At 38.1% G+C, this 57,671-nt stretch carries 58 protein-coding genes (2 of these 58 running past the window's edge); 40 read left to right on the plus strand and 18 right to left on the minus strand.

Annotated features, from left to right (window positions below; all coding sequences use genetic code 11):
• The 5 genes from ACP3VS_RS06245 to ACP3VS_RS06265 form a co-directional block, all read left to right on the plus strand.
• On the plus strand, positions 1 to 1,005 hold the 3' portion of the coding sequence (locus tag ACP3VS_RS06245; protein ID WP_031416232.1) for an RNA-splicing ligase RtcB. Its footprint begins 213 nt before the window's first position; only the last 1,005 of its 1,218 coding nucleotides appear in the window; its start codon lies beyond the left edge, outside the window; the stop codon is at positions 1,003 to 1,005.
• Positions 1,006 to 1,069: 64 nt separating this feature from the next.
• Positions 1,070 to 2,068 carry a LacI family DNA-binding transcriptional regulator gene (locus ACP3VS_RS06250; protein ID WP_012294935.1) on the plus strand — a complete coding sequence of 333 codons (999 nt, stop codon included), beginning with the start codon at positions 1,070 to 1,072 and terminating at the stop codon, positions 2,066 to 2,068.
• Positions 2,069 to 2,174: 106 nt separating this feature from the next.
• Positions 2,175 to 3,593 (plus strand): aldehyde dehydrogenase family protein, encoded by a 1,419-nt coding sequence (locus ACP3VS_RS06255; protein ID WP_426388470.1) that lies wholly within the window; start codon positions 2,175 to 2,177, stop codon positions 3,591 to 3,593.
• Positions 3,594 to 3,614: 21 nt separating this feature from the next.
• Positions 3,615 to 4,460: an AhlS family quorum-quenching N-acyl homoserine lactonase gene (gene ahlS, locus ACP3VS_RS06260; protein WP_373561624.1), complete on the plus strand. Its 846-nt coding sequence runs from the start codon at positions 3,615 to 3,617 to the stop codon at positions 4,458 to 4,460.
• Between the two features lie 17 nt (positions 4,461 to 4,477).
• A complete protein-coding gene (locus tag ACP3VS_RS06265) occupies positions 4,478 to 5,659 on the plus strand; it encodes an iron-containing alcohol dehydrogenase (protein ID WP_031416226.1) in 1,182 nt (393 codons plus the stop codon).
• A gap of 134 nt (positions 5,660 to 5,793) precedes the next feature.
• On the opposite strand, the gene ACP3VS_RS06270 is transcribed toward ACP3VS_RS06265, so the two are convergent.
• Positions 5,794 to 6,303 carry a ferritin gene (locus ACP3VS_RS06270; protein WP_031416225.1) on the minus strand — a complete coding sequence of 170 codons (510 nt, stop codon included), beginning with the start codon at positions 6,301 to 6,303 and terminating at the stop codon, positions 5,794 to 5,796.
• A gap of 315 nt (positions 6,304 to 6,618) precedes the next feature.
• A complete protein-coding gene (locus ACP3VS_RS06275; RefSeq protein WP_031416224.1) occupies positions 6,619 to 7,380 on the minus strand; it encodes a TerC family protein in 762 nt (253 codons plus the stop codon).
• A 419-nt stretch (positions 7,381 to 7,799) separates the two neighbouring features.
• Here ACP3VS_RS06275 and ACP3VS_RS06280 point away from each other — a divergent pair, with 419 nt between their 5' ends.
• Complete coding sequence (locus ACP3VS_RS06280; protein ID WP_036162023.1) at positions 7,800 to 9,560, plus strand: ABC transporter ATP-binding protein; 1,761 nt, start codon at positions 7,800 to 7,802, stop codon at positions 9,558 to 9,560.
• 165 nt (positions 9,561 to 9,725) lie between these two features.
• Complete coding sequence (locus tag ACP3VS_RS06285; protein WP_332289809.1) at positions 9,726 to 10,100, plus strand: SRPBCC domain-containing protein; 375 nt, start codon at positions 9,726 to 9,728, stop codon at positions 10,098 to 10,100.
• A gap of 70 nt (positions 10,101 to 10,170) precedes the next feature.
• Here the strand turns inward: ACP3VS_RS06285 and ACP3VS_RS06290 are convergent, their stop codons facing one another.
• The 5 genes from ACP3VS_RS06290 to ACP3VS_RS06310 form a co-directional block, all read right to left on the minus strand.
• Positions 10,171 to 11,652: a spore germination protein gene (locus ACP3VS_RS06290; protein WP_200990466.1), complete on the minus strand. Its 1,482-nt coding sequence runs from the start codon at positions 11,650 to 11,652 to the stop codon at positions 10,171 to 10,173.
• Positions 11,652 to 12,776, minus strand: coding sequence for an endospore germination permease (locus ACP3VS_RS06295; protein ID WP_012294927.1), 1,125 nt, complete (start codon positions 12,774 to 12,776; stop codon positions 11,652 to 11,654). The genes ACP3VS_RS06290 and ACP3VS_RS06295 overlap by 1 nt, the downstream gene beginning before the upstream one ends.
• Before the next feature lie 143 nt (positions 12,777 to 12,919).
• Positions 12,920 to 13,813 carry an RsiV family protein gene (locus ACP3VS_RS06300; RefSeq protein WP_036216742.1) on the minus strand — a complete coding sequence of 298 codons (894 nt, stop codon included), beginning with the start codon at positions 13,811 to 13,813 and terminating at the stop codon, positions 12,920 to 12,922.
• Positions 13,806 to 14,324 (minus strand): sigma-70 family RNA polymerase sigma factor, encoded by a 519-nt coding sequence (locus tag ACP3VS_RS06305; protein WP_012294925.1) that lies wholly within the window; start codon positions 14,322 to 14,324, stop codon positions 13,806 to 13,808. Before ACP3VS_RS06305 ends, ACP3VS_RS06300 begins: the two co-directional genes overlap by 8 nt.
• A 156-nt stretch (positions 14,325 to 14,480) precedes the next feature.
• Positions 14,481 to 15,248 (minus strand): TSUP family transporter, encoded by a 768-nt coding sequence (locus ACP3VS_RS06310; protein ID WP_426388471.1) that lies wholly within the window; start codon positions 15,246 to 15,248, stop codon positions 14,481 to 14,483.
• A 202-nt stretch (positions 15,249 to 15,450) separates the two neighbouring features.
• Here ACP3VS_RS06310 and ACP3VS_RS06315 point away from each other — a divergent pair, with 202 nt between their 5' ends.
• Both ACP3VS_RS06315 and ACP3VS_RS06320 read left to right on the plus strand, forming a co-directional pair.
• Entirely contained in the window at positions 15,451 to 15,876 is a 426-nt protein-coding gene (locus ACP3VS_RS06315) for a hypothetical protein (protein ID WP_036162020.1), read from the plus strand.
• Positions 15,877 to 15,952: 76 nt separating this feature from the next.
• Positions 15,953 to 16,945, plus strand: a complete 993-nt coding sequence (locus ACP3VS_RS06320; protein WP_031416215.1) for an LLM class flavin-dependent oxidoreductase — start codon at positions 15,953 to 15,955, stop codon at positions 16,943 to 16,945.
• Between the two features lie 401 nt (positions 16,946 to 17,346).
• Here ACP3VS_RS06320 and yfkAB read toward each other — a convergent pair whose 3' ends face one another.
• Entirely contained in the window at positions 17,347 to 18,459 is a 1,113-nt protein-coding gene (yfkAB, locus tag ACP3VS_RS06325) for a radical SAM/CxCxxxxC motif protein YfkAB (protein WP_012294920.1), read from the minus strand.
• 275 nt (positions 18,460 to 18,734) lie between these two features.
• Between yfkAB and ACP3VS_RS06330 the strand changes: the two genes are divergently transcribed.
• Entirely contained in the window at positions 18,735 to 19,436 is a 702-nt protein-coding gene (locus ACP3VS_RS06330) for a YjjG family noncanonical pyrimidine nucleotidase (RefSeq protein ID WP_036164040.1), read from the plus strand.
• A gap of 142 nt (positions 19,437 to 19,578) precedes the next feature.
• Positions 19,579 to 20,214: a 50S ribosomal protein L25/general stress protein Ctc gene (locus ACP3VS_RS06335; protein ID WP_036162019.1), complete on the plus strand. Its 636-nt coding sequence runs from the start codon at positions 19,579 to 19,581 to the stop codon at positions 20,212 to 20,214.
• Positions 20,215 to 20,301: 87 nt separating this feature from the next.
• On the opposite strand, the gene ACP3VS_RS06340 is transcribed toward ACP3VS_RS06335, so the two are convergent.
• The gene (locus tag ACP3VS_RS06340) at positions 20,302 to 20,928 is read right to left on the minus strand and encodes a YczE/YyaS/YitT family protein (protein ID WP_012294917.1); all 627 of its coding nucleotides are present in this window, start codon (positions 20,926 to 20,928) and stop codon (positions 20,302 to 20,304) included.
• A gap of 163 nt (positions 20,929 to 21,091) precedes the next feature.
• On the opposite strand from ACP3VS_RS06340, the gene ACP3VS_RS06345 reads away from it, so the two are divergent.
• The 7 genes from ACP3VS_RS06345 (at position 21,092) to ACP3VS_RS06375 (ending at position 28,720) form a co-directional block, all read left to right on the plus strand.
• Positions 21,092 to 21,514 carry a pyridoxamine 5'-phosphate oxidase family protein gene (locus ACP3VS_RS06345; RefSeq protein ID WP_426388472.1) on the plus strand — a complete coding sequence of 141 codons (423 nt, stop codon included), beginning with the start codon at positions 21,092 to 21,094 and terminating at the stop codon, positions 21,512 to 21,514.
• A gap of 95 nt (positions 21,515 to 21,609) precedes the next feature.
• Entirely contained in the window at positions 21,610 to 23,355 is a 1,746-nt protein-coding gene (ade, locus tag ACP3VS_RS06350; protein ID WP_198694990.1) for an adenine deaminase, read from the plus strand.
• Between the two features lie 261 nt (positions 23,356 to 23,616).
• On the plus strand, positions 23,617 to 24,231 hold the full coding sequence (locus ACP3VS_RS06355) for a DUF2306 domain-containing protein (RefSeq protein WP_207889226.1): 615 nt from the start codon (positions 23,617 to 23,619) through the stop codon (positions 24,229 to 24,231).
• Between the two features lie 32 nt (positions 24,232 to 24,263).
• Positions 24,264 to 25,661, plus strand: coding sequence for a DUF1565 domain-containing protein (locus ACP3VS_RS06360; protein ID WP_207889225.1), 1,398 nt, complete (start codon positions 24,264 to 24,266; stop codon positions 25,659 to 25,661).
• Between the two features lie 115 nt (positions 25,662 to 25,776).
• Complete coding sequence (locus ACP3VS_RS06365; RefSeq protein WP_012294912.1) at positions 25,777 to 26,880, plus strand: alpha/beta hydrolase; 1,104 nt, start codon at positions 25,777 to 25,779, stop codon at positions 26,878 to 26,880.
• A gap of 223 nt (positions 26,881 to 27,103) precedes the next feature.
• Positions 27,104 to 27,643, plus strand: coding sequence for a flavodoxin family protein (locus tag ACP3VS_RS06370; protein WP_012294911.1), 540 nt, complete (start codon positions 27,104 to 27,106; stop codon positions 27,641 to 27,643).
• A 177-nt stretch (positions 27,644 to 27,820) separates the two neighbouring features.
• Positions 27,821 to 28,720: a LysR family transcriptional regulator gene (locus ACP3VS_RS06375; RefSeq protein ID WP_036162017.1), complete on the plus strand. Its 900-nt coding sequence runs from the start codon at positions 27,821 to 27,823 to the stop codon at positions 28,718 to 28,720.
• A 22-nt stretch (positions 28,721 to 28,742) separates the two neighbouring features.
• Here ACP3VS_RS06375 and ACP3VS_RS06380 read toward each other — a convergent pair whose 3' ends face one another.
• Together ACP3VS_RS06380 and ACP3VS_RS06385 are read right to left on the minus strand one after the other, a co-directional pair.
• Positions 28,743 to 29,771, minus strand: a complete 1,029-nt coding sequence (locus ACP3VS_RS06380) for an S-layer homology domain-containing protein (RefSeq protein WP_012294910.1) — start codon at positions 29,769 to 29,771, stop codon at positions 28,743 to 28,745.
• Positions 29,772 to 29,896: 125 nt separating this feature from the next.
• Complete coding sequence (locus tag ACP3VS_RS06385) at positions 29,897 to 30,634, minus strand: SDR family NAD(P)-dependent oxidoreductase (RefSeq protein WP_012294909.1); 738 nt, start codon at positions 30,632 to 30,634, stop codon at positions 29,897 to 29,899.
• A gap of 135 nt (positions 30,635 to 30,769) precedes the next feature.
• Here ACP3VS_RS06385 and ACP3VS_RS06390 point away from each other — a divergent pair, with 135 nt between their 5' ends.
• The 11 genes from ACP3VS_RS06390 (at position 30,770) to ACP3VS_RS06440 (ending at position 40,785) form a co-directional block, all read left to right on the plus strand.
• On the plus strand, positions 30,770 to 31,411 hold the full coding sequence (locus ACP3VS_RS06390) for a TetR/AcrR family transcriptional regulator (protein ID WP_012294908.1): 642 nt from the start codon (positions 30,770 to 30,772) through the stop codon (positions 31,409 to 31,411).
• 186 nt (positions 31,412 to 31,597) lie between these two features.
• Positions 31,598 to 31,753, plus strand: coding sequence for a hypothetical protein (locus ACP3VS_RS06395; RefSeq protein ID WP_172799064.1), 156 nt, complete (start codon positions 31,598 to 31,600; stop codon positions 31,751 to 31,753).
• 163 nt (positions 31,754 to 31,916) lie between these two features.
• Entirely contained in the window at positions 31,917 to 32,831 is a 915-nt protein-coding gene (locus ACP3VS_RS06400; RefSeq protein ID WP_012294907.1) for a metal ABC transporter solute-binding protein, Zn/Mn family, read from the plus strand.
• A 9-nt stretch (positions 32,832 to 32,840) separates the two neighbouring features.
• Positions 32,841 to 33,569, plus strand: a complete 729-nt coding sequence (locus ACP3VS_RS06405) for a metal ABC transporter ATP-binding protein (RefSeq protein ID WP_031416200.1) — start codon at positions 32,841 to 32,843, stop codon at positions 33,567 to 33,569.
• 12 nt (positions 33,570 to 33,581) lie between these two features.
• Positions 33,582 to 34,454 (plus strand): metal ABC transporter permease, encoded by an 873-nt coding sequence (locus ACP3VS_RS06410; protein WP_031416199.1) that lies wholly within the window; start codon positions 33,582 to 33,584, stop codon positions 34,452 to 34,454.
• Complete coding sequence (locus tag ACP3VS_RS06415; protein ID WP_031416198.1) at positions 34,451 to 35,320, plus strand: metal ABC transporter permease; 870 nt, start codon at positions 34,451 to 34,453, stop codon at positions 35,318 to 35,320. The genes ACP3VS_RS06410 and ACP3VS_RS06415 overlap by 4 nt, the downstream gene beginning before the upstream one ends.
• 228 nt (positions 35,321 to 35,548) lie before the next feature.
• Entirely contained in the window at positions 35,549 to 36,736 is a 1,188-nt protein-coding gene (locus tag ACP3VS_RS06420; RefSeq protein WP_012294904.1) for an MFS transporter, read from the plus strand.
• 154 nt (positions 36,737 to 36,890) lie between these two features.
• Complete coding sequence (locus tag ACP3VS_RS06425) at positions 36,891 to 37,541, plus strand: ArsR/SmtB family transcription factor (protein ID WP_036164014.1); 651 nt, start codon at positions 36,891 to 36,893, stop codon at positions 37,539 to 37,541.
• An 84-nt stretch (positions 37,542 to 37,625) separates the two neighbouring features.
• Positions 37,626 to 38,891, plus strand: coding sequence for an MFS transporter (locus ACP3VS_RS06430; RefSeq protein WP_197150153.1), 1,266 nt, complete (start codon positions 37,626 to 37,628; stop codon positions 38,889 to 38,891).
• 263 nt (positions 38,892 to 39,154) lie between these two features.
• Positions 39,155 to 39,607 (plus strand): hypothetical protein, encoded by a 453-nt coding sequence (locus ACP3VS_RS06435; RefSeq protein ID WP_051890853.1) that lies wholly within the window; start codon positions 39,155 to 39,157, stop codon positions 39,605 to 39,607.
• A 389-nt stretch (positions 39,608 to 39,996) separates the two neighbouring features.
• Entirely contained in the window at positions 39,997 to 40,785 is a 789-nt protein-coding gene (locus tag ACP3VS_RS06440; protein WP_012294900.1) for a lipid II flippase Amj family protein, read from the plus strand.
• 108 nt (positions 40,786 to 40,893) lie between these two features.
• Here ACP3VS_RS06440 and ACP3VS_RS06445 read toward each other — a convergent pair whose 3' ends face one another.
• Positions 40,894 to 41,769, minus strand: a complete 876-nt coding sequence (locus ACP3VS_RS06445) for a hypothetical protein (RefSeq protein ID WP_289448861.1) — start codon at positions 41,767 to 41,769, stop codon at positions 40,894 to 40,896.
• 205 nt (positions 41,770 to 41,974) lie between these two features.
• On the opposite strand from ACP3VS_RS06445, the gene ACP3VS_RS06450 reads away from it, so the two are divergent.
• The 4 genes from ACP3VS_RS06450 to ACP3VS_RS06465 all read left to right on the plus strand — a co-directional run bounded on the left by ACP3VS_RS06450 (position 41,975) and on the right by ACP3VS_RS06465 (position 46,181).
• Positions 41,975 to 42,649: a response regulator transcription factor gene (locus ACP3VS_RS06450; protein WP_012294898.1), complete on the plus strand. Its 675-nt coding sequence runs from the start codon at positions 41,975 to 41,977 to the stop codon at positions 42,647 to 42,649.
• Positions 42,646 to 44,004, plus strand: coding sequence for a HAMP domain-containing sensor histidine kinase (locus ACP3VS_RS06455; RefSeq protein WP_426388473.1), 1,359 nt, complete (start codon positions 42,646 to 42,648; stop codon positions 44,002 to 44,004). The genes ACP3VS_RS06450 and ACP3VS_RS06455 overlap by 4 nt, the downstream gene beginning before the upstream one ends.
• A gap of 179 nt (positions 44,005 to 44,183) precedes the next feature.
• Positions 44,184 to 45,164 (plus strand): alpha/beta fold hydrolase, encoded by a 981-nt coding sequence (locus ACP3VS_RS06460; RefSeq protein ID WP_197150158.1) that lies wholly within the window; start codon positions 44,184 to 44,186, stop codon positions 45,162 to 45,164.
• Positions 45,165 to 45,305: 141 nt separating this feature from the next.
• Entirely contained in the window at positions 45,306 to 46,181 is an 876-nt protein-coding gene (locus ACP3VS_RS06465) for a DMT family transporter (protein WP_012294896.1), read from the plus strand.
• A gap of 26 nt (positions 46,182 to 46,207) precedes the next feature.
• Here ACP3VS_RS06465 and ACP3VS_RS06470 read toward each other — a convergent pair whose 3' ends face one another.
• Entirely contained in the window at positions 46,208 to 46,894 is a 687-nt protein-coding gene (locus tag ACP3VS_RS06470; protein WP_012294895.1) for an ArsR/SmtB family transcription factor, read from the minus strand.
• A gap of 86 nt (positions 46,895 to 46,980) precedes the next feature.
• On the opposite strand from ACP3VS_RS06470, the gene ACP3VS_RS06475 reads away from it, so the two are divergent.
• The 4 genes from ACP3VS_RS06475 to ACP3VS_RS06490 all read left to right on the plus strand — a co-directional run bounded on the left by ACP3VS_RS06475 (position 46,981) and on the right by ACP3VS_RS06490 (position 49,683).
• The gene (locus tag ACP3VS_RS06475; RefSeq protein ID WP_012294894.1) at positions 46,981 to 47,283 is read left to right on the plus strand and encodes an antibiotic biosynthesis monooxygenase family protein; all 303 of its coding nucleotides are present in this window, start codon (positions 46,981 to 46,983) and stop codon (positions 47,281 to 47,283) included.
• Positions 47,284 to 47,318: 35 nt separating this feature from the next.
• Positions 47,319 to 48,149: a CbrC family protein gene (locus tag ACP3VS_RS06480; protein WP_426388475.1), complete on the plus strand. Its 831-nt coding sequence runs from the start codon at positions 47,319 to 47,321 to the stop codon at positions 48,147 to 48,149.
• Positions 48,150 to 48,175: 26 nt separating this feature from the next.
• Positions 48,176 to 49,294, plus strand: a complete 1,119-nt coding sequence (locus tag ACP3VS_RS06485) for a PA2928 family protein (RefSeq protein WP_099805331.1) — start codon at positions 48,176 to 48,178, stop codon at positions 49,292 to 49,294.
• Between the two features lie 101 nt (positions 49,295 to 49,395).
• The gene (locus ACP3VS_RS06490) at positions 49,396 to 49,683 is read left to right on the plus strand and encodes a hypothetical protein (protein ID WP_031416182.1); all 288 of its coding nucleotides are present in this window, start codon (positions 49,396 to 49,398) and stop codon (positions 49,681 to 49,683) included.
• A gap of 128 nt (positions 49,684 to 49,811) precedes the next feature.
• Here ACP3VS_RS06490 and ACP3VS_RS06495 read toward each other — a convergent pair whose 3' ends face one another.
• The 3 genes from ACP3VS_RS06495 to fdhF are packed head-to-tail and all read right to left on the minus strand — an operon-like array spanning position 49,812 to position 54,290.
• Positions 49,812 to 50,858: an Mrp/NBP35 family ATP-binding protein gene (locus tag ACP3VS_RS06495; RefSeq protein ID WP_099805332.1), complete on the minus strand. Its 1,047-nt coding sequence runs from the start codon at positions 50,856 to 50,858 to the stop codon at positions 49,812 to 49,814.
• Positions 50,859 to 50,869: 11 nt separating this feature from the next.
• Positions 50,870 to 51,349, minus strand: coding sequence for a DUF1641 domain-containing protein (locus ACP3VS_RS06500; RefSeq protein ID WP_031416181.1), 480 nt, complete (start codon positions 51,347 to 51,349; stop codon positions 50,870 to 50,872).
• A gap of 4 nt (positions 51,350 to 51,353) precedes the next feature.
• Positions 51,354 to 54,290 (minus strand): formate dehydrogenase subunit alpha, encoded by a 2,937-nt coding sequence (fdhF, locus tag ACP3VS_RS06505; protein ID WP_426388477.1) that lies wholly within the window; start codon positions 54,288 to 54,290, stop codon positions 51,354 to 51,356.
• 583 nt (positions 54,291 to 54,873) lie between these two features.
• Between fdhF and ACP3VS_RS06510 the strand changes: the two genes are divergently transcribed.
• Genes ACP3VS_RS06510 through moaA form a run of 3 tightly spaced genes read left to right on the plus strand, consistent with a single transcriptional unit; the run spans position 54,874 to position 57,070 of the window.
• A complete protein-coding gene (locus ACP3VS_RS06510) occupies positions 54,874 to 55,221 on the plus strand; it encodes a DUF2294 domain-containing protein (RefSeq protein ID WP_031416179.1) in 348 nt (115 codons plus the stop codon).
• 13 nt (positions 55,222 to 55,234) lie between these two features.
• The gene (gene fdhD / locus ACP3VS_RS06515) at positions 55,235 to 56,053 is read left to right on the plus strand and encodes a formate dehydrogenase accessory sulfurtransferase FdhD (protein ID WP_426388478.1); all 819 of its coding nucleotides are present in this window, start codon (positions 55,235 to 55,237) and stop codon (positions 56,051 to 56,053) included.
• On the plus strand, positions 56,054 to 57,070 hold the full coding sequence (gene moaA / locus ACP3VS_RS06520) for a GTP 3',8-cyclase MoaA (protein ID WP_036162002.1): 1,017 nt from the start codon (positions 56,054 to 56,056) through the stop codon (positions 57,068 to 57,070). It abuts the gene before it with no gap.
• Between the two features lie 45 nt (positions 57,071 to 57,115).
• Here moaA and moaC read toward each other — a convergent pair whose 3' ends face one another.
• Together moaC and ACP3VS_RS06530 are read right to left on the minus strand one after the other, a co-directional pair.
• A complete protein-coding gene (gene moaC, locus ACP3VS_RS06525; protein ID WP_012294884.1) occupies positions 57,116 to 57,598 on the minus strand; it encodes a cyclic pyranopterin monophosphate synthase MoaC in 483 nt (160 codons plus the stop codon).
• Positions 57,591 to 57,671, minus strand: the final stretch of a protein-coding gene (locus ACP3VS_RS06530) for a molybdenum cofactor guanylyltransferase (RefSeq protein WP_012294883.1). 510 nt of this gene lie beyond the right edge of the window; only the last 81 of its 591 coding nucleotides appear in the window; the start codon falls outside the window, past its right edge; the stop codon is at positions 57,591 to 57,593. The genes moaC and ACP3VS_RS06530 overlap by 8 nt, the downstream gene beginning before the upstream one ends.

The following is a 57,671-nucleotide window of genomic DNA, read 5'->3' on the forward strand; positions in this document are numbered from 1 at the left end:
GATGTGGGATGTGGTGTATTTGTAGCGCAATTAGATGTAACGACGGTTAATTATGAGAAACTCGATGCTATCATTCGAACGTATGTACCGAGTGGTCAAGAGGTTCATAAGGAACTATCGCCTGATCGACATTTTTTAGCGTTTGAAGGTAAACAGTTCAAAGCAACTGGCCTAAAGGATGAGTATACGAATCTATCATTAGGGACACTTGGTGGAGGCAATCATTTTATTGAATTGGCTAAGGATGAGGAGAATCAGTACTATTTACTGATTCATACTGGTTCACGTTATGTAGGGGCAAAAGTAGCAAACTGGCATCAAAAAAGGGCCTATGAAAATTTGCGTCAGCAAGATTTGACTGGAAAAATAGAGGACTTTAAACAACAGGGGCGAGAAAAGGAAATTCAAGCGATGATCCAAGCCTATAAAAAGAAACATCCTGCGGTTCCGAAAGAGTTAGCTTATTTAGAGGGCGAATATTTCCATGACTACATTCATGATATGAAAATCGCGCAGCAATTTGCGCAAATGAATCGTTGGACGATTGCTGAAACCATTGCAAAACATATGGATTGGCAGCTGATAGATACATTTGATACGATTCATAACTATATTGAGACGGAGACAATGACGCTACGTAAGGGAGCTGTCCGTGCCAATAAAGGAGAAATGCTTGTCATTCCTATGAATATGCGAGATGGATCACTTATTTGTATAGGGAAGGGCAATGCTGATTGGAATCATTCAGCACCACATGGAGCAGGACGTATGTACTCACGTCGTGCTGCTAAAAAAGCATTGAATATGGAAGATTTTAAAGAGACGATGCAGGGGATTTGGACAACGTCAGTCAATGAAGAAACATTAGATGAGGCACCAATGGCCTATAAGCCTATGGCAGAAATAACATCTGTCATTGGAGAAACAGTAGATATTATTAAGGTGATTAAACCTGTCTATAATTTCAAAGCAAGTGAGGCGGCAAAGCCTTATGAGAGAAAGTGACCCCCGAACTCCCTATAACTAGTAGACATATATGGTATAATATAGCTTTACAAAAACGAAGTGGGTGGTTTTTTTGGTCTCTTCAAAAGATGTGGCAAAGCATGCTGGTGTATCTCAAACAACCGTGTCAAGAGTGTTGAATACACCAGAGCTGGTAAAGCCAAAAACAGTTGAAAAAGTGATGAAAGCGATTGAGGACCTAAATTATATTCCAAATGATATAGCTAGATCGCTTGTTCAGAAAAAGACAGGCATTATCACATTAATATCAGGTCCTTTACACAATCCTTTTTTTGTGGATACGACGACAGCTATCGTTAATTATGTCAACGCCCGTGGCTATAAAGTTAATGTTTATTTTGGTACAGAAGATAATTTACACTCAATCTATAATGCAGTTTTAGAAACGAAGGCGGATGCCATTATATTGTCTTCCATGCTTTATCAAGACGATTTATTTTTTAAATTAGAAAAACTCGAAATCCCTTTTATTATGTTTAATCGTAAGCATCAAGAAAATAGACATTTTGTAGAAATTGATAATGTGCAAGCAGGATATCTTGCGGCCAATTATATTTTGTCTTTAGGGCATCAATCATTATGCTGGATTGGTGGTCCCCATCAAATGAGTACATTTTTTGGACGATACCAAGGATTTGAAAAGGCATTAAAGGATCATGGAATAAAAGCTAAATCCGTACCTACATTTTTTACCAATACGAATAAGGAAGATATCGAAAAGACTTTTGAGGAACTGTTAAAACTAGACAGAAAACCTACAGCAATTTGTGCAGCAACAGATGCCATCGCTATAGAAATTTTGAACCTTTGTTTAGAAAGAGGCTTTCAGGTTCCTAGGGATTTCAATGTAATTGGTATTGATAATGTGGAACTCAGTAAACATCATTCCATTGCTTTAACAACAGTTGGGATATCAACAGAAGAAAACCTGGGGTTTTTAGCGATTGAAAAATTATTTGAGGTCATGGAGAAAAAAAGTACTTGCATTCAGCAAACAGAGTCTGTTAAACTTTTCCCAAGAAATACAACGTGTAAAAAATGAACTGATTTTTAACATCAGTTTATTTTTTACACTAAAATGGTTACGTATTCATTTCTTTATTTTCAGAAATGAATACGTAACCATAACGAAAGGAGTGAGATAAGTCTTGAAAAGGGGCTTATGGATTCATGGAGAATGGAAGATGACGGCAGATTATATGGAGGTTCAAGCCCCGCATTCACAAGAGGTGATTGCACATTTTGCAATGGCCACTGAACAAGATGTACAGGAGGCCATTGCAAGTGCACAGGCAGCAGCGAAGAGCATGGCTTCCTTAACTGCTTTTCAACGAGCAGAAATTTTGGAGCATTTATCCACACTATTTTTGGAAAACCGAGAAGAGGCAGCTAGTATTATTTCACTAGAATCTGCAAAACCGCTCAAGTATGCCTACGCTGAAATTGACCGCACCATTGAAACCTATAAATTTGCCGCAGAGGAAGCCAAACGATTATCGGGCGAAATGATTCCGATGGACGCTTCTAAAAATGGGGAAGGGCGCTTTGGCTATACAATACGAGAGCCTATCGGCGTAATTGCAGCAATTACACCGTTTAATTTTCCACAAAATTTAGTTGCGCATAAAGTAGGTCCTGCTTTAGCGGCGGGCAATACAATTGTGCTAAAGCCAGCTACTCAAACGGCTTTATCTGCTCATTTTCTAGCAAAATTATTAGCACAAACTAATTTACCGGCTGGAGCTTTTAATCTAGTGACCGGGCAGGGAAAATTGGTAGGAGATGTATTTTTAGCACATCCTCATGTGAAAATGATAACGTTTACGGGAAGCCCTGCCGTAGGGATTTCATTACGAAACCGAGCAGGTTTAAAAAAGGTTACGTTAGAATTAGGCTCAAATGCAGGGGTGATTGTTGACGAAGGCGTTCAACTTGATCAGATTATGGACCGAATGATTATGGGAGCATTTTCAAATCAGGGTCAGGTATGCATTTCGTTGCAGCGAATATATGTAATGGAAAGTATGTTAAATGAGTTTTTAGACAAGCTCAGCGCTAAAGTAGCACAGCTAGTCATCGGCGATCCTCTTGATAAAACAACCGATGTAGCCATGATGATTTCAGCAGATGAACAACAACGAGCTCATGAGTGGATTGAAGAAGCGGTTGCTGAAGGGGCTAAAATCATTGCTGGTGGTTATATTGACAATCAGGTTTTAATGCCAACAGTGTTATCGAATGTTTCGTCATATAGCAAGGTATCCTGTGAGGAAATTTTTGCACCAGTTGTTATTGTGAATGCAGTAGCTACTATTGAGGAGGCAATAGAAGCTATTAATGATTCTCATTATGGACTACAGGCTGGTATTTTTACACCATCGATTGAGACAGCTTTTAAAGCGTCCAGAGCATTACAGGTAGGAGGCGTCCTTAATGACGTGCCAACTTACCGTGTAGATCATATGCCGTATGGTGGCGTGAAAGAAAGTGGCACAGGTCGTGAAGGCATTAAATATGCAATGGAAGAAATGACAGAAATGAAGCTCATTATTTGGAATAACCAATAATCACGAATGGAGATGGGAAACATGAAAATGATCAAACAACACCCCAAATTGTATGTAATGGACAACGGTACGATGCGAATGGATAAGAATTATATGATTGCCATGCACAATCCAGCAACAATCGATCATCCAAATCAACCAAATGAATTTGTAGAATTCCCCGTTTACACAGTACTTATCGATCATCCAGAGGGCAAAATTTTATTTGATACGGCGTGTAATCCAAATGCTATGGGGCCCGATGGACGTTGGGGGGAATTTACACAAAAAGCGTTCCCTATTAATATGCCAGAAGAATGCTATTTACATCATCGATTAGAAGAATTAAACGTTCGCCCTGAAGATATCAAATTTGTTGTGGCATCCCACTTGCATCTCGACCATGCAGGCTGCTTAGAATTATTTACGAATGCGACGATCATTGTGCAAGAAGATGAGTTTAACGGCACATTACAAACATATGCAAGAAATGTCAAAGACGGTGCCTATATTTGGGGAGACATTGATATGTGGATTAAAAATAATCTACAATGGCGTCTTATTAAACGTGGTGAAGATAATGTGAAGCTGGCAGAAGGTATTCAAGTATTAAATTTTGGTAGTGGACATGCTTGGGGGATGCTTGGTCTGCATATTCAGATGCCAGAATCAGGTGGAATTATTTTAGCGTCAGATGCCATCTACACAGCAGAAAGCTTTGGTCCACCTGTTAAGCCACCAGGCATTATTTATGATTCGGTTGGCTATAATTCAACAGTTGAACGCATTCGCCGACTTGCCAATGAAACGAATTCACAGGTTTGGTTTGGCCATGATCCTGTCCAATTTAAATCATTTAGAAAATCGACAGAAGGATATTATGAATAGATAGGAGTAGAGAGGCCATGCATAAATTAACCTTTACGCCTGTAAGCTATACAGGTTGGGGATGTTTAAATCAGCTTCTGCCTGAAGTAGAAAGACTGAAGGCTACAAATATTTTAATTGTCACAGACCCATTTTTAAAGGAATTAGGGCTAACAGATAAAGTTCAACAGCCCTTGCTTTCAAAAGGATATGCGACGACCATTTATACAGATATTGCCCCAGAGCCCCCACTTGCTATTGGAGAAAAACTAGTTGATTTTACTAGAAAACATCAATTTGATCTTGTCATCGGTTTAGGTGGAGGAAGTGCTCTTGATTTAGCTAAGCTTGCTGCTGTTTTAGCAGTCCATGATGGGAAAGTAGCGGATTATTTAAATTTAACAGGCACAAAGGCGCTTGAACAAAAAGGATTACCTAAAATTTTAATCCCAACTACATCTGGAACAGGCTCAGAAGTGACAAATATTTCTGTCCTGTCCCTGGACACAACAAAAGACGTTGTGACACATGACTACTTATTGGCGGACAGTGCGATTGTAGACCCAGAGCTAACGATTTCATTACCACCAAAGGTAACAGCTGCAACGGGGGTTGATGCTTTAACACATGCCATTGAGGCATATGTTTCAGTCAATGCCAATGAAGTAACAGATTCCCTTGCATTGCAGGCCATTCGCTTAATCAGTGGCTCTATTCGTACAGCTGTACTGGAAGGGGAAAATAAGCAGGCGCGTTCAGATATGAGCTACGGTAGTTATTTAGCAGGATTAGCCTTCTTCAATGCTGGAGTAGCCGGTGTTCATGCGTTAGCCTATCCATTGGGAGGACAATTTCATATAGCTCATGGCGATTCCAACGCCGTACTATTACCCTATGTCATGGGGTATATTCGTCAAAGCTGTGAAAAACGAATGAAAGATATTTTAGATGCCATGGGTTTATCATCTGCCTACTTATCACAAGAAGAGGCTTCCTATAAATGTGTGGATGCCTTACAACAGCTCGTTCAAGATGTGAATATTCCTTCCACATTAAAGGGATTTGATATTCCAGAAGAAGCTTTAGAACAATTAACAGATGATGCAACAAAGCAAACAAGAATTTTAGCTCGAAGTCCGATGCCATTAGAACGAGAAGATATTTATGCTATTTATCGGGCTGCATTTGATGGAGAAGTTCGAGAACCCGATGCATCATAAAGAAGAAAAGACATGTTTCTTATAAAAAATAGCTATAGCTTTAGTATATCTAATGCCTAAAATAACAAAAGCTACGAAGTATCTTGGATGAAACTTCGTAGCTTTTGTTATTTTTAGCTAAATTTTCCCATATATTATGCCTGTGCATCAGGCGTAAATGTACGCGTAGCTAATTCTGCATCTAGCATAAAGATAGCGTTGGAGTCGTTTTCGATACGTTCGATTTTACGAATTAATGTATCAAATGTAGATTCTTCCTCCACTTGCTCATCGATGAACCATTTTAAAAACGCCATCGTCGCATGCTCACGTTCATCTAAAGCGATATCTGATAAATTATAAATACGGCGCGTCACTTCTTTTTCATGAGAAAGAGCTGTTTTAAAGGCATCTAAAATCGATTCAAAATGATTGCCTGGGCTCTCAAAGCCTTGAATTGTTGCACGGTAGCCCATATCACTTAAGAAGTTATAAAACTTCATCGCATGGAAGCGTTCTTCTTCGGCTTGTACTAAAAAGAAGTTAGCGAAGCCATCGTAATCCTGGTCTGTGCAATAAGCCGCCATTGCCATGTAAGCATGAGCCGAGTAAAATTCAAAATTCATTTGTTCGTTAAGTGCTGTGTGTAGTTTTTCAGATAACATAAAAGTTTTCCTCCTTTTGCAGTAAATGCCTTCTTCACTAGTATACAGCGTTATTAGTTCTTCATACAAAAATTTTAAATTTCATGGGAAAATGTGCAAAACTTAATTGATATTAGTTCTCAATTAGAAAATTTATACTTCTTCCTATTTGTCGTATGTATAGTCAAGTGTTAGTTGGGTAGTGGGATAGGGCCACTAGTGAGGTAGCAAAGATGTGTAGATTTGTGGTATAGGAGAGGGACTGGCTATAAAATAAAATCTTACCCGTAAAGAAGAAAATCGCCTCGACATAGGTCGTGGCGATTTTTTTCATCACTATTGTGCTTGAGTCTTTTGATTTTTGACCCCAACTAAGTAACCACCTAGTGCAATTGCTACTAGGACAATCCAGAATATCGCTTTCCAAATTGTAGAATGTGGGAACTCATGTGGAATAACCCCTAGTTTTTCATGTGCCAATGTTAGCACGGCTAATTTCACACCAACCCAACCAACGATTAGGAAGGCAGCCGTTTCCAATGAAGGGAATTTATCAAGAACTTTTACGAACCAACGAGCCGCAAATCGCATCATGATGACCCCAATAAGGCCACCTAAGAACATAACGGCGAATTGTCCTGCATTAATGCCACCAATATCAAAATCACCGAGATGTGGTAATGTTACGGCAATAGCAACCGCAGCTAGGATAGAATCCACCGCGAACGCGATATCAGCAAGCTCCACTTTTACAACTGTCATCCAGAAGCCAGATTGTTTCTTCGGCTCTTGGATTTCTTCGGAGTTTTGGGATGCCTTCCGTGAATCATAAATATGCTTAATAGACATAAACAATAGATAAGCAGCACCTATTGCTTGGATCTGCCAGAAATTAACGAGCGTTGTAATAAGGAATAATGCGGCGAAGCGGAAAACAAACGCCCCCACTAATCCATATAATAAAGCTTTTTGTTGTTGTGCTTTTGGTAAATGCTTAACCATAACTGCCATTACGACTGCGTTGTCAGCTGCCAACAAACCTTCTAATACAATTAATACGACGAGTACCCATGCGTATTCTAAAATAATTGCCTCCAAATTTGTTTCCTCCTTTAATTGTTGAACAGAAATGAATGGTTGCTTCTAACATATTCTTCCCAATTTTAAGCAAAAGAAAAAGACCCCTGCCTAAAAAATAGGCAAAGGTCTTGCTAAGCAATTTACTGTTCGTTGCACAGAAAGTATTGTTCTGTGAGACAAATTATGCCATCACACCCGATGGTACGAAACCATGTAATGACGAATGTGAATCAGATGCTTCGATCGCATCTGCTAGCTACTCCCCTTTGACAATAAAGTCAAAAGCTATTCAATTCTTACACCAATCATAGCATGAGAAAAATTGAAAGTAAATAAAAATATACTGCTATGGAGAAAAAATACTTTTCCGTTACGTTTGCACAAATGGTACTATTAAAAGATAGGCGAAATTTTTACAACTTAGAAAGGAGACAAACATGTATAGAAAATTTTTTTCCTATTATAAACCGCATAAACGATTGTTTGTCATCGATTTTTCAAGTGCAATCATTGTAGCCATTTTAGAGCTTGCCTTTCCATTAGCCGTTCAGTGGTTTATTGATGAATTATTACCAACCGGCGATTGGGGAATGATTGTAAAAATAAGTGTATTATTGCTGCTAGTGTATGCAATAAGTACATTATTAAATTTTATCGTGAACTATTTAGGTCATAAATTGGGGACTAATATTGAGACAGATATGCGTCAGGAATTATTTACGCATGTACAAAGGCAATCATTCCGATTCTTTGATAATACTAAAACAGGTCATATAATGAGCCGCATTACTAATGATTTATTTGACATTGGGGAATTTGCCCATCACGGACCTGAGGATTTATTTATTGCCATTATGACCTTTGTTGGGGCCTTTGCCATAATGTTTAATGTGAATCCAACACTCGCTTTAATTGCAGCGATTATGGTGCCATTTTTAACATGGCTTGTGACATTTAGTAATATAAAAATGAACAATGCTTGGAAAACGATGTATGGCAAAATTGCTGATGTTAACGGACGTGTAGAGGATAGTGTATCCGGTGTCCGTGTTGTGAAATCCTTTACAAATGAAGATTTTGAAATTAAACGCTTTGAGGAGCAAAATGGATTTTTCCGTGCGGCTAAATTATATGCCTATAAAATAATGGCAGGAACTAACTCGACTATTTACATGATGACACGCCTCCTTACATTAATGGTGTTAGTGGTCGGCGCTTGGCTCAGCTTTAATGGGAAATTATCTTACGGGGAGCTAGTGAGCTTTGTTTTATATACCAATGTCCTCATTAAACCAATAGATAAGATTAGTGCTTTATTAGAGCTTTATCCAAAGGGAATGGCTGGCTTCAAGCGATTCCGTGAATTAATTGAGCAGGAACCAGAAATTCAAGATCGTGAAAATGCGAAGGTTATTAACCATTTAGATGGTAATATTTCCTTCAACAATGTTCACTTCAATTACGATGCATCAAAACAGGTGTTAAAAGATATTTCATTTGATGTAAAGGCTGGACAAACCATTGCGTTTGTCGGTCCATCGGGTGCTGGTAAAACGACCATTTGTTCGTTAATTCCTCGCTTCTATGAAGTTTCAAAAGGTGCTATTTCGATTGATGGCATCGATATTCGCAATATGACCCAGGCTTCCTTACGATCTCAAATTGGTATTGTACAGCAGGATGTCTTCTTATTTACAGGGACAATTCGTGAGAATATTGCCTATGGAAAGCTAAACGCCAGTGAAGAAGAAATTCGCGAAGCGGCAAAAAAGGCCCATTTAGAAGCATTCATCGCAGAGCTACCAGAGGGGTATGATACGCAAATTGGGGAACGAGGCTTGAAATTATCCGGTGGACAAAAACAACGATTAGCCATTGCTCGTATGTTCCTGAAAAACCCACCAATTTTAATTTTAGATGAAGCGACTTCTGCGTTAGATACAGAAACAGAGATGATTATTCAGCAATCTTTATCAGAGCTAGCTGAAAACCGTACTACTTTAGTTATTGCCCATCGCCTGGCAACTATAAGGAACGCAGATCGGGTAATGGTCGTGACGCCAAAAGGTATTGAGGAAGATGGTACTTATGATGAGCTAGTGGCTCATAATGGTATTTTTGCTAAGCTCCATCACATCCAATTCCGTAAGGGACAAAACAAACAAAGCATTCAAAATGATTATGTAGAGATGACTTAAAGTTAATCAATTCAACAAAAGGCAGAAATGTGTGATAGCATTTCTGCCTTTTTCTGCTTTCATATACTTATCAAATAAATAAAATTGTACAAGGATTTTTTAGAAGAGGGGAGGAACTATTAGTAGTGAATAGTTAATGACAGATTAATAGATGGGGGTTAAGACATGGATAGACAAAGAAGTATAGGACTTACCAAAACCGTTGGATATCAAGTAGGGGTTAGAAAAACGTTCCCAATCTCACAACAGCAAGCATGGTCAATTATTACAGCAGAGGAAGGTTTGAATGCATGGTTTGGAGGAGGAGAAAATATAATTCTTGTACCTGGTTGTCAGTATCATACAAAGGCTGGAACTGGAGAAATTCGGATTGTCAAACCACTTCTGCAACTTCGATTTACTTGGCAAAAAGAGGGATGGCAACGACCTTCTACCGTACAAATTCGAATCCTCTCTAAAGAAAGTAATAAAACGACCATAAGTTTCCATCAGGAACATCTTTCCAATCAACAAGTGAGAGAAGAAATGAAGCGATTTTAGAAACCATTGAAGTTAGCATACAAAAGATGTAGCCAAAAATACTAGCATCTCCTCAACATTTGAGGGGATGCTAGTTATTTTCTTGCTCTCTACTTTCTTCGTGATGGCCATTGGCTGTTCGGGTTGAATCCTGAGGTGCAAGGGCTTTATTACGCTCCGCGTAACCTTTTGGTGATAGGCGAAAAATAGATTTTTTGATGGTGGACCACCTTAAATCTGTCGCAAGGTTCATGTAAGAATAGCCGTAAATTCGAATATTGCACAAGTACAGAAGTGTCAAATATAAAGAAACAAAAAAGCCAAATAATCCGAAAAAGGCGCTTGCTAGGATGAAAGCAATACGTAATATACTGACTGATGTCACAAGTGATTGATTGACCAAGGTAAATGAAGCGATGGTAGAGATGGCGATAACAACAATCATTTCGGGGCTTGTTACACCTGCTCGAATTGCAGCATCTCCGATAATAATTCCACCTACAACACTGATGGTTCCACCAATAACTGAAGGAAGTCGTAACCCTGCTTCACGGAACAATTCAAACATCAGAAGCATTAGGAGCATCTCAAGTGAAGAAGGGAGAGGCAATCCAGCCTTGGCCTGTACAACGGTTGCTAGTAATTGTAATGGTAATTGATTTTGATGATAGGTTGTTAAAGCAAGCCAAAAGGCAGGTAGTAGCAACCCTATAAGAATACCGATTATCCGTAGTACTCGTTCTACAGAACTAAAAATGATCGGATACTCATTATCTTCGGCAGATTTCAATAATAAGAAAAGATTTACAGGTGTGATAATGCCATATGCGACACCATCTACGAAAATAATAAAGCGTCCCCTTGCTAATGCTTGGACGGCATAATCGGGTCGCCCAGTATAATCGAACTTTGGAAATAACTTTGAATTTTTATTAACACGTTCCATCAATAAATCACCACTAAAAACGATATCCGTATCGACCGCAGCTAGCTGTTTCTTAATACCGTGCAGAATATCCATATCTACAATATCTTCAAAGTATAAGATGGCCACAGTTGTTTTTGAGCGTTTTCCAAGTTCCACCTTTTCTACACAAAATGAATTGGTCGGTAATCGTTTTCTAATTAAAGCAATATTGACGCGGATATCTTCAATAAAGTTATCTCTGGGTCCTTTAACAAGAACCTCCATACGCGTTTCTTCCGGCTTACGATTAGGTTTTTTAGCGATATTGCTTGCATATAAAAGATTAGCTTCCTCAAAATACAGCAACAGGAAGCCACTATAAACTGATGAAATAAGCTGTTCCTTATCTTGGATTTTTTGAAGGCTTGGAATATGGAGATGCCTCGCTATATTTTCCTCAAAAGAAACTTCATCCAAATGATCATATAAATACTGAATCCGCTGAATAATAACGCCGTTCAGCATTTGTTGATCAATCATGGCATCACAAGTTATAAATTGTACCTTCTGTTCATTAAAGCTATATTCCTGAAATTGTATATCTGCGGATTTTTGAAATAGTTTTTTTATTGTATTTAAATCTAACTCATGCTCCTGCTGAGACATTATGATTCACCACTTTTCATGTCTTGTTTTTCAGTTTTCCCCTTTTTAGGAGATTTATCCGATAAGTAAGCAACGACAATGAAAAAAATAGATAATGCCAATAAAAAAATAAAAGTAGCACTTAAAATATAATGTCCCTTTACCTTTAAAAATAAGCTTTCATTTAACATAATTAACGGTAAACAAATGATGAAAAAGGGTGGAGCTAGCATTTGCCAAATACGCTTTGGATCACCAGTCATTTTTAATAAATCTACCACAATGTATAAAAGGAAACTTACACGAATGAAGGTCCCTGTTAGCCATTGGTAAATAGAGAAGAAGTCTAAATGCTCAATATAACGTCCGATGGTCACTAATCCCCATTCTTCATAAGCGGGATAACGTTGTTTCGCTGCTTCACTTGGCCCAAATTCAGTAATGGCTCCAATTAATGGACCTAATGTAAGACCAATTAAGATAGCCAGTATAATTGTGAAGTGATACCACCGAAGTCGTTCTTTAAATTGATGCTGTAAAAATAATAGCAATAATAGCTCTATAAACCCTGAAGCAGGAAAAATCATACCATGTAGAATGGGCTGAAAACCATGCTCAAAAAAGGGGCGCAACAAACTATAATCCTTTACTTGTATATTGGTAAAGGCAACAAAAAAGCCAAGGATGACAACGCCAAATAATACAAAAACATTGACAATAACAATGGTTTGTAAGCTAGTTGTCACTAGTAAAATGCAAAGAATGGTATAAACAAACAGTAATATTAGGACCGGTGTCTGTGGTAAAAACGTGGTATTTACCCATTGTAATGTTTCTACCATTGTAAAAGCTGCGATAATCAATAAAAAAATGGCAACAATATAGATGACAATAGAAGAAGCGACTTTTCCCACTTTTTCGTTGAGCCAGTCTCGAATAGGTTCTTGTTTTGATTTTTTTTGGATGTAAACTAATAAAAATAACCAAAAGAAAAGTATACCCCCAGAAAATAGTACAGAAAGCCAGCCATCTCTTTTGGCGGCATCTAGCAGTGGAGGAATAATAGTCACATGATTTTTTAAGCCAATAACGGTCATGGATAAGAAGATTACATGTAAAATACTGATGGATCCTACACTTTTCATGATGAAAACCCTCTAACATTGATTGATACATATAAGCTTAGACAAAAAACTGTAGCTTTATAAGCAAAAAATGGGTTAATGGCCATGAAAAAACGAGGTATTTGATGGTGTTATCTTCAAATACCTCGTTAAGTCCTATTTAATTAATGAATATATTTTGTGCTAACAAGCTCATCTTTTAAGACGTCTGTTGGGATTTCAAATTCCACAACGCCCATAAAACCTGGTGCCACTTCATATTTATCGAATGAAATCACTAGCTTACCTTTATCGGAAATATAGAATTGTTGATCTGGTTGAATAGCTGTAAAGTCTTCCATCAACTCTTCGTCAGCCAGGCCAGCTCCCTTTACCCAGTAAACTTTATCCTGATTGGATTCAGCCATTTGTGTACGCATTTGTTCCTTAATATTTTCACTAATAGCTTCAATATAGTTCTTATCTTTAAAGAGCATAGGTAAAGTAATTAAAATTTCGTTTTCTTTATCAATAGTATCGTATTCCATGACAGTGGAGGATGAGCCGACAGTATTGACTACATAACGACCAATCGATAAAATTTGGTCATTATCGGTTTTAATTTCAAAGCCACTATCAACGCCTAAATGACCACCAATACCACTGGCCTTTAAATCACCAACTTCTGTAATAAATTCATCGTAGAGAGCTTTTCCTTCTGCACGATACTTTTCATTTAACGAATTTGCAAGATCTTGATTATCTAGATTTTCAATAGCAGGTACTTTAATATTGGCATCAAAATTATCTTCTGCAACCTCATATTCAGTCCAAGTTAATACTTTGACCACACTTCCTACAACAGGTATGTCAGATAGCGTTCGAGCCATTGCTGGACTCGCATTTAAACTAGCTGTAAATAGCATAGCTGCAGCTGCCGAGCCAAGCAACCATTGAGGAGTACGGTTCTTTTTCTTTTTCCGACCTTGCTTCAAAGCTCGTTCAACCACCAAGTCTAATTCCTTAGGAATGGAAACATCCGTATATTGTTTTTCTATATTTTTTAATTTTTTATCCATGTGCAGTTTCTCCCTTCACATCTTCCAATTGTATTTTCAATAGTTTTAATGCTTTATAAAGACGCGATTTGGTTGTACTTAACTTAATATCGAGGATATTCGCAACGTCTGCGAGCTTTAAATCCTCAAAATAATGAAGAATCACAACCTCTCGATACATTTGCGGGAGCTCATCCAACGCATGTTCTAGGTCTACGTTTTCATAGACATCCTCTTGAGCGGGGGTTAAATATTGCAAAGTATCATCATCAGTTACTTGTAAGCGTTTATGCTTTCGTAAAAAATCAATGGAAGTACGAACGACTATTTTATAAAACCAGCTTTTCATATAATCAACATTTTCTAGTCGATCTAATGACAGCATGGCCTTTTGAATACTGTCCTGTACAACATCTAGTGCGTCCTGTTCATTTTTTGTATAGCTATACGCGAGCAAATAAAAACGCTCTTTTTGTTCACGAATGAATTGGACAAACACCTCTTCATGTTGAAATGCATTTCTTGTTTTCATGTCCAAAGAAGCTCCTTTTTTAACATTGTCAAATTGTATACATGTACTAGACGTACGAAATGAGGGAAAAAGTTGATGACCATAAAAAAAACTTACCCCAATATGAGATAAGTTTTATCCTTCTATACTGTTGGCATACGTCAGCATAACAGATGATTATGAGAAATAGTCATATGTATTTTTCAAGAGTAATAGAATGGTCACAACGATAAATAACTTACGTACATAACCGCTGCCACGTTTAATCGCAAATTTTGACCCGACTATGGCCCCAGCAATTTGCGCAAGACCCATTGGTAAACCATAGGCATAATTGATTTGTCCTAAGTATATAAACATAAGAAGGGCTGCCACATTACTACCGAAATTTAAAAATTTCGCATTACCAGCTGATTGTAAAAAATCAAAACCAACCATGAGAAAGGCAAATAATAAAAATGAACCAGTACCAGGACCCAAGAAGCCATCATAAAAACCAATGACTGTAATAACTACTACAAATAATAGATAACGTTTTGGTGTTAATTTTTTATAGGTAGTGATGCTTCCCCAATCTTTTTTAAAAATCGTATAGATAGCTACGGCAGCCAGCATAATGAGCATGAGCGGCTTTAGGACACTAGGATTCATTAAGTGGACAATCCACGCACCTAGCATAGACCCGAAAAAGACAAAGGGGAATAGCTTATAGACCGCTTTAATATCAAGCTTGCCAGAGCGATAAAATGTCAAAGTACTCGTAAGTGATCCCATTGTACCTGCTAATTTATTGGTTGCCACCGCTGTAGAAGGTGGAAGACCTACAAACATAAAAGCTGGTAAAGAAATGAGTCCACCACCGCCAACAACTGAATCAATAAATGCTGCTAAAAAACCAAATACAATAAGAATGACTAAAATATTTAGATCTAAATCAAATGGCACAACAGGTCATCTCTTTTCTATCATAGTAATCTGATAGTAGCGAACTGAGGTTGGGCTGTAAATACTCTTTATAAAGTTTTGCGGATTTTGAACGAATGGTTTTCGTATAATTTCTATAAAAATCAAATATTTTCTGCTTAGAGTTAGAAATTTGATGTATTATGTAAATGATAGTGTTTTTACGTAAAGGGGACGTGATGACATGAGTTTAGCAAATCATATACGTGTATTTCTCTGTGTCGTATTTATGGGGATGCTTGTTGGATATGTCTTTAATGCAAAAAAAGATATAACAGATCATGAGTATATTGATATCGTCAAAGAAGGTTATTTGGAGAATTTTTCGGACGTCACAGTTCGTAATGCATTTAACTACGCATTCTTTGAACCATATTGGCGATATTATCAAGCGAAAACAGGGGAGCAAGTTATAGAATTATCAGGTGAAATTACGTTTCAAGGTGAAAAAGGACATGCTATATTACAATTCGTTGTTGACGAACAAACAAAACAATTTTCCCTTCGTGCGATGAAGTTTAATGAAAATGTTCTAAATGCTGAACAAAAACAGAAACTCGTCGGCATGGTCTATCAAACATGGGAAATGAAACAACTAGCTTATGAGTAAGGTTTTTTGCTTTGTAAATGAGCAGAACTATATTACAGTTAAAAGGGGGAGCTTACAGACAGAGAGGATGTTTTGAATGAAGTTAAGTATTTTAGATCAAATGCCTATACCAAAAGGTCATTCGGCAGAGGAAGCCTTCCAACGTACAGAACAACTAGCGTTATTAGGGGAAGAACTTGGATATCATCGTATGTGGCTAGCTGAACACCATAATAGTCAGTCGCTAGCAAGCTCAGCTCCCGAAGTAACCGCTGCTTTTTTAGCTGCGAAAACGAAGCGCCTGCGCATTGGGACAGGTGGGGTCATGATGATGCATTATTCACCCTATAAGATCGCAGAGGTTTTTAAAACATTGTCAGGCTTAGCACCTCATCGAATTGATTTCGGAGTGGGGAGAGCGCCAGGTGGTGATCATGCCTCTATTTATGCGCTTGCAGAGGGAAGAAGACAACGCTTCACTGAGCAATATGATAAGCTTGAAATTATACTAAAGCTCATGAATAACCAAAAAACGGGTGAGCATGTCTATGATCAAGTCGTTGCGGCACCAGTTGATAGTTCATTACCTGAGGCGTGGCTGCTAGGTTCAAGTGGTCAAAGTGCAATGCAGGCAGGACAGCTAGGTGTAGGCTATTCCTATGCCCAGTTTTTCACGGGTAATATGTCGAAGGATATTTTTGATGCCTACAAAGCCTATTTTACGCCTTCTTATTATATGGAAAAACCACAAATCATTGTGACCTATGCGGCGACGGTGGCACCTACTTTAGAGGAAGCCGAGTACTTGGCAAAACCAATCGATATTTCTCGTCTTCAGCTTATGAAAGGGCAAATTATTCAAACTATATCGCCTGAAGAAGCAAAGGATTATCCATTAACTGAAATGGATAAAATGACAATTGCCAATAATCGCAAAGCCAATCTTGTAGGCACACCGAAGGATATTGCTGCTTTTTTAATGAAAGAACAAGAACATTATGGCTTTGATGAAGTCATGCTGAACTGTAATCAATATGAATTAGCAAGTCGTTTAAACACCTATAAATTCCTAGCGGAGGAATTATTATAGAACAAAATCACCTCGTTGTAACTCTTCGAGGTGATTTTTATTAGGATTGACGCTTTTTAACGTACATAAAATAGAAAAACCCGGAAATAAATTTCCGGGTTCGATTACCACTTACATTAAATACTCCATGACACTCTGCCTCGCTTCTGCATAGAATCTTAAGATATTCCTAAGAACTGTACTTTACTCAGCTTTGATGGTCCTTTTGAGTTATCGATCAATCGCACTCATCGGGTTAACCCTCCTAGTCATAGGATTTGAAGTGAAATCTTTAATAGTATAGACCGCGCCATATTTTTTATACATAGTTAAGAAATTTTTTTAAAACAATAAAAGGAAACTCCCTTTTGATACAGATTCTTCAAAAGGGAGTTTCTTTCTTTATTAACTTTATGAGTTGCTTAAACGCGGGCAGAGCCACTAACAAACGTGTGATCTCGATAATACATATTTTTCACTAAAACGTTAGGACCTAGGCATTTAACAGCTGGACAATGACAATTGAGTGTTTTAGCTAAATCAGTTGCCATCCATTTATCAAAGATAGTTGGAAGCTCATCATGTACAATGTTACCTAAAGCAGGTGTATCACCGAAATCAGTAACGATGACATCGCCCGTAAAAATATTGATATTCAAACGTGAACGGCCATCTGGGTCGTTACGCAATGTGACATTTTTCGCTGTACGAAGACGTTGAAGTAATCGTTGATCTTCTTCATTCGCACTGCAAGGGTAAAATGGAAGTGTTCCGAATAACATCCATGTATTGTCATCACGAATATCTAGTAGATGATGGATCGCTTCACGTGTTTCCTCCAGTGACAGAGATGTGAGAGCACTAGCGAAATCTGATGGGTACATTGGATGTACCTCATGACGTGCACATTTCATTTCATGGATGATTTGGTTATGAATATGTTCTAAGTACGGTAAAGTTTTTTTGTTTAGCATGGTTTCAGCTGAAACCATTACACCATGTTCCGCAAGCATTTTTGAGTTATCAATCATGCGTTGAAATAGAGCTGCACGTTGGTCATAAGTAGGTTTGCGCTCCATCATGGCAAAGCCTGTTTCCACGAATTCATCGATTGTACCCCAGTTATGTGAAATATGAAGGACATCTAAATAAGGGGCAATTAGTAAATAACGTGCAGGCTCCAATGTTAAATTGGAGTTGATTTGTGTTCGCACGCCTCGTTCATGCGCATATTTCAATAAAGGCAATACATAGCTTTGTACGGATTTCTTAGACATCATCGGTTCGCCACCTGTGATACTAAGCGTTTTTAAATGAGGTATTTCATCTAGCCGTTGGAGAATTAAGTCAATCGGCAATGCCTCGGGGTCTTTATTTTGTAGCGTATAGCCAACCGCACAGTGTGCGCAACGCATATTACAAAGTGTAGTTGTTGTAAATTCAATATTTGAGAGTGTCATCTGTCCATGTTGCTCCACGTCTATATAAGCTTCCCATGGATCAAAGACAGGCGTTATTTTTTGTAAGGTCGTCATCTTTCGTACATCTTCCTTTCTAGCATTCTATTGTCTCATATTCATCGATAATTTCAAATATGAAATTACTGAAAGGGCTATTTTATGACTAGTTAAACATTTTTTACCCATTTAAAGGAAAATGTTCGCCAATTCATTTGTATCGAAATGGATGAAGATAAAATGCTTACAAGTCCTACTATTCTGAAAAAGGTGGATTTACTGTTATTTTTCTAAAAAAACGTTATCATGGATAGAGAAAATAGCACAATGCATCATAGAAAGTAGGTACGGACATGACGAAATATGAAATATTATTATTTGACGTGGATGATACGTTACTAGATTTTGATTTAGCTGAAAATGCTGCACTTGACCGCATGTTTAAAGAAGAAAATATACAAGTTACTCCCAACATGATTGCACGTTACAAAGAAATTAATGAGTCAATGTGGCGAGCTTTTGAGCGTGGAGAAGTAACGAAAAATACCTTACATAATACACGTTTTTCGATTGCTTTAAAGGAATTTGGCATAGAAGTCGATGGGACATACTTTGAATCACTTTTCCAAAAATATTTACGGGAGGCCCACCATTATGTAGAGGGGGCCTATGAGGTAATCGCTCACCTAGCCAATCATTATCATTTATATGTAGTGTCCAACGGGATAACGGTTACACAAAATAAACGTCTTGTGGATGCGAATTTAGCGCAATATTTTAAAGGCATTTTTATTTCAGAGCAAACGGGCTATCAAAAGCCTATGCCAGCCTTTTTCGATTATGTGTTTGAACGAATTGATAATTTTGATAAAGAAAAAGCACTAATTATTGGAGACTCTTTGACATCTGATATAAAAGGTGGTTTACAGTCCGGAATAGATACTTGTTGGTTTAATATCCGCAATGTTGAAAATAAAAGTGGCATTGAACCGCATTATGAAATTAAAAAATTGCAGGATTTACATGATTTACTGAATCAAAAAATTGCACTTTAAGTAAGCATGAGGCACCTTCTTTGTTTTGTAGACAGGGAGGTGCTTTTTTTGCTCATTTTTTGAGCAGGTTTATAGGTATAAAAAAACGAGGAAAGGGCAAAACCATTGTTGAGACTAGTTTCCATGAAAGGGGAAATATTCGATGAATACGATACTAACAGCCAGTAAACGCCAAAAAGGACGACAATCTTCACTAACACAGCTTCGACAAAACGGTGCCATTCCTGGTGTTGTCTATGGCTTCCAAATGGAATCAACAGCCATTACATTAGACGCAAGAACATTTGCGAAAATACTAGCAGCGCATGGTACAAAAAGTGTTTTTCAATTAGATGTGGATGGAAAGCGTATTAATGCCGTTTTATCAGAAGTTCAGCGTTGTGCTCTAAAAGGGAATATTAAACATGTTGATTTTAAATCGATCAACATGTCACAAGAGCTGGAAGTGGAGATTCCAGTAACAGTAATCGGTGATGCCATCGGAGTAGCAGATGGAGGTTTCCTATTACAGCCTAATCGTGAGGTTCGCATTAAAGTGAAGCCAACAGAAATTCCCGAAACGATCGAAATCGATGTCACGAATATAGCAATCGGAACATCCCTATATGTGGGAGATATACGTCAACAATTTTCATTTGAAATTTTACAAGAAGATGACTTTACACTAGTGACGATCACACCTCCATCTGCTGAAAACGTACAAGAAGATGACACTGTGGACGACACGCCCGAAGTAATTGAAGCAACAGGGCAAAATACCTCTGAGCCAGAAGCATAGCGTGAAAAAAGGGAGCCATTTTCCAAAATGGCTCCTTGTTTATTCTATCCATAAAAAGACAATGCATTTTTTGCATTGTCAGAAAACTTATATGACGGCGCTTTTCACGCCAGTCCATTTCATAAATAATTTTTCGTTATAGGTTAAGGCGAATTGTACGATTGGTCCAAGTCCAAAGGCCATTATCACCGTACCGATGCCTATAGGACCACCAAGTAAGAAGCCAATTACAGCGACTGTAACTTCCATTGTCGTCCGGGAACGTGTGACACTCCAGCCAAGTTTATGAACCATCATTAGCATTAAGGTATCGCGCGGACCAATTCCTAAATTAGCCACCATATACATACCACAGCCCCAGCCAAGTAATACTAACCCTGTTAGATAAGAAACAAGCTGCATCCAAAAGCCATCGATATCAGGTAGCCAATAATTAAAAATATCAATAAAAATGCCAGCTAAAAACATATCGATAAAAGTTCCTGGTAATGGGAATTTTTTCGTTATTAGCATATCAAAGGCTAAAATTGCCAGTCCTAAAATGATCGACCATGAACCGATCGTTAATCCGAGTGTTTTAGTTAAGCCAATATGTAAAACATCCCAAGAGCCTACGCCAAAAAGCTGCCCTTTAATTGTTAATGTAACGCCAAAAGATAGCACGATAATGCCTGTTATGAAAAATAAACAGCGTGTATAAAAAGCTTGTTTCATTTTTTAACCCTCATTCATCCGTAAATTCCTATTGTCCATCAAATAATTATAACAAGATATTTTCAATTTGCCAGAAGTTTGTCATTTCACATTTTTCAAAAAAAACAGTTTAGCTTTAGGTAGAGAGGGCAAAATATAGTTGTAGAAGAAAGGATGGGATGAAATGACTTCAGTACGTGATGAAATTTTAGAAGTTTTGAACCGTGAAAAGATCGGAACGATGGCTACTGTAGAAAACGGGAAGCCTTATTCGCGCTATATGACGTTCCAGCATGAGGATTTTGTGTTATATACTGTGACGAATAAGCATTCTGAGAAAATGGAAGAGCTCCGTAAAAATCCATATACCCATATATTGTATGGCTATGAAAATGGGGGCTTTGGTGATTCCTATGTGGAAATAGAGGGAAAGCTCACTGAAATACACGAAGAAGGCATTAAAAATAAAATTGCAGAATTTTTTACGAGTATTTTTATTGGCAATCAGGATGAAATGGTGACCCTAAAAATTGAACCTATTCGTATGCGTCTAATGAATAAAAAAGGACAACCACCAAAAGAACTAGAATTTTCGAGCGACCATTAATCAATGGTCGTTTTTTACGGACTTTACGATTAATAGTTGCAATAACAGACATCTTTCAGGCATGATAGTTCTTAAAAGAAAAAGGAGTATTGGCTATGACGACAAAATTACAACAGTTAACGCAAAATATTTTATCATCTCAAGGTAAGTTAGAGGCAGATTTTATTCTTAAAAATGCACAAGTTGCCGATGTCTATACATTAACGTGGAGGAAAGCGGACATTGTTGTGAAGAATGGCACAATTGTCGCACTGGATCACAGCAATAGATTTCATGCAAAAGAGGTAGAGGATGCAGCGGGGAGCTATGTTATTCCTGGATTGATTGATGGTCATATACATATTGAATCTTCGATGCTAACACCTGGAGAATTCAGCCGTGTCTTAATTCCACATGGGATTACAACCGTGATTACTGATCCACATGAAATTGCTAACGTAGCAGGAGCAGAAGGAATCCAATTTATGCTGGATGATGCACAAAAGGCCGATATGGATATTTTTGTGATGCTTCCTTCAAGTGTACCAGGGACACAGTTTGAAAACGCCGGGGCAACATTAACAGCACAGGATTTGGAGCCATTTCTGCATCATGAACAAGTTCGTGGATTAGCGGAGGTTATGGATTTCCCAGCCGTCTTAAATGGAGAAGAGGGAATGCTGCAAAAAATTTTATTATCAAAGGAAGCGAACCTAGTAATTGATGGGCATTGTGCGGGCTTACAAAGTGAGCAAATAACAGGCTACCGAGCTGCAGGTATTCAAACGGATCATGAATGTGTGACAGCCGAAGAAGCCATTGATCGTGTAGAGCAGGGGATGTATGTCCTTATTCGAGAGGGATCAGCAGCGAAAAATTTGCGTGATTTATTGCCAGCCATTCAGTCACACAATGCGCGTCGTTTTGGTTTTTGTACGGATGATAAATATGTCGATGAATTGATGGATGAAGGTAGCATCAATTATGATGTTGCAATGGCAATAGCCGAAGGGATGACACCTTTGCAGGCAATTCAGCTAGCAACCGTAAATACCGCAGAATGCTATCGTTTATTTGATCGAGGGGTACTTGCACCAGGCTATAAGGCTGATTTTGTACTAGTAGACGATTTATCGACGATGCAGGCAAAAGCGGTTTGGAAAAATGGTCATAAAGTGGCTGAAAATGGGGAAATGCTGACAAGTCGTCAAGAGGCAAAGGTTCCTGCCCATATTCATCACTCTGTTCATTTACCAAGCATCACAAAGGATAGTTTACAACTATCATTCAAAAAGGGGACAAGAGCGAATGTCATGGAAATTGTGCCGAATCAGCTGATTACCAATCATTTAGTCATAGATGTACCTGTGAAAGAAGGCGTATTTGTCCCCTCAATCGAACAAGATTTACTGAAACTAGCAGTCATCGAACGCCATCATCATTTGCATACGACGGGCTTAGGTATTGTGAAAGGGTTTGGTTTACAAAAAGGTGCGGTTGCGACTACCGTAGCCCATGATTCACATAATGCCCTTGTCGTTGGCACAAATGATGAGGATATGATTCTGGCACTTTCCCGCATTCAGGAAATCCAAGGTGGCTTCGTTATTGTAGCCGATGGTGAAATACTCGCGGAGATGCCTTTAACAATCGGTGGCTTAATGACAGATGTGCCAGCACAGCAAGCGAAGGAACAGCTAGCGGGCTTGCACAATGCTTTACAGAAACTCAATCCAACTTTAGATTTTCATTTTCTACTGACATTTTCTTTTGTAGCATTACCCGTAATTCCTGCTTTAAAATTAACAGATACAGGGCTATTTGATGTGACAACCTTCCAGCATATAGAAGTGGAAGCATAGACAAAAAAACGACCTAGTTGCGGAAAGCGATTAGGTCTTTTTTATTCGCTTAAAAATGTCTCATAACAGAGGATAGAAAGCCGTCTCAATGTAAAATCAAATTAAAGTTTATAAAGCCGCTTTATAATGATTGGTAACCGAGTAAGGGGCATTAATGATAGACTGTTTTTAGATACTTTGAGATAGATAGATTTACCATTTTAATCTATCCAGCGAAGAGCAATCTTTAAGGTCACTTTACAAACGGAGAGGAAAGAAGACATGAGAAGGAAAGGCTTAGTCATTAGTTTAGCAGTAATTGCTGTATTGTGGATATTACATACAACATCTAAAAATTTTATGGTCGACCCCACATTTTCGACATTTCTTTCGAACAAGGAAATAGAACTTCCGAATGCAAATGTATGGATTATGATGATCCAACTACATATTATTTTAGCCATTATTGCCTTAATTACGGGGCCATTAGGTCTTTCGAGAACAATAAGAATGGAAAAACCTATTCTACACCGCTGGAATGGTCGAATCTATGTAATAGTGATTGTAGTCAATATACTTCCAGGATATTATATAGCGCTCTATGCAAATGGGGGCATGTGGAGTACGATTGGTTTCTTCATTTTAAATACGCTGTGGTTGCTTACGACGATAAACGGTTTTCGTTTTATAAAAAAGGGACAAGTAAATAGCCATCGGAGTTGGATGCTAAGAAGCTTTTTCTTAACGTTTGCCAATCTAACCATTTACATAGTTGTGACGATACTGCATTATGGAGCGAATCTTCCATATGGGTTGTCGTATTCGTTAGGAGCGTGGTTAGCCTTTACTATTAATTTAGTATTAGCAGAGATGGTGATTAGAAAATCGACCATTTAACGCCATAGAATTAATTTGAAAAGGAAGATTTTATGAAAAAATGGATACTATTTTTGGGGTTTATAGCTGCTTTGATAATTGTGCTAACGATTAATGATTCGGAAATAAAACAGGCTAAGACTATATTTGTAGATAGTAATGGAAATGATTCAAATAATGGTTCAAAATTAAGCCCATACCGTACGCTAAAAAAGGCGGCATTAGAAGCGGAAGCAGGGTCAACCGTATTTATACGGAAAGGCATTTATAAGGAAAAGCTTTCTGTTATACATAGTGGTACAAAATCAAACCCCATTATTTTCAAGGCGTATGAAAATGAAGAAGTTATTCTTAGTGGAGAGTCCATGAAGAATACGGATGGTGATGCATCTCTTGTAACGATAAAGGATAAAAATTACATTACCATTAGTGGATTCACTATACAGGATTTAACGACGAAACAATTAGATGAAACAGTGATAGGAATTTACGTAACAGGCTCCAGTAGCCATATTACCCTAGCGAATAATCATGTGAAAAGAATAAAAACCTTTGCTGAGGATGGAAATGGTCATGGGATCGCTGTCTACGGAACAGGGTCAATGAGAGATATAAATATTGTAGGTAATACAGTGGAGGATTTAGTGTTAGGTGCAAGTGAATCTATAGTTCTTAATGGGAATATTAATGGATTTAAAATAGAAAATAATATAGTTCGACGGAGCAATAATATCGGAATTGATCTGATTGGGTTTGAAGGAATTTCAAAGGATAAAAAAAGGGACTATGTACGAAACGGTGCTGTAAAAAATAATTACGTTTATGAAATTTCCTCCTATGGGAATCCAGCATATGGCGAGAATTATTCTGCTGGGGGAATATATGTCGATGGTGGTAAGAATATAACGATTGAGTACAATACCCTTTATAAGAATGATATCGGAATTGAAGTAACATCTGAACATGCAAACAAGTATGCAGACAATATAAAAGTACTAAATAATACAGTATATAATAATTTTTTTACAGGAATATCGATTGGCGGGTATGATGAAAAAAGAGGGGGGACGAAAAATTCAACCATCTCTCATAATATTATATACCGTAATGATACAAAGGGATTAGATGGAGGACAGCTTTTATTACAGTATGATACCCACAATAACGTTATAGAAAAAAATATACTAACAGCTGGATCTTCTCGAATATTTATAGCCAATTATTTTACAAGTAATAAAAAAAACAAGTTGGTTAGGAATGTGTTTCATAAAGAAAAAGGGGAGGATGGCATTTGGATATGGAAGGATAAGGAATATGACTCGTTTAAAAAGTTTAAAATCGCATCCAATAGTGATTCGACATCTAGTTACCTAGATCCTCAATATAAAAATATGGATAAATTTGATTTTAGACTTGAAAAAGATTCACCTGCGGAACATATAGTGAAGTAAAAAAATATGAGGGCTAAGGCTAAAAAGACAATCGAGTTGTCGAGAAACCATTTGTTAAACTAAAGGTAATTTTGTGGAAGTGACAAACTTTTTTCTCTACTTACGGAGGATAATCATGATGAAAATAATGAAGAAAACAGCCAAGTTTGTGGGAATATTGCTAGCTATATTGGTTTTGATAATAGGGTTTGGCTATGCTTTTCTTGAGATCAATCCTTTTGGTAATAAACCAGGTAAGCCAGTTGCCGATATTGAACGAAAGGTTGAAATTTGGGGAGAAGAAGTCGCAGGTAATCATTCTGGTAGTAAGCTAGACGATATGAATATTAAAGGTAACCCTAATAGACTGCTAGCTACAGTCAAATTTTTCACTAATATTGTAGGAGAAGACTATCAAGATAATGAGGCTGCCATTGATACGTTTACATATGTCCATGAAATGGAGGGAGGCTATGAAAAGACTACCTATGAGGATGAACCTTATTTGATTCCTTATACCGTGGCAAATAGTGATAGTGCGGTCATTGTAATCCCCGGTGGTGGCTATAGCTTTAAGGAAATGGATGGCGGAACTACTGAAGGGAAAGAGGTCGCGGAAGCATTAAATAAGGCAGGTATTAATGCGTTCGTTCTACACTATCGTTCCAACCCCTATGAATGGCCCATTCCCCAATTGGATGTGCAGCGTGCTGTCCGTTATCTACGTTATCATGCAAATGATTATGGTATACATCCTAATAAAATTGGATTGATAGGCTTTAGCGCAGGTGGTTTTCAAACGGGGAGTTTTATTAATCTCATACAGGGAGAAAAACGGCTTCCCAAAAATTATCAGCTTGATGCTATCGATGCAGTTGATGACCAAGTAGCATCTGCAGCCATGATTTATCCTGCATTGACGTACCGCTATAATGTCCCCATGCTTTTTGCTTCTTTTGATGATAAAGCTGTTAGAAATCCAGAAGAGCGTGAAGAACTTTTGAATAAAACTGATTTGTCCAAGCATTTCAGAACTGCACATATTCCTCAATTTATTGCTTATGGAACGAAGGATTCAGCTGTTGGGGTAAAGGGACCACAGGAATATATTCAGTCCGCACGAACTGCAGGTGCGGATGTCACTGTAATTGTAGCAGAAGGTCAGAATCATGGTTTTAAGCAGCCATACTATATGCGTGAGTATCTTGAATGGGTAAAGAAAATTTTTGCTTCTTTATAATGTGGTGGGTCTGACCATGAAGATGGCTACTTCCCACATTTGAATAAAAAACCTTTTTCTGGAAGTTTTTATGGTGTAATTCCCACGCTAGTCACTTCTCTATAATCGATTTTTTCGATTCATTTTATCGAAATAATCATCTTTATCGATTTGTGAAATCATTATAAGATAAAACTATTCGGGAACAATACTAGAAAACTTTAAGGAAGAAGGGATCACCAACATGTCAATAGCCGTTATTTATGGTGGAAATCGTCCGAATGGGAACGTAGAAACTTTAACAAAATTAGTCACTCAAGATTTAAAAGTTGAAGAAATTTATCTAAAGGATTATTCAATTCAACCTATAATAGATAAGCGCCATACAGAGGAGGGCTTTTCAGAAGTCAATGATGACTATAATTCCATCATTGAACGTATTCTTCCACATGATATTCTACTATTTTCTACACCTATTTATTGGTACAGCATGGCAGGACCGATGAAAAACTTTATTGATCGATGGTCACAAACTTTAAGAGATTTAACTTACCCCAATTTCAAGGACAACATGTCTTCTAAAAAAGCGTATGTCATAGCAGTTGGTGGTGATATGCCCTATATAAAAGGGCTACCAATGATCCAGCAGTTTCAACATATCTTTGACTTTATAGGGACATCATTTGAAGGGTATATTTTAGGAGAAGGAAATAAACCCGGAGATATAGTTCAAGATTTAAAAGCGATGGCAGCAGCTGAATGTCTTAGAAAAGAGCTACAATAACAGGAGATTAAAAAGGGATTTGGACGATAAAGTTTCCAAATCCTTTTCTGTTTAATGGACCTCGTTTGGTTGAAAAATTGTTCACTCTTGCTAAGCTAGTGTAAACTGGATTTAATATCGATAAAAGTGAATCTTCCATAAAAATGTATCGAAAAAAATGATTAGAGAGGTGAGGAAATGGATATAAAGCAGCTCCAAACGTTCCTAACAGCAGCAGAAACATTAAGCTTTACACAAACAGCACAGCGTCTAGACTATGCTCAATCAAGTATTACTGCGCAGATTAAAACTTTGGAACAAGAGTTAGGGGTTATACTTTTTGAGAGGCTTGGGAAGCGGATCATTTTAACAGAGGAAGGCAAACGTTTACAACAATATGCCGAAAAAATGCTAGAGCTAGATCGTGAAATGAAAAAAGCAATGTCCAATGAACAAGAACAAGTGGTGTTAAAAGTAGGGGCACAGGAAAGTCAATGTGTTTATCGACTGCCAAGCATTTTACAGCATTTTCAACAGGCGCATCCCCATGTGAAAATTATATTTAAGCCTGTGCATACGACTGACATTGCCAAGGAGTTATTGCAATCAGGTAAGTTAGATGTGGCCTTTATTACAGATATTTATCAGGAAACAGCGATGCTACATCGAGAGCGTTTACTCGAAGAACAGCTTATTTTTGTGAGTACTTCGAAAGATAGAAGGGAGCCTCTCGTGGCTTCTCATCTTTCTACTGAAACCATGCTACTAACGGAAACAGGGTGCTCCTATCGCAATCATTTAGAAGCACAGCTACAGCAGGAAAATAGTATGCCGCTACAAATGATAGAATTTGCGAGCATAGAAGCGATTAAGCAATGTGTGATAGCTGGTTTAGGTATTACATTTTTACCGAGAATGGTCGTAGAAAAGGAATTAGCAAATGGACAATTAGAGGAAATTCCCTCGACAATCAGCTTAGCACCAATTTTTACAGACATTGCTTGGCATAAAGATAAACATATGCAGCCTTTCCTTCTCGATTTTATTACCATAGCCAAGCAGCACTATAAAATTTTGGGCGCTCAAAAAAGAGCCTGAACGAATCAGACTCTCTTGTGAACTATTGTTGTTTTAGCGTACCAGAAAAATTGGTGCCTTCACTACGCTCTGCACGACAATCGACTTCCGTAACTTTCAGCGCATTATTCGTTAATCGCTCTAGCTCGACGACACATCGATTGCCGTTTGAGGACTTATTCATTAATGCCTTATTTGAACTTGTTATCGTGGCAGTTCCGTTGACTTTCCCTGAAGCTGTCCCATCATTTGCAGTTAAAGCAATGGAAAAACTGTTGCTTGTGGCGTTTGAAATAACAGCATCTCGACGGTTAAAGTCATTTGTTCCTTTACCCCATTTATAATAATACGTATAAACGCCTTCCCATGCACTCTTGCTAGGTGTAGTTTGCTGCAAGGATTTATCGAGTTGATTTTGGGCATTTTTAGCACGTGTATTTAACGATAATTTGTTGGCATTGTCATGAATAGCTTGTGCATCCCCTGAAATTTCATAAAAATTTCGTTCATCCATGCGATACAGCATTGTCACAACTTGTGCACGTGTCATATTGTTGGTCACACCATAAAACTTTTGTAAATTACGGTCTTCATACTGTGGATTTTGCCCAGATGAAATATAGTAATCAAGTAAAAATTGAATAGATGAATCTAATCCTTTTTTGCCACTAGCTAAATGAGTAATAGCTTGTGCCACGACACCACGCTTCACGGTAGCAGCTCGTAGCCGATTATCGAAATAGCCGTTTAAAGGGACACCATAGCTAGCAAGCTGGTTATAAAATTCATCCGACCACATGGCAGAAGGGGTCTGTTTTTTTAATTCATCAATGGGAGATTCAAGCTCGTAAAAAATAGCTAAAAGTTTAGCTAATTGCTGCTCGGTAATAGTAGCATTCGGTTTAAATGTACCATCTGCAAAACCATTTACAATATCATATTCTTCTGCCCATAAGATTGCTTCATAGGCATAATGATCCTCAGACACATCTTTGAAACCAGCAGCTTGTACATTGCTTGCACTGCCTACGATAAGAATGGAAAATAATAATATACCTATTAATTTTTTCATTTGTCATCTTCATCCTTTCTTGCTCGATATGTTAATAGTTTGCAGGAAATGGATAAAAACTGCAAATTTTTCTCAATAAAAAATAATCGCTTCCTTCTACAGAGGAAGCGATTATTTTGTGTTATTTATTGGGCAGTATAGCCACCATCCACCGTTAATGTGTTGCCTGTCATAAATGTTGAATCATCGCACGCCATGAATAAAACGGCTTTTGCCATTTCCTCTGGTTGACCTAAACGTTGCATAGGTGTTACATGACGTAATGGCTCTTTGCTCTCCTCAGGAATAATCGGTGTATCAATAAAACCAGGGCAAAGTGCATTAACGCGGATACCGCGTGTAGCAAACTCTAATGCTAGTGAACGTGTTAAGTTGATGACGCCACCTTTAGCTGCATTGTAGGCTGCAGACCCTGGTGAACCAACCCATCCATACATGGAGGCAGTATTGACAATTGTCCCGCCATTCGCTTTTAGCATCTCCTTAATGGCAGCCTGTGCCATTAAAAATACGCCATCTAAATCCACATTCACTGTTTGACGCCACTCTGCATAAGGCAAATCCTCAGTTGGCGTTACTCGCCCAATTCCTGCATTATTAAAAAGAACATCGACTTTGCCAAATGTCCCTAGTGTTGTTTGATAAATGGCGGCTACTTCATTTTCATCTGTTACATTTGCTTTCATAAAGATAGCCTCTGCTCCTTTTGCCTGCAGTTGAGCTGCAAATGCTTGACCTTTTTCTTCATTAAGGTCCACAAGTACCACTTTAGCACCTTCTGCTACAAATAATTCAGCAGTTGCTGCTCCAATTCCAGAAGCACCACCAGTAATAATTGCTACTTTATCTTGTAATTTCCCCATACATGACACTCCCTTAAAAGTAATTTTCTTGCACACTGCGTCGATTACGGTGTACTTTTATTGTAAAACTCTATAAAACGGAAACAATCATTAATGTCATGGCAAGTGTCTAACTAGTAGACATATCTATGTAAAATGTCTAAAAGGGAGGAAGGAATAGTGACAAAATGGACACAAAGACAGGAAAGAACCCGTCGTCATTTTTATAGCGCTTTAGTTGATTTAATTAAAAAACAAGGATTTCAGGCAATTACAGTAAAAGATATTGTAGAACAAGCAGGCTATAATCGTAGTACCTTTTATGTGCATTTTCAGGATAAATTTGAGCTAGCAGAAAATTTGCTAGAGCAGATGTTAAATGGCCTAGAAGTAGCGGTAGGGGAACCATACCTGTTTGGAGAAAGAGTGTATACAACGAAGCTAAAAGCTCCTTCTTTTAATATTATTCATTACATTTATAAGAATCGTACATTTTTTGAGCTATTAAACTTTGAAGATACGATTCCTGGATTGCATACCCGGATGCCTCTTACGATAACAAAAATTTATCAAGAACAATTTAACTTTGAGACCATCAACCATCAACCAGTGAATATGGATATGTTCAAACATTATACCTCTTATGGTTTTTACGGATTAATGATGCAATGGATTGCAAGCAACTATGAAAAATCAGAAGAAGCTTTAATAAAAGACATTATTGAATTAACTAAAACGCATATTTATGCATTTGAATTTATAGGAAAACCACTTGGAATCAATGATAAACGCATGTAATATCACTATTTTATAAAAAATCTCTAATCATAGCATTAGAGATTTTTTGTTTGGGCGAAAGTAAATTTTCCTCTAGAAAAAAATTTTTTAAAAGAAATTTTCATAAAGTAGTTGAATTATTTTTGTTTTAAGCATATATTTTTCCTAAGGGAAACAAAATATCTCTCAAGAAAGAAGAGTGCGTGAATGAAAGAGTTAGGTGATTTCAAGCTGACGATTCTTCCAATGGTTGTTTTATTACTTCTTACGATTCTTTGGAAACTTACAGAGTCTGTAGGAGCGGGCATAATATTAATCCTTTTCTGGATGAGCTGGCGCCAGTTTATTCGGAAAATTATATAAATAAAGGCTGTATGAGAAAGAGCAATGCATTTAAGGATGCAAGTCTGACAAGGCGGGCGTAGTCAAAAGATTTAATAAGGCATGTCCGCCACCCCCTTTATCGGTGTATCATGACTGCTTTTTTTCAAGCAATGGCTAATAAAATGAAAGTAGAGGTAAGTCAATGAAACAATGGTTAGGTGTATTCGTACTATCACTCTCACTTCTGTTATTCGGTTGTTCAACTGAAGCAGATGGAGAAAAAAAAGGAATTGTTGTCGCAACGACAGGACAAATTGCAGATGCCATAAAAGAAATTAGTGGCGATCATTTACAAGTATCAGCATTAATGGGACCTGGGGTAGACCCCCATTTATACAAGGCTACGCAAAGTGATTTATCGAAATTGGATAAGGCTGAAGTTATTTTTTACAATGGTTTACATTTAGAAGGACAGATGCTCGATATTTTTGAACAAATGGCAAAGGATAAAACCGTGTTAGCTGTTGGGGAAACGTTAGATACTAAGCAGTTACTTGCAAGTGATAGCGATGCCATGCTACATGATCCTCATATTTGGTTTGATATCGAGCTATGGAAGGGCGTTGTCCAAGCAATCAGTTTGCAACTTCAAGAAGAATACCCAGAATTCAAAGAAGATTTTCAAGAAAATGAAGAGTCTTACTTAAACAAGCTAGACGATTTACAAAGCTATGCGCAACAGCGTGTCAAAGAAATTCCAGAGCCGCAAAGGATTCTAGTTACTGCCCATGATGCTTTTAATTATTTTGGTCGAAGCCGAGGTTTCCAAGTGCGTGGCTTACAAGGACTAAGTACGGATTCAGAGTACGGAGTCAAAGACGTACAGGAAATGGTTGATTTTTTAGTAGCTCATAAAATCAAGGCCCTTTTTATCGAATCTAGTGTATCTGATAAAGCGATGAAGGCCGTGATTGAAGGGGCTAAAGAAAAGGGACATGACATCGTGATCGGTGGAGAACTATTTTCGGATGCGATGGGTGCGGAAGGCACTACAGAAGGTACGTATATAGGGATGTATAAATATAACATCGACACAATTGTCGATGCATTAAAGTAGGTGGATAAAATGGATGCATTAACAGTGGAAAATCTTTCAGTAGCTTATGATAAGAAAACAGTATTGGAAAATGCCTGTGTGACGGTTCCTAAAGGTCATCTAGCTGCGATAATTGGGCCAAATGGTGCCGGAAAATCAACGTTTTTAAAGGCTATATTAAATCAACTTCCTAATAAAGTGGGGAAAGTTGAGATTCTTGGTAAAATCTTTGAGCCAAAAAGTTTAGTAGTTGGATATGTACCTCAGCGAAATGCCGTTGATTGGGATTTTCCAACGAATGCCCTCGATGTCGTGTTGATGGGGAGATATGGCCATACAGGTTTATTTAAAAGACCGACGAAGCAAGATAAACTGGTCGCTCGGCAAGCATTAGCAAGTGTAGGGATGCTGGACTTTGCAGACCGTTCTATAGGACAACTTTCGGGCGGACAGCAGCAGCGTGTATTCCTAGCAAGAGCTCTAGCACAAAATGCAGATATTTATTTCTTAGATGAGCCATTTGCTGGGGTAGATGCTGCAACAGAAAAAACAATTATTGATATTTTAAAAGCATTAAAGGCTCAGGGCAAAAGTATTTTTGTTGTGCATCACGATCTTCAAACGGTCAAGGAATATTTTGATTATACGATTCTACTAAACAAAACGATATTAGCATCAGGTGCAACAGAAGATGTTTTTACACCAGAACAATTACAAAAAACATATGGTGGTAAACTTTTCATGATGCAGCATGCATAAGGAGGGTTCAAGATGTTAAGTGGTAACTTATTGTGGGTACTTAGTGGCACTATGTTACTGGGTATAGCTGCAGGCATAACTGGAACTTTCTCCTTCTTGCAAAAACAAAGCTTAGTGGGCGATGCTGCGGCACATGCAGCATTACCAGGTATCGCACTTGCGTTCCTGCTCACAGGGCAAAAGGAATTACCGATTTTAATGCTGGGAGCGGGTATTACATCTGCTTTATCTGTGTATTGTATACAATGGATTGTATCTTTTTCAAAATTGAAGGCGGATGCAGCTATTGGATTAGTACTGACCGTATTTTTTGGTGTCGGAGTAGTGTTTTTAACAGTTGTCAACAGAAGTCCAATTGGAAACCAGAGTGGCCTTAATAATTTTATATTTGGCAAAGCCGCAACGATGACAAAAGCTGATTTAATGTGGCTGTTCATCAGTGCAGCCATAATTATTTTAGTTAGTCTTTTCTTTTATAAGGAATGGAAATTACTCATCTTTGATCCTGTTTATGCAAAAGGAATTGGCTTACCGATTGAAGCTTTAAAGGCCACGCTAACAGTGTTAATTGTCATGACAATTGTTACAGGGATCCAGGCTGTAGGCGTAATTTTAATGTCAGCTTTATTAATTATTCCTGCTGCATGCGCCAAATTATGGACTAAAAAATTGAGTACGATGCTCCTCTTGAGTGCAGCGATTGGAGGTATCTCAGGTGTTACAGGTACTTTTATTAGCGCGATTCGAACAGGATTATCAACCGGTCCTATTATCGTTCTAGTGGCGGCAGGTATATTCTTGATCTCCTATTTTATAAGTCCTGCTGGTCAAATTAATAAATATCGTAGAAAAATGCAATTTCGAAAGCAGGGTGATGTAGGATGATAGAATTCTGGGTGGTAGTAACTGGCTTATTAGTGGGTATAACATGTGGGATTGCAGGCGTTTTTCTTATTTTGCGTAAAATGTCCATGATAGCTGATGCCATTAGTCATACTGTACTCTTTGGGATTGTGATGGCCTATATCATTACCCAATCATTAAATGGCTTTTGGATGTTGATAGGTGCAGCAGTTGCGGGTATTTTAACTGCTTATCTTGTGCAATTATTACATTCTTCTGGTATTCAAGAGGATGCAGCGATAGGGGTGGTATTTACATCGTTATTCGCGGCGGGAGTCCTGCTAATTACATTATTTGCAAGTAATGTTCATTTGGATGTAGAGCATGTCTTAATGGGAGAGATTGCTTTCGTTCCATGGGATCGATGGACGATTTTAGGTCTAGCAATGCCTAAGGCCGTATGGATGCTTTTACTTGTCTTAATCATCAATATTGGATTTTTGCTACTATTCTTTAAGGAAATGAAGCTTGCAACCTTTGACCCTGTCTATGCCGCAACAATTGGTATACCTGTTGTCTTTCTCCACTATGGATTTATGACCTCGATTTCATTTACAACTGTTGCAGCCTTTGATAGCGTAGGAGCTATTTTAGTCGTGGCCATGCTAATTGGTCCAGCAGCAACTTCTTATTTAATTAGTCAAACGATTAAGCAAATGTTTATCTACAGCATGCTCTTTGGGGCTGCAGCTTCCGTGATCGGCTATTATTTAGCGAAGCTATGGGATACCTCTATAGCAGGGATGATGGCCACAACTGTAGGCTTGTTGTTTATCATTACATTAATTAGTCAAAAAATAATCGAACGCAGAAGAAAAGCGCTTGTGCATAAGCTGGAGCTATCATAATAAAAAACATCGTTTGATTAATTCATCAAACGGTGTTTTTTTGCTTATATAATTCAAACTTTTGGATGATTTTTCTTTATAGGAAAAATAGTATACTTCTTAAAAAAAGATAGAAAAGGGTGGAATGGCATAGAACCTAGTAATATTTTTTTATATCACTGTGTACGAATATTTTAAATTTTGTTACGATAGGTTTTATGACATTGTAGGAACAACGAGGAGAACAGCATGTGGCGAAATCGAAATGTATGGATTATTTTATTAGGTGAATTCGTCGTAGGTCTAGGCTTGTGGGCTGGTATTATTGGAAATCTCGCCTTTATGCAAGAGGTAGTACCTTCAGACTTTCACAAATCATTAATTATTTCTTGTGGTATTTTAGCGGGCTTGGTCGTAGGGCCTATGGCTGGTCGTATTATCGATCAATCGAAGAAAAAAACGGTTGTACAAATGGCGAGTATTGGGCGAATAGTGAGTGTATTATTTATGTTTATCGCACTTTATACAAATTCGGTTGTATGGATGATTTTATTTTTAATTACATTGCAAATAGCAGCTGCCTTTTATATGCCTGCACTGCAATCCATTATTCCAATGATTGCAAAGGAGCAAGACTTAATTACATTGAATGCCTGGCAAATGAACGCTAGAACTATTTCTAGAATCATCGGTACAGCCGCAGCAGGATTCATGCTAAGCTTTTTTGAATTAAAATGGTTATATATCATTTCATTTATCGTATATATCGTCATGTTTGTTATTACTAGTTTATTGCAATTAGATGAAGTGACAAATGCAACAGTAACAAACAAAGAAAAAGGAAACTTTAAAGAGGTATTACCGATGGTGAAAGAGCATCCAATGGTTCTAATGACATTGGTGCTTATGTTAATTCCAACGTTATTTTTAGGCTCTTTTAATTTAGTTATTATGAAAATTTCTGAAATGCATCAATCGACAACGATTTCAGGTTTGTTGTATACAGTGGAAGGTATCGGCTTTATGCTTGGTGCGGCAGGCTTAAAAATAATAGCTGATCGAGTACAAATGGGCACACTCCTCTTCACATTGGCATTTATTATTGGGTCCATGGAGCTCTTGCTATTACTAGCAGATATCAAACTTTTTGCTTTAGTAGCCTTTGGAGTATTTGGCTTTACAGTAGGCTGTTTCTTCCCAACGACTATGGTTATTTTTCAGAAACAGGTTCCAAAACAATTTCATGGACGTTTTTTCTCTTTCCGAAATATGATTGATTCGGTCGTCTTTCAAGTCGTGCTATTGTCTACAGGTATGATGCTAGATGTAATTGGCTTAAGTGGGATGGGGCTTGTATTTGGCATTATTAGTTTGAGCTTAACGACGACATTTTTATTTTATTCTAAGAAAAAGAAAGTCGTCATGCACGCCCTTTAGTCCTATTGCTAGAACATGTTTTTAAAACATGTTCTTTTTTGTGCTTAAAAAATGGTTTTTTTCGTAAAATTAAGTAATTGACAATGGTAAAATAAAGAATTAATATTCAACTATTCAATAAATTAATTGAATAGTTGAAAGGTGGTACTCAACATTGCATGAACGACATTTAAAGGATTTGTTATATCAAGAATTCGCTAGAATTGGAAAAAGTTTATCAAGCCCTAAACGATTAGAAATACTTGATATTCTCTCTCAAGGTCCAAAGTCTGTTGATGCATTAGCCAAAAGTACAGATATGTCCGTAGCTAATGTGTCTCAGCATTTAAAGACACTTTTTAATGCCAGATTAGTCAAATTTTCAAAGGAAGGTAATTTTGTTATCTACGAATTAGCAGATGAAATGATTGCTAAATTTTTAACGACATTACATGCGCTATCTGAAAAACAATTGATTCAGGTTCAACAAATAAAAGAAGAATTTTTTAATGAGCATCTTGGCATAGAGGGAGTAACGCCTTCGGATCTCGTATTACGCATGGATAAAGGAGAAGTGCTATTACTCGATGTTCGACCAAAAGAAGAATTTGAACAAGCACATATTCCAGGAGCCGTTTCTATGCCTATTGAAGAATTAGAGAATCAACTATCTACCCTGCCAACACATATTGACATTGTAGCTTACTGTAGAGGACCTTATTGCTTAATGTCAGCCGAAGCTGTAAAAATGTTGAAAGCAAAAGGGATCAATGCTTTCCGGTTAGAAGAGGGTGTATTAGAATGGCAGAGGCTGGCTAGAGAATAACGTAGAGCCAGTTGGAACGATTTATAGGATACATAAAATGGCTACATGTATTATCTTATGCAACTAGAAAGAGGGGTAAAGAGAATGTCTGGAAAAGCGGAATTTTCGATAGAATCATATATGGAGTCACCAGAAAAATTAAAAAGCTTATATAGGCGTGTATTAATAGTAGTGAGCCTATCTCAAATATTTGGGGGAGCAGGGCTAGCGGCTGGTATTACAGTAGGTGCTTTATTAGCCCAACAAATGCTTGGAACCGATGCATATGCAGGTGTACCATCGGCATTATTTACATTAGGGTCAGCTGGTGCAGCTTTTATTGTTGGTAAATTATCACAACGTCATGGCCGTAGAACAGGGTTATCCACTGGTTTTATTGTTGGGGGGCTAGGAGCCATTGGAGTCGTCATGGCTGCGATATTTAATAGTGTTATTATGCTGTTTATATCTCTATTAATCTATGGAGCAGGAACTGCAACCAACTTACAGGCACGGTACGCGGGTACAGACTTAGCGAATGACAAACAACGTGCAACAGCTATAAGTACGACTATGCTTATGACAACATTTGGTGCTGTTTTAGGTCCGAATTTAGTAGAATTGATGGGGAAAGTGGCATTATCGATTGGTATTCCTGCGCTTGCTGGTCCTTTTCTGCTATCTGCTGCCGCTTTTATAGTAGCAGGATTTGTCCTATTTGTGATGCTGCGTCCGGATCCCTTAGAAATCGCTAAAGGAATTGAGGCGCTTAAGCAAAAATATGCTATAGAAAATGAAATACCGTCCACACATCCAACAGCTAATAAACGTGGTTTGGCGGTAGGGGCAACCGTGATGGTTTTAACACAAATTGTCATGGTAGCGATTATGACGATGACACCCATACATATGAGACACCATGGACATGGTTTATCGGAAGTAGGTATTGTGATTGGATTTCATGTAGGTGCTATGTATCTGCCATCGCTTGTCACAGGTATTCTTGTTGATAAAGTCGGACGAACAGTCATGAGTATTGCTGCCGGTGTTACCTTGCTTCTAGCGGGTTTATTAGCGGCATTTGCTCCAAGCGATTCGATGGTTTTACTTATAGTGGCACTTTCTTTACTTGGGTTAGGCTGGAATTTCGGTTTAATTAGTGGTACTGCACAAATCGTTGATGCAACGGAGCCGTCTACCCGCGCAAAAACACAGGGGAAAATGGATGTTTTTGTGGCATTGGCAGGGGCATCTGGGGGAGCGCTATCTGGGATGGTCGTTGCGAATGCTAGTTATGCGGCATTGTCCTTAGCAGGCGGCCTAATGTCGTTGCTGCTCATTCCAGTAGTCATTTGGTCTAGAAGAGCTTGAGTTAATCTGCAATAATTTTGTAGTTAAACGTCTATACATGTAGATGAACCGAAATATATTGCCGAAAAATTACATTTTAACAAAAAAAGTCGCCAATAGGCGGCTTTTATATTATCAATCATATCAACGCTAGACATTATAATGATTAAATTTACATATAATAGCAATTAATTTAAAACCATTGCACTGTATACTAATATTTTACATTAATGGTATTATTATATTGAATGGTCGGTACAAAAATAGAGAGAGGTGTAATACATATGAAATTGAAAAAGTTATTTTTTATCCTTTTTGTTTCTACTAGTCTTATGACTGTTTCGCAATCTGCTTTTGCTGAGATTGGATGGGGAGACACTCAAAGCACTGCGGTATTAATCCCACCAGGTTACGGATATGGGTCCACTATTGAGAACTCCTCTGATTCAGAATGGACATATTACTACAATGATACTGGCAAAAGTCTTGTTCTTCGTCCTACATTAGAATCGCCATCAGGACTCAATTATGACTTCTTTTTCCTTACTTATAAGGCTAATGGGGAACAAGATATGTTAATGATGGCTACAGATAATGGTGCAGGAGAAATCGACAAAGTTGACATTATTTTGCGTCCAGGTGAGAAGGTTTACTTTAACGTAATTGGTCACGACTCTACGCAAAATGACCCAGCTGCTCGCTATTCATTTGATCTTAAATTAATATATAGTGAATAAATTTCGATTATAAAAAGAGTCGCCAATTAATGGCGGCTTTTTTGTCAGACACTTACCAACTGAATGGTGGAGGACAAAGGAGTTTTGTAAAAGTTTTTATAAATAAAGATGGTATGATTCCATAGGACCTAGTGGAAATAAAATGATTATATTATCATAAATGTTAATATTTACTAACTAAACTGTATTCCAAGAAGACCTCCTGATTAATAATGAATCAGCGTCGACAGTAATTAACACGGATAAAAAACCTTACCTATGCTTTTTATATTTAAGGTAGATAAGATTTTTCAATCGGAACTATTTTGATTGTTTTGCGTCAGTATGTAAAATCGTTAGAAAGCAAAGAGTAGGTACATAGTGTGGATTTAATAACAAATAAATTGATAATGATTGCCTTGTTTATTTTAATCATTCATGCCATTGAAACGCTTGCCTATGCCGTACGTTTATCAGGAGCGCGTGTCAGATTACTAGCATCTGCTTTAGCACTTTTTAATGTAATGGTCATGGTTTCACGGCTCGCTAATATGATGCAACAACCATTTACTGGTAGTTTGGTCGATACTGCACCTGTGGGCGATGCCTTGACACATGTAGAACAGCAGTTTCGTATAATTATTGGAGCGGCATCAGTTGGAACACTAGTAGGCATCTTACTCATCCCAACTTTCGTAGCCATTTTTTCAAGAGCTATCGTCCATCTGGCTGAGGAAAGGGGTTCCATCCCAGCATTACTGAAAAAGGGTTTTACATTTGAATATGTAAGACGTAGCTTGAAGCATATTCATAAGCCACGCTTTACCTATTTAAAAGATATAGGATTGGGAGATATCCCTCTGCAATTATTTATTACTAATATAGTCATTACGGCAATCTATACGATTGGCGTTTTATCAGCTTTGTATGCCACTTTATTAGTCCCAGAATTAAAAACAACTGCCGTTATGGCATCTGGTTTAATTAATGGCATAGCGACCATTCTATTAATTCTATTCATTGATCCAAAAATCTCCATTCTCGCCGATGATGTAATTAATAAAAGGGGGAGCTATATAGATTTAAAAAGAGCCTCGGTCATGATGATGTTTTCAAGATTTTTAGGAACGATTGTGGCACAGTTATTATTCATCCCAGGAGCTCATTATGTGGCATGGTTTGCAAAGCTGATTGCCTAATTGAGGTTGCTAGATTTACGAGCATACTTTTACTTATAGGGAAAAAGGAAAAATCTAAGTCCGGTATGGTCCGAACTTAGATTTTTTGTGCTGACGTGGGTCTCTTTACTACCTTTCAAAAAATGTAGGATCAAGCTGGAGAATAATTGTATTAGTATCATAGAAATCAGGCAATTTTAATTTTTCTTCATAGGTAAACCGTGGTTGATTGTTAATAAAGGCTAACCAATCCATTTCAATTTCACTAACGCTTTTTCCGTATACTACTTCTATTTTTTTTGCCAGGTCTTTCTTATCATAGATTTGTTCAAACTTTTCTATCCCGTACGTTTCAACTAAATATTTAACAAATGAAGCAGCATGTATATAGCTCATCCCCCAAAGGACACTCTGTTCTTCTTTGTTTGGAAGCTCTGCGCGAAAATAATGATCATCTTGATTTGGGTCTATTAATTTGCTAATGGGAATTAATTTGTCTGAATCCAGAAAATGCTTCATATACTTTTCAAGATTTAATTCATTTTTACCGAATTGATCGTCCATATAAACCGCATAACCTTCCTGCGTAAAGTAGCCATTATCGGTATCAAAATTGCCCCCGTAACCAAGTAAGGAATGTGTCAATTCATGGACAAGTGGGGGATTTTCTAAGCTGAGATCTAACACGATTTTTGATGCTAATCCCCATGAGGGAGTACCATCATTTAGAAATACTGTTATATGCTCAGATGGAACATAGGATGTATGGATGGATTGCAAAATATTCTCATAAGCCTTACATAGTTCATCTTTTATCGTATCTACAGTTTCTTGGGGAGCCTCCATGTTATTAATAAGCTCAAAGGTAAGTTTACCATCTGCTGTTACCACGATATTCTCTTTATTTTTTTCTTCTTGTATTTGCTCTTTAGGAATTGCGGTATTCTGAGAGCAGGCTGTTAAAAAGCATATAAAGATAAGGGTAAAGCCTCTAGTTTTAAACATATGACCTCCAGAAAAATCAATATTTTCTAAATAGTACAGATTCAAAACCCAAAAGTTTCATTTTATGTAAAAAGAGAAGAAATGAAGAAAAGCTGCGGGTCTTAAGGAAGAGTTCCCTTGAAAGGAGAGGCATGAAGGTGAGAAGTGAAGTTCATTTATAGTATAATAGGGTTGACTTTTATATTGGAAATGAGGGAACGGATGTATGACAACTATACTTGTTGCTGATGACGATCCGAATATTCGCGAGCTTGTATGCCTGTTTCTGCGCAAGGAAGGATTCGCAACAGTGGAAGCCGAAGATGGTAAGGAAGCATTATCCATCTATCACTCAACACCTGTTGATCTCGTAGTACTTGATATTATGATGCCAACGATGGATGGTTGGACTTTATGTAAGGAGCTACGGAGAGCCAATGCTGAAATCCCATTACTCATGCTGACAGCAAGAGGTGAGACGTGGGAAAAAGTCAAAGGCTTTGAGCTCGGGACAGATGATTATTTGACCAAGCCATTCGATCCTTTAGAGCTGACGGTACGTGTAAAGGCTTTATTAAAGCGCTACAGAATTGGTTATTCGCAGACCATTCAGCTCGGAGCTATTACTCTTGACCGTCAGACCTTTAAAATTATGACCGGAACGGATGCTATTACGCTGCCACTTAAAGAGTTTGAATTATTATATAAGTTAGCCGAAACACCTGGACAGGTATATACACGTGAACAGCTGATCGATCAAATTTGGGGAATTGATTATGCTGGTGATAATCGAACAATTGATGTACATATAAAGCGCTTGCGTGAGCGCTTCGCTTTGATAGCTGATTTTCATATTGAGACGATACGAGGTCTTGGTTACAGGCTAGAGGTTGATGAATGATCAAATCTTTATATACACGCGTCGTGTTAACATTTCTAGTTGCGGTCATTGGTGGTACAGTCGTTTCCTTCTTCGTAGCCACATGGTTATTTAAAGATAAATTGAATGAATACTTACAAATCCCCTTGCTGAATTTTGGACAGGACATTGTCTTAATTTTTGACACAATGCCTTTTCAGGAGGCAGACCATTTACTTAGCCAAATGAATCAACTGAAATCGTATGATGTCTATGTTTATGATGAAGCAGGGGGGATGAAGGCTTATGGAGAAGCTCAAAGTGATACATTGAATAAAGTGACTAAGAAGCAGGTTCGAGACGTGTTGGATGGTAAAGTTGTGCAAGTGAATCCGAACGTTTCCTCAGGACTTGTCGGTATGCCTTTAACAACTGACAAAGGAACCAAAGCGATGTTTATCGAACCAAAAGCTGTCTCCTCGGTCTCATTTGCGCTCACGTTAATTTTAAATTTTTCCACATATGCGCTAGTTATAGGCAGTGTAGTATTTCTAATAGCGGCTATGTTTTTAGTCAGACCGATTAAAAAATTAACAAAAGCGACGAGACATATAGCAGGTGGAGATTTTAATGTCGAGCTCAACATTAAACAATCAGGAGAATTAGGTGTTTTAGCCAGAAGCTTTGAAGAAATGGCTTCCGATTTGCAGCAATTAGAGCAAATGAGGAAAGAATTCGTCTCGAATGTGTCCCATGAGGTTCAGTCACCACTTACTTCGATATCTGGCTATGCTTTGGCACTAAAGCAAGTAGACTTAACGATTGAGGAAAAAAACCGTTATCTTGATATTATTATGGCTGAAGCTCAACGAATGTCTAAAATGAGTGATAGCCTACTAAAACTAAGCTTGCTTGAATCCAAGGCACCACCGATGCAGCTTGTGTCGTTAAGCCTAGATGAACAAATTAGACGTGTAATCGTCGCAATCCAGCCACAATGGATGGCTAAAAACATCCATTTTAACCTCCAGTTGCAATCGGTTTATGTCATGGCAGATTACGACCAATTAAATCAGGTATGGACAAATCTTCTTACGAATAGTATTAAATTTTCAAAGGATGGCGACACAATAAAGATTAGCATGTCACAAGAGGCTCATCATGTGTTAGTTCGCATAACAGATACGGGCATTGGCATTTCTCAAGAAGATCAGAAGCGAGTATTCGAGCGATTTTTTAAGGCGGACCGTTCCCACAGTCGAAAATATGAGGGAAGTGGGATGGGACTTGCTATTGTGAAACAAATCGTTTCCTTGCATAAAGGGGACGTTCGGGTGGAGAGTGAACTTGAACAAGGAACGACATTTATTGTTACATTGCCAACCACAGCTAATTAAAAAATAAATGGTACGATTGTACGATTCCTATGTGATTCTTCATGTAGGATATATCGTACCATTTTTTTTATTGTTCATATTGCGTTCATATTACCGTCATTGGGAAGACATCTTCGTCCTTTACACTGTTGTTAACGGCTCATAAGGTAGCTGTTAACAACAGTGTAAAGGAGGCAGGCATGAGTAAAGGTGAACCCCCTCGTGCGTCAAACATGAAAAAATTTACTAGAATATTATTGAAATCGATAGCGATTATAGGTGCAATAGGAGTGCTACTACTCGCTATTGTTTTTACAGTTAACATTATTTGCAACAAAATAGAACAAGGTAAAATAGAACCCTATGGTCAGCTCGTTGCTGTTAATGGAGAAAATATGAATATTACTATTCAAGGTAAGGGGACAGAAACCATTGTCTTACTCCCAGGCTTCGGAACAGCAGCTCCAACGCTTGATTTTCAGCCACTGATTGAAGAACTAGCTCCAAACTATAAGGTAGTTTCTGTAGAGCCTTTTGGCTATGGGCTAAGCGATGATACTAAGAAAGAGCGCAGCACAGAGAATATAGTAAGTGAGATTCATGAAGCGCTACAGACATTAAAAATTGACCAGTATATGTTAATGGGACATTCGATAGCAGGGATCTATGGACTCAATTATGTCAATAAATATCCGGATGAGGTAACTGCATTTATCGGAATTGATAGCAGTGTTCCAACTCAGGGTGGTATGGATACAGAATTCCCCATTAAGTCGCTACAGCTTTTGAAAAAATCAGGCATTGCTAGAGTAGCTCTAAAACTATCGGGTACTGATCCATATGCTGGGTTACCTTATGACGATGAAACAAAAGAGCAAATTAGGATGATTACCCTTAAAAACTTTTATAATACGAGTACTTCCAATGAACTGAAGGGGATATATCAAAAGTTTAAAGAAGCAGAAAACCTTACATTCCCTAAAGATTTACCTCTTTTGTTATTTGTTCAGGCGAACAACAATGATGGAATTGAGAAAAACTGGATACCACTCCATGAGGAGCAGGTTGAAAATTCAGTGCATGGCAAAGTCATTATAATGGATGGAGATCATTACTTACACCATACAAAATCACGAGAAATTGCTGAAAATCTGAAAAAATTTATGAATCATGAATCGTGAAAGCGTCTTACCTCTATCATGATGGAGGTAAGTTTTTTTATGTTTCAAAACTAGATGTAATCCATACTTCGATGAATGTTGAATCATTGCCTGTTTATAATTCAAATAGAGTGATCAAAAATCAGCTAAGGAGTATGTTGTATGAAAAACTATCAATTTATAGCTTTATTAGTAGTAACAACCTTTTTAATGGGTTCATCTTTCGCAGTCGTAAAATTAGGTTTACCTTATTCATCCCCTTTATTGCTTGCTGCCCTGAGATTTATATTGGCAGGAATCATCATGGCTATTATCGTTATCCTCTTGAAAAGACAGCACCCAACAACAGGGAAAGAGTGGGGGAAGCTATTAATCCTTGGCGGATTTCAAACGGCGGGAGTGATGGGGTGTATATTTCTAAGCCTCCGTACCATTACAGCAAGTGAATCCTCTATTTTAACATTTACAAACCCACTACTTGTTGTCCTATTTGCCACCCTTTTTACTAAAGCACGTTACCATGTTCATCAATGGGTAGGTGTTTTTCTTGGTTTAATCGGTGTGATGATCACGATGGGTGCTCAGGTTGAATGGAAAATAGGACTTCTATTTGGATTTTTATCGGCTGTTTTTTGGGCGATTGCCACATTATTAGCGAAAGAATGGGGGGCGTTATTTGATACTTGGGTTTTATCAGCCTATCAAATGCTGTTTGGGGGCTTGCTTCTTTTCCTATCGAGTACATTATTAGAGCAACCGTTTTTTATGGTCAATCAGCATTCATTGCTGATTTTATTATGGCTTAGCCTCTTTTCCTCCATTATCCAATTTGCAGGCTGGTATTATTTACTGCAAAATAGTGACCCTGGGAAAACAAGCGCCTATTTGTTTTTAGCTCCTTTTTTTGGCGTGTTAACGGGCTGGCTGTTATTAGATGAACCATTACAACCATCTTTCATGGGAGGGGGATTATTCATACTAGTCGGAATTTACCTAGTCAATCGTACGTTTAGTCGAACAAAAGACTTGAGGTCATAATGTTTTGCCTCAAGTCCAATATTAGTTTACATCTCTATTTGAAATACGTCTTTCAATCCAATTTTACCTTTCTCCGTCACCTGAATGGCGCGAATAGCAGGGACACGAGTAAGCCAGCCAAGCTGGAATAAATGATTGAATAGCTCACTACCAAGAGCACCAGCCAAATGATAACGCCGTTCGCTCCAATCTAAACAGGCGTGTGAGAAGGATCTTCTTTTCTTTTTTAATGCAGGTAAATCGATACCAAATGATGTGAAAAATAATGTGCCTTCATCTGTTAAAACAAACTGCTTTTCTTCTAATTTTAAATAGCCCGCTCGCATCATCGATTCTGTCAAATGAACACCTAATTTACCAGCCAGATGGTCATAGCAAGTTCGAGCCTCCTGCAACAATTTTATTTGGCTAGATTGTTTTAAAGATCGTATTTCAGGAGGAGGTGAAATGGCTAGGAAGGATTCAAGAAATTGAGCAATTTCCTCGTCTGCTAATTGAAAATAGCGGTGTCTACCCTGTTTTTCCACCTTTATTAGTTTTCCTTCTACTAATTTAGCTAGATGGAAGCTAGCTGTTTGAGGTTTAATAGCGGCCATATAGGCTAGCTCACTAGCCGTATGGAGTCGACCGTCCATCATACTAGCGAGTATAGTAGCTCTTGAAGTTTCGCCGAGGAGTGCTGCGACTTCAGCCATATTTGGATTAATTCCCATATGTCACAATCCTTTCGTTTGCTATATTTTGATTTTAGTCAAAGTCATTATCGTTTACAATAAAAGTTATAGAGGGGGAGAAATAAATGGAAACATATTATGCAGTGATCTTTACTTCACAAAGAACCGAACATGATGGGGAGGGCTATGGCAAGATGGCCGAAATAATAGATGCCTTAGCCAAGCAACAGCCTGGCTTCATACGTGTTGAAAGTGTAAGGGATGAGGAAGGGAAGGGCATGACCGTATCCTATTGGGAATCACTAGAGGCTATTCAAGCATGGAAAGCTAATGCCAAGCATTTAGCGGCCCAGCAATTAGGAAAAGAGAAATGGTACACGCAGTATCAAGTTGAAATTTGCCAAGTCATGAAAGAGTATTCTTTTTAATAGTAAAATTAGGCAAACGAAGGAGGCAGATTTTGATGACAATTGCTGAAGAATGGCAAGAGCTTAGAAATAATTTCAATCCTTCTCAACCAATCACGGTTAACCGGATGCATATTTTTAAAGAGCAATTAAAGAATGAGCCACAAACGCAAGAAATATTGAGAATACTTGTCGAGGTCTATTGTTTACTAAGGATGTATCCAGAAGCTTATCAACTATTTACTGCTATTATGAATAATAATGATAAAAAAGATCGTAAAAAATTTGGAACGCTACAAACCTACATAAATCAACCAAATTCAATGGTTCCGTTGATGCCACAAAAAATACGAGATCAACGGCCTATTAAAACGTTCATCCCTACGTTTAAATATTTACCAAAGCCATTAGAGGCGAAAATTTTTGAGACAGATGACATCGTTGTATGCGATTGTTGTCAACAGGAAGTGGATGTCTATTATACTGGCAGTATTTACGCGATAGAGGATGTAGATTATCTTTGCCCTTCATGTATCCATAGTGGGGAAGCGGCGCAAAAATATGATGGCTCTTACCAGCAAGATTTAATTCATGATGAACATATTACAAATCCTAGATTGGCGGAGGAAGTGCTATATCGAACGCCAGGCTATGTGAGCTGGCAAGGGAATAATTGGGTAGCCCATTGCTCAGATTATTGTGCATTTATTGGCTATGTTGGCTGGAGTGATATGGTGGAGCTAGGCATTGACGATCAGTTTGACAATTATACGGGCTTTTCGCTAGAAGAGGTTTCTGCTTCCTTAATGAACAATGGTCATCATCAGGGGTATTTATTTCAATGCCTGGAATGTGATCGCTATGTGCTTTATTCTGATTTTAGCTAAGGTTGTTTAGTAGAGGAGGTAGTAAAGTGGAACAATTTCTTCAACGGTATATGTATTCCTGGCGCTTCAATGGCTGGCTTGTTCACGATATTTTTTTAGGGATTATCTTTGGACTGGGATTGTTATTGTTAGTATTTATAGCTATTAAACGGAAGCGTCTAGTTATTTCTATCAGCTTGCTCGTCATTTATTTAGTAGTAAGTAATGGACTCATGATAGTTTTTGGTTTAGCAGGACGAAGCTTTCCAATCAAATCGGACTCCTCTATTTATACAGATGAATCACAAAAAATAGCTGTACAAATGGTACAGGGCTATGAAAATAATGGTTCATCAAATGGCATTACACATTTGATTTCACACTATCTTATTGTAGCTGTGAATTTGGAGACAGGTGAAAAACAATGGACAAAATCTGCTTCTTATAAAGAAACACTGATTGGGAATTTTATGGGTGGCTTACTTGTTCACCATCGAGATGGGGAGTATGGGCAATTGTCACTTTTAGATATAGAAACGGGAAAAGAAATACTTTCTGAAAAGGAATTTCGCCAACAGCATCAGCCTTTAATAGATATTTTGAGCAGTGGTGCGCAACAAATGATAGCGTTACAAAACGAACTTTATCTAGAAGGTGTCGATGGCCATTTTTATCATTATGATGGCAAGGCCTTAAACAAAGATACCAAAGCTGAAAATTATATATCTGCACGTTTTTTTATTGAATCGGATTTGCCAGGTTATTTTGCTACTCATCAGCAGCCTTTAGAGAATTATCAAGAGATTCAAGATTTTAGTCAACAAGTGTTGTCAGAGCCTGCTATACGAAATTATCAAAATTTAGAGCCAAAAGTGATGGCTATAGATATTGTGGAAAGCGTTGCCCTCCTTTCCTATCGACAGACCCAGCGAGAGAGTGCAGATCATATGCTTGTGCTGTACGATATGAAAAAGCATCAATTGCTATGGGAAGAAAAGATTGGTGCTATTAATTCCTATCAACAGCAGCCTAAAGTAAGAACGCTAGAGAAGGGCTATATCATCCAGACGGGTGATCAGCTTTTAGTCCTAGATAAACAGTCAAGGGATAAAGTTGTTCAATATCACCTACGTTGGAATCGTCCTGTTGATGATGATATAACTTGAGGCAAAAAATGATGAAGCTCGGGAAAGTATTTTTCGCTTCTACTAAATAAGAGTATAATTTAATAGGAAGAAACTCTGAATGATAAGATTGGAGCAAGATAATGAACGAGCAAATATTAGATTGGATTACACGCTTTCAAAGGGATAAAGATATTGAAGCTCTCGCTCATTTAAAAAAATATTGTTTTCGGATGATTGAACCTTTAATTGTGGAATTTACATGTAAGCATGGTAAAGAAGCGGGAGAATTATTGCGTTTAAAATGGGATAAACGATTTTATTTTATTTTTACAAAATATCAGGTGAATGTAGGGCTTCCATTAGATACATTTGTCCACAATACGTATCGTTTTTATTTCATGCAAGAATTAAAAAAGGCTGGCTATTAGTAATCCATTAAAAACGGTGAATGCTCGAAAGATCACGTTCGTTTGTGATTATTTGGGCAGAGCTGTAAAAAATAGCGGGGAATAAATAGAATCCCTTGATTTGTGTATATGCAAATCAAGGGATTTTTTTATTGATAGAGCAAATCTTCTGCTAGGTGAGTAAAAATTTCACCAATAATTGTATCTGCATCATACACGGAGGAGCCTGTATTTTCTTCAGGTTGAGCAAAAGGAATATGTGCTAAAACATTCGTATTCAGTAATTCGGCTAATTGCTCAGCCCCACCTTGTCCAAAAAGATAGTTTTTTTGACCATCTGCCCCTTCAAAATAGGCCATATTTTCGACGACGCCAAGTATGGTGTGTTTGGTATGTTGAGCCATTAAACCTGCACGGGAAGCAACGTGAGATGCAGCAAGATGTGGTGTTGTAACAATAATCTCCTGTGCTTGAGGGATCATCGCTGCCATATCAATTGCCACATCACCTGTACCTGGAGGCAAATCAATGAGGAGATAATCTAAATCTCCCCAATGTGTGTTGACTAGGAAATTTCGAATCCATTTGTTAAGCATAGGCCCACGCCACATGACAGGCTGATTGTCATTTGTAAAAAAGCCCATCGACATGATTTTAACACCATGAACCATCACAGGAATTGCAGTTTGGTCCAGCATGGTTGGTTTTTGGTCAACATTCATCATCGTAGGTATACTGAAGCCGTAAATATCTGCATCTAAAATACCGACACGTTTTCCAAGACGGGCAAGAGCAACAGCTAGGTTGATGGTTACGGTAGACTTACCAACACCACCTTTACCACTAGTTACTGCGATAAATTGAACGCCAGAATGGGGCAACAGCATTTTGGGCATACCTGTGTCTGTCACCTTTTCCGCTTGTAGAGAGGCAGTTAAGGTGCGACGTTCCAGTTCGGTCATTGCCCCAAAGCTAATGACAACAGGGGAGACACCGAGCGTTTTTAACGCCTCCTCCACATCCTGTTGGATTTTTGCCTTTAAAGGGCAGCCAGGAATAGTCAAAATGATATCAAGCGATACTTGTGTACCGTTGATTTGAATATTTCGCACCATATTTAAGTCTATGATACTTTGGTGAAGCTCTGGATCTTCTACCTGTTTCAAGGTGTTTAGTATATTTTCTTTCGTTAACATGAAGGCACCACCTAATCTTTCAAGCCTTTGCCAAGTCCTTTTAAGAAATGGACACCAAAATTGAGTGCACGATTAACATCTGGATCATTTAACATTTTAACTAGCTTAAAAGCACTCACTTTTTCATCAGTCTCTAGAGCTTTATTGGCTTCGTCCACTCCAGCATGTAAGCCTTCAATAAGTTTTGCTGTTGTTTCAGGATTTAGCTCTGTCAAGGCTCCTGCAACACCCATCAAATTATTAATAATATTCGTCACAGGCTTTCGTGTTAATTGTCCAAGTGCTATATGAGCCACATCCTCTTTCGCTTCAAGTAACTTAGTAGCGGCTTCTAATGCACCAATATCATTTAATTCTGACATAATGGTAAATACTTGCTGAACTGCTTCTTCATGTTCAGAAAGTAATTGTTTTAGATTGTCTATTTTTTGTTCTTTTAGTTGTTCTTCCGTAAATGGTTGCTTTTTTATGTTTGTAATCGGGACAGCCATGCTCTCACTCTCTTTCATTAGTAGTTGTTAAGTGAACGTAGCCAGGACGATTCCATTTCCGTTGTACCTCGACGCCATTTTGAGGATGGCGCTTTTTATAACGTGGGTTTGTTCGAGGAAGTGGTGATTTTCCTTTTGCTTTTAGCACTTCTACTCGGACTTTCGTTTGTTTATAAGCAGGTGTTGACGTATTCACATCTGCGGCTGGACCTGTTAAGAAATTAATAGCTGAATCCTTGCTAACAGAGTTCATTGGTAAGAATAATTCGTTACCTTGTACACGATCTGTGACAAGAGCATTTAGCTTTAATGCACCATATGGCGATACTAAGCGTAGTAGGGCTCCATCCTCAATGCCTCGTTCTTTCGCTAATTCTGGTGATACTTCTACGAAAATCTCAGGAACTTTTGATTGTATACCCTTTGATTTATTCGTTAAGTTGCCTTCATGGAAGTGTTCAAGCATACGTCCGTTATTAATATGGCAATCATATTGTGCCTCAAATTCAACTGGTTCCACCCAGTCATTTAATGCAAAGCGTGCCTTTTTATCAGGGAAGTTAAATCCGTCCTCATAGAGTAAAGGTGTATCTTTCCCATCATGACTACCCCAGCAGAAGCTACCCCAGCCTTCCAGTACATCGTAGTTTGCTTGTGAGAAAAGGGGAGATAGGCTAGCCATTTCATCGAATATATCGCTTGGATGATTGTAATGCCAGTCAGCACCTAGACGACAAGCGACTGCTTGCAGGATTTCCCAATCTGCCTTTGACTCTCCCAGCGTCGGTAAAACCTGATACAGTCGTTGAACGCGACGTTCTGTATTAGTGAATGTACCTTCTTTTTCGAGTGAAGGAGCAGCTGGTAAAATAACATCCGCATATTGTGCCGTACGTGATAGGAAACAATCTTGGACCACAAAGAAGTCTAATTGGGATAGAACTTCATCTACATGGTTAGCATTACAGTCGACAAGTGCCATATCTTCACCTACCAAATACATTGCTTTCATTTTACCTTCCATAATCGCATCTAACATTTGCATATTATTACGACCTGGTTGTGGTTGAATATTAACACCGTATGCTTTTTCAAATTTAGCTCGCGCTTCATCATCTGTTACTTTTTGATAGCCTGGCAATAGATTCGGTAGTGTACCCATATCACAAGCGCCTTGAACATTATTATGGCCGCGAAGAGGGTAGGCACCTGCACCTGGACGACGGTAGTTACCAGTTGCTAAAAGTAAATTAGAAATGGCGGCTGACGTATATGAACCACCTGTATTTTGTGTGACACCCATACCCCAAAGAACGCAAGTCCCGTCTGCCTCGCGAATCATTTCTGCCACCTGAATTAAGGTTTCTTTTGAGATACCAGTCATTTCTTGTGCGTAATCAAGTGTGTATTTTTCAAGAACTTGTTTGAACTCATCCAAGTGTAGGACATTTTTCTGAATGAAGGCTTCATCATGCCAACCCTGATCCATCATATACTTGGTTACTGCCATTAACCATACTTGGTCCGTACCTTGTTTCGGACGCATGAATATGTCAGAACGCTCAGCCATTTCATGTTTACGTATATCGGCAACAATTAGTTTCTGACCATGTAATTTATGGGCACGTTTGACACGAGTGGCCAAAACAGGATGACCTTCAGCTGGGTTAGCCCCGATAATAATGACAAGACCAGCATTGGCAATATCTTTGATGGTTCCTGCATCCCCACCCATACCTACTGTGCGTAATAAACCGTCCGTTGCCGGTGATTGGCAATAACGGGAGCAATTATCTACATCATTTGTCTCAAACAATTGGCGTGCCATTTTTTGAATTAAGTAATTTTCCTCGTTTGTAATTTTAGAAGAAGAGATAAAGCCCACAGAACCAGGGCCATATTGTTGTTGAATCCCCCCCAGTTTAGCAGCAATTAAATCAAGTGCTTCATCCCAAGAAGATTCCACAAAGGCATCATCTTTACGAATTAATGGCTTTGTAATACGTTCTTCAGAGTTGATGAAGTCCCAACCGAATTTCCCTTTGACACAAGTAGAAATGGCATTTACAGGACCATCGGAAGGTTGTACTTTTAAAATTTTACGATCTTTTGTCCACACTTCGAATGAGCAGCCCACACCACAGAATGTACAGACTGTTTTTGTCTTTTTCGTCCGTTTACTACGCATCGCTGCTTCCACTTCAGAAACAGCAAAGATACCACTATAGCCGGGTTCTACTTCTTTTATCAAGCTAATCATTGGATCTAACATATCCTGTTTAAGACCAGTCATAAATCCAGCCTCTCCAAGCATGGATTTTTCCATTAACGCATTACATGGGCAAACGGTTACACATTGACCGCAGCTGACACAGGAAGAATCATTAATCGCAACGCCGGTATCCCAAATTACGCGAGGTCTTTCTGCTTCCCAATCCAAAGATAGTGTTTCATTCACCTGTAAACTTTGACAGACCTCTACACATTGTCCACATGCGATACATTGATTTGGATCATAGCGGTAAAATGGGTGTGACATGTCCACTTCATGTGGCTCCACTTTTGGTTTGTATGGATACTTTTGATGTTCGATTTCCATTAACTCGGCTGTGTTGTGTAACGTACAATTCCCATTATTATTATCACAAACTGTACAGTACAATAAATGATTTTCAAGAAGACGATCCATCGCTTCTGTTTGCGCCGTTTTTGCTTTGTCAGAGGCTAATAATACATTCATGCCATCGACTGCTTTTGTTGAGCATGATCGAACTAATTGGCCGTTTACCTCAACGATACATGTATCACACGTTTCGATTGGATCGACGGTAGGTACATGACAAATCTGTGGATGAGGGATGTCATGTTGATTAATGGTATCAAGGATTGTAGCGCCTTCGTTTACATCGTACGTTACGCCATTAATATGAATTTGAGTCAAGGTAATTTCCTCCTTTTACACTATGAGACTACTCGGACAACCTGTTACGGCTTAAGACAAAAGGGAATTACAATACGAGCTTTCCAAAAATGATGAAAAGATTGTCTTGTTATCATTGTAATTCCCAAATCGACGTGAAGCTACCTCAAAATAGAGTAATTGTTAGAACATAACAAGTTATCCATGTCTCGGGTTAAAAAATAAAAAAAATCCACCATGAAATGGCACGTCTAAGACATGCTAATACATTCATGGTGGATAAAATTCTTAGCAGGCCTTGCTAAAAACTCAATCAACTTTTATTTTTAGGTCATCATAGAATTCAAATATTTATAAACACTATGCGACTTCTAAGTAGAGGAAGACATAGGGATCAAAATACATAAATTCCATTTGTGCTATTATTATAGCCCTTTCCTGCAAAAGGAACAATATGAATTATCAATATTTTTACATGAGAATAATTATCAAAAATATTTTCTCTTTTATTTTTTTAAAAGTTACTATATGATTAACAAACTGTAAGGGTGACCCCCATAGTGATTGCCTAAAAAAGTATAATGATGATGGGAGAATCGTTACTATGTCTAAAAAAGTTCATGAATTTAACGATATGATTCGTAAATTACGAAAAGAAGTTTTTGGTAAAGGACCAGAACGTATTCATACGGTTTTTGTTGAAAATATGGCTGTCTCCACTTTATATGGGAATATCACTCCAACTGAAAAATTTATTGCGGGTTCACCCGAAGGATTAAAAATGGTTCATGCCGCAAGGACGAGCATGATTCAAGATTTATATGCACAATCCCCACCGGAAGGCATGGAAGAATTAATGGGCAGTAAATTACTCCACTTATTTTCAGATATTAAAATTGAAGAGGATTTTGCGATTTCCGTCTTTGTTTTTGAAAAGCCTATAAGTGAATAAAGGAGGATGCCTTATGGAGAGAGCCGTTACGAGGAAGATTGTGCGAGTTGAAGGGCAGCAAGCGAAGGAAATGGATGATTTAATTGTCTCAGAATATGCTGTGACCGTGAAAATTAATCAACAAGAATTTGTCACGATGGTTTGTACGCCGGAGTATGTCGAGGATATGGTTATCGGTTATTTAACGTCCGAACGGGTGATCCGTAGTTACGAAGATATTGAGGACATTTGGCATCAAGAACAAGAAGGCTTTGTGCACATTAAAACAAAGCATGTCAATCCTTATTATCAGCAAACACAAAACAAACGCTATATAACATCTTGTTGTGGAATGAGTCGACAAGGCTTTGTTTTTACAAACGATGCTTTAGTAGCAAAAAAAATGGAAGATATTCATGTGCAAATTACTGCTGCGGATTGCTTTCGCTTAATGCATGCCATGCAGGATACTGCTGATATATTTAAAAAAACAGGTGGTGTGCATAATGCAGCGCTTTGCGATGTCAATGGCATTGTTTTAAGTCGCATGGATATTGGTCGCCATAATGCTTTAGATAAAATTTACGGCTATTGTTTACGTCATAATATTAGTATACAAGATAAAATTATTGTTTTTAGTGGACGAATATCATCAGAGATTTTACTAAAAGTATCCAAAATAGGCTGTGAAATAGTATTGTCCAAATCGGCACCAACCGAATTAGCCTTGCAATTGGCCGAGCAGCTTGGTATTACGACGGTAGGCTTTATTCGACAACAAACATTGAATATTTATACACATCCACAACGCATCATCATACCAGCTCAGAATGTACGGAAAGAAGGAGATTAAATGACGGATCTACAAGACCAACTACAAAGACCGTTAAGAGATTTAAGAATATCCGTGACAGATCGCTGCAACTTTCGCTGTCGATATTGTATGCCAGCTGAAGTGTTTGGTCCTGATTATGCATTTTTATCATCTGATAAAATTTTAAACTTCGATGAGATTGAAAGATTAGTCAAAATATTCGTCTCACTAGGTGTCAAAAAGGTTCGCATTACAGGTGGGGAGCCTTTATTACGCCGCGATTTAACGGAATTAATTGCCCGAATTCATCGCCTAGAAGGTGTAGAAGATATCGCTTTAACAACAAATGGCACTTTATTAAAAAAATATGCACAGCCATTGGCACAAGCAGGCTTATCTCGCGTTTCAATTAGTTTAGATTCACTAAACGACGAGCGTTTTTTTGAGATGAATGGACATCGCGGGAAGGTGTCAACTGTGTTAGAGGGTATTGAAAAGGCAGCGGAAGCCGGTTTACAAGTAAAGATTAATATGGTCGTTCAAAAGGGAAAAAATGACCAAGATGTTATAGAAATGGCACGATTTTTTAAAGAAAAACAACATATTTTACGCTTTATTGAGTATATGGATGTTGGAAATTCGAATGGTTGGCGCATGGATGATGTGTTGGCCAAAAAAGACATCGTTGAGCAAATCCATCAGCATTCACCGCTGCGACCGATTGCTCCTAATTATCTAGGGGAAGTGGCGACTCGTTACCAATACAAGGATAATCAAGGGGAGATTGGTATTATATCATCAGTCACAGATTCTTTTTGCACGTCTTGCTCACGTGCACGCCTCTCAGCAGAGGGTAAATTATATACTTGTTTGTTTGCTACAGAGGGGACGGATTTAAGAGAGCTATTAAGATCTGGCCAAGATGATACAGCAATTCTTAATTGTATAAAGAGTGTCTGGACAGAAAGAAATGATCGCTATTCAGACGAGCGGAACGAACAGACGATAGCAAATAGGAAAAAGGCTAAAGTTGAAATGTCCCATATCGGAGGGTAAACATAAAAACAGAAAAAAATCGGCAAGATGCCGAATTTTTTCTGTTTATTTATGCGTAAAGGTACCGCTTTTGCCGCCTGTTTTTTCTACAAGATAGGTTTCTTTAATGACCATCGTTTTATCAACCGCCTTACACATGTCATAAAAGGTGAGGGCAGCAATGGAGACAGCTGTAAGGGCCTCCATTTCGACACCCGTTTTTCCATTGCATTTGACAGTAGCTTGAATGTGTAGCGCATAACCATTATCGATTTTCTCATAGTCAAATTGCAGATCTGTGCCCTGTAGCATAATAGGGTGGCACATAGGGATGATATCAGCTGTTTTTTTAGCGCCCATAATCCCTGCGATTTGAGCGACTTGTGTAGGATCACCTTTCTTTATACCACCTTGTTGGATGGCCTGATAGACCTCGTTGGATAATGTAATGGTACTGCGTGCTATGGCTGTACGTGTTGTTATTTCTTTTTCAGAAATGTCGACCATTTTAGGACGACCTGCTTCGTTCCAGTGGGAAAAATTATTCATTGTTAGACTCCTTTGTCACTGTTTGTAGCCAATCATGTTGAGCGTTGATATTAATAAATGTTGGACAGTTCTC

Source organism: Lysinibacillus sp. VIII_CA (genome assembly GCF_049943995.1).
GTDB classification, from domain to species: Bacteria; Bacillota; Bacilli; order Bacillales_A; family Planococcaceae; genus Lysinibacillus; species Lysinibacillus pinottii.

What these genes read in the sequence shown, in the direction of transcription:
- ahlS (WP_373561624.1), top strand. Translation starts at nt 3,615, where the DNA reads ATGAAAATGATCAAACAACACCCCAAATTGTATGTAATGGACAACGGT.
- ACP3VS_RS06265 (WP_031416226.1), top strand. Translation starts at nt 4,478, where the DNA reads ATGCATAAATTAACCTTTACGCCTGTAAGCTATACAGGTTGGGGATGT.
- ACP3VS_RS06270 (WP_031416225.1), bottom strand. Translation starts at nt 6,303, where the DNA reads ATGTTATCTGAAAAACTACACACAGCACTTAACGAACAAATGAATTTT.
- ACP3VS_RS06280 (WP_036162023.1), top strand. Translation starts at nt 7,800, where the DNA reads ATGTATAGAAAATTTTTTTCCTATTATAAACCGCATAAACGATTGTTT.
- ACP3VS_RS06285 (WP_332289809.1), top strand. Translation starts at nt 9,726, where the DNA reads ATGGATAGACAAAGAAGTATAGGACTTACCAAAACCGTTGGATATCAA.
- ACP3VS_RS06290 (WP_200990466.1), bottom strand. Translation starts at nt 11,652, where the DNA reads ATGTCTCAGCAGGAGCATGAGTTAGATTTAAATACAATAAAAAAACTA.
- ACP3VS_RS06295 (WP_012294927.1), bottom strand. Translation starts at nt 12,776, where the DNA reads ATGAAAAGTGTAGGATCCATCAGTATTTTACATGTAATCTTCTTATCC.
- ACP3VS_RS06300 (WP_036216742.1), bottom strand. Translation starts at nt 13,813, where the DNA reads ATGGATAAAAAATTAAAAAATATAGAAAAACAATATACGGATGTTTCC.
- ACP3VS_RS06305 (WP_012294925.1), bottom strand. Translation starts at nt 14,324, where the DNA reads ATGAAAACAAGAAATGCATTTCAACATGAAGAGGTGTTTGTCCAATTC.
- ACP3VS_RS06315 (WP_036162020.1), top strand. Translation starts at nt 15,451, where the DNA reads ATGAGTTTAGCAAATCATATACGTGTATTTCTCTGTGTCGTATTTATG.
- ACP3VS_RS06320 (WP_031416215.1), top strand. Translation starts at nt 15,953, where the DNA reads ATGAAGTTAAGTATTTTAGATCAAATGCCTATACCAAAAGGTCATTCG.
- yfkAB (WP_012294920.1), bottom strand. Translation starts at nt 18,459, where the DNA reads ATGACGACCTTACAAAAAATAACGCCTGTCTTTGATCCATGGGAAGCT.
- ACP3VS_RS06330 (WP_036164040.1), top strand. Translation starts at nt 18,735, where the DNA reads ATGACGAAATATGAAATATTATTATTTGACGTGGATGATACGTTACTA.
- ACP3VS_RS06335 (WP_036162019.1), top strand. Translation starts at nt 19,579, where the DNA reads ATGAATACGATACTAACAGCCAGTAAACGCCAAAAAGGACGACAATCT.
- ACP3VS_RS06340 (WP_012294917.1), bottom strand. Translation starts at nt 20,928, where the DNA reads ATGAAACAAGCTTTTTATACACGCTGTTTATTTTTCATAACAGGCATT.
- ACP3VS_RS06345 (WP_426388472.1), top strand. Translation starts at nt 21,092, where the DNA reads ATGACTTCAGTACGTGATGAAATTTTAGAAGTTTTGAACCGTGAAAAG.
- ade (WP_198694990.1), top strand. Translation starts at nt 21,610, where the DNA reads ATGACGACAAAATTACAACAGTTAACGCAAAATATTTTATCATCTCAA.
- ACP3VS_RS06355 (WP_207889226.1), top strand. Translation starts at nt 23,617, where the DNA reads ATGAGAAGGAAAGGCTTAGTCATTAGTTTAGCAGTAATTGCTGTATTG.
- ACP3VS_RS06360 (WP_207889225.1), top strand. Translation starts at nt 24,264, where the DNA reads ATGAAAAAATGGATACTATTTTTGGGGTTTATAGCTGCTTTGATAATT.
- ACP3VS_RS06365 (WP_012294912.1), top strand. Translation starts at nt 25,777, where the DNA reads ATGATGAAAATAATGAAGAAAACAGCCAAGTTTGTGGGAATATTGCTA.
- ACP3VS_RS06370 (WP_012294911.1), top strand. Translation starts at nt 27,104, where the DNA reads ATGTCAATAGCCGTTATTTATGGTGGAAATCGTCCGAATGGGAACGTA.
- ACP3VS_RS06375 (WP_036162017.1), top strand. Translation starts at nt 27,821, where the DNA reads ATGGATATAAAGCAGCTCCAAACGTTCCTAACAGCAGCAGAAACATTA.
- ACP3VS_RS06380 (WP_012294910.1), bottom strand. Translation starts at nt 29,771, where the DNA reads ATGAAAAAATTAATAGGTATATTATTATTTTCCATTCTTATCGTAGGC.
- ACP3VS_RS06385 (WP_012294909.1), bottom strand. Translation starts at nt 30,634, where the DNA reads ATGGGGAAATTACAAGATAAAGTAGCAATTATTACTGGTGGTGCTTCT.
- ACP3VS_RS06390 (WP_012294908.1), top strand. Translation starts at nt 30,770, where the DNA reads ATGTCTAAAAGGGAGGAAGGAATAGTGACAAAATGGACACAAAGACAG.
- ACP3VS_RS06395 (WP_172799064.1), top strand. Translation starts at nt 31,598, where the DNA reads ATGAAAGAGTTAGGTGATTTCAAGCTGACGATTCTTCCAATGGTTGTT.
- ACP3VS_RS06400 (WP_012294907.1), top strand. Translation starts at nt 31,917, where the DNA reads ATGAAACAATGGTTAGGTGTATTCGTACTATCACTCTCACTTCTGTTA.
- ACP3VS_RS06405 (WP_031416200.1), top strand. Translation starts at nt 32,841, where the DNA reads ATGGATGCATTAACAGTGGAAAATCTTTCAGTAGCTTATGATAAGAAA.
- ACP3VS_RS06410 (WP_031416199.1), top strand. Translation starts at nt 33,582, where the DNA reads ATGTTAAGTGGTAACTTATTGTGGGTACTTAGTGGCACTATGTTACTG.
- ACP3VS_RS06415 (WP_031416198.1), top strand. Translation starts at nt 34,451, where the DNA reads ATGATAGAATTCTGGGTGGTAGTAACTGGCTTATTAGTGGGTATAACA.
- ACP3VS_RS06420 (WP_012294904.1), top strand. Translation starts at nt 35,549, where the DNA reads ATGTGGCGAAATCGAAATGTATGGATTATTTTATTAGGTGAATTCGTC.
- ACP3VS_RS06430 (WP_197150153.1), top strand. Translation starts at nt 37,626, where the DNA reads ATGTCTGGAAAAGCGGAATTTTCGATAGAATCATATATGGAGTCACCA.
- ACP3VS_RS06435 (WP_051890853.1), top strand. Translation starts at nt 39,155, where the DNA reads ATGAAATTGAAAAAGTTATTTTTTATCCTTTTTGTTTCTACTAGTCTT.
- ACP3VS_RS06440 (WP_012294900.1), top strand. Translation starts at nt 39,997, where the DNA reads ATGATTGCCTTGTTTATTTTAATCATTCATGCCATTGAAACGCTTGCC.
- ACP3VS_RS06445 (WP_289448861.1), bottom strand. Translation starts at nt 41,769, where the DNA reads ATGTTTAAAACTAGAGGCTTTACCCTTATCTTTATATGCTTTTTAACA.
- ACP3VS_RS06450 (WP_012294898.1), top strand. Translation starts at nt 41,975, where the DNA reads ATGACAACTATACTTGTTGCTGATGACGATCCGAATATTCGCGAGCTT.
- ACP3VS_RS06455 (WP_426388473.1), top strand. Translation starts at nt 42,646, where the DNA reads ATGATCAAATCTTTATATACACGCGTCGTGTTAACATTTCTAGTTGCG.
- ACP3VS_RS06460 (WP_197150158.1), top strand. Translation starts at nt 44,184, where the DNA reads ATGAGTAAAGGTGAACCCCCTCGTGCGTCAAACATGAAAAAATTTACT.
- ACP3VS_RS06465 (WP_012294896.1), top strand. Translation starts at nt 45,306, where the DNA reads ATGAAAAACTATCAATTTATAGCTTTATTAGTAGTAACAACCTTTTTA.
- ACP3VS_RS06470 (WP_012294895.1), bottom strand. Translation starts at nt 46,894, where the DNA reads ATGGGAATTAATCCAAATATGGCTGAAGTCGCAGCACTCCTCGGCGAA.
- ACP3VS_RS06475 (WP_012294894.1), top strand. Translation starts at nt 46,981, where the DNA reads ATGGAAACATATTATGCAGTGATCTTTACTTCACAAAGAACCGAACAT.
- ACP3VS_RS06480 (WP_426388475.1), top strand. Translation starts at nt 47,319, where the DNA reads ATGACAATTGCTGAAGAATGGCAAGAGCTTAGAAATAATTTCAATCCT.
- ACP3VS_RS06490 (WP_031416182.1), top strand. Translation starts at nt 49,396, where the DNA reads ATGAACGAGCAAATATTAGATTGGATTACACGCTTTCAAAGGGATAAA.
- ACP3VS_RS06495 (WP_099805332.1), bottom strand. Translation starts at nt 50,858, where the DNA reads ATGTTAACGAAAGAAAATATACTAAACACCTTGAAACAGGTAGAAGAT.
- ACP3VS_RS06500 (WP_031416181.1), bottom strand. Translation starts at nt 51,349, where the DNA reads ATGGCTGTCCCGATTACAAACATAAAAAAGCAACCATTTACGGAAGAA.
- ACP3VS_RS06510 (WP_031416179.1), top strand. Translation starts at nt 54,874, where the DNA reads ATGTCTAAAAAAGTTCATGAATTTAACGATATGATTCGTAAATTACGA.
- fdhD (WP_426388478.1), top strand. Translation starts at nt 55,235, where the DNA reads ATGGAGAGAGCCGTTACGAGGAAGATTGTGCGAGTTGAAGGGCAGCAA.
- moaA (WP_036162002.1), top strand. Translation starts at nt 56,054, where the DNA reads ATGACGGATCTACAAGACCAACTACAAAGACCGTTAAGAGATTTAAGA.
- moaC (WP_012294884.1), bottom strand. Translation starts at nt 57,598, where the DNA reads ATGAATAATTTTTCCCACTGGAACGAAGCAGGTCGTCCTAAAATGGTC.